Consider the following 56465-nt stretch of genomic DNA (forward strand, 5'->3'; position numbering starts at 1 on the left):
TCCACCTTCGGCGGCATCGGCGACGTCTACAACGCCTTCCTCCCCTCGCTCACCCTGGGCTGCGGCTCGTACGGACACAACTCGGTGTCGAACAACGTCACCGCGGTCAACCTGATCAACGTCAAGCGGATCGGACGGCGCAACACCAACATGCAGTGGTTCAAGGTCCCGCCGAAGATCTACTTCGAGCGCAACTCCATCCGCTACCTCGGTGAGATGGACGGCATCAGCCGGGTCTCGATCGTCACCGACAAGACGATGGTCTCCATCGGCTTCGTCCAGAAGGTCGTCGACATCCTGCAGGCCCGCGAGGGCGCGGTGTCGATCCAGATCATCGACAACGTCGAGCCCAACCCGGAGCTCTCCACCGTCCAGGCCGGCGCCGCGATGATGCGCGACTTCAAGCCCGACACGATCATCGGCCTCGGCGGCGGCTCGCCGATGGACGCCGCGAAGATCATGTGGCTGATGTACGAGCGCCCGGAGGTCGAGTTCGCCGACACGAAGGAGAAGTTCTTCGACGTCCGCAAGCGTGCCTACAAGTTCCCCTCGCTCGGCGAGAAGGCCAAGATGGTCGCCATCCCGACCACCTCGGGCACCGGCTCCGAAGTCACCCCGTTCGCCGTCATCTCCGACCCGGCCGCGGCCCAGAAGTACCCGCTCGCCGACTACGCGCTGACCCCGAACGTCGCCATCGTCGACCCGATGCTGCCGATGGGCCTCCCGCCCAAGGTGACCGCCGACTCCGGCTTCGACGCCCTGACGCACGCCACCGAGGCCTACGTCTCCGCGTACTCGAACGACTACACCGACGGCCTGTGCCTCCAGGCCATCAAGCTCATCTTCGAAAACCTGCAGCGCTGCGTGGTCGACGGTCCGAACGACCCCGAGGCCCGCGAGAAGATGCACAACGCCTCCACGGTGGCGGGCATGGCCTTCGCCAACGCCTTCCTGGGCATGGTCCACGCCATGGCGCACACCCTGGGCAACACCTTCCACGTCGCCCACGGCCGCACCAACGCCCTGCTCCTGCCGCACGTGATCCGCCACAACGGCACGGTCACCCACAAGGCCACCCCGTGGCCCAAGGCCGAGGTCTACCGGGCGCCGGAGCGCTTCCAGGAGATCGCCAAGATGCTGGGCCTGCCGGCCGCCACAGCCGCCGAGGGCGTCGAGTCCTACGCCAAGGCCGTCGAGGACCTGCGCGGCAAGTGCGGGATCACCTCCTCCTTCGCCGAGGAGGGCGTGGACGAGCAGGCCTTCATCGAGGCCCTGCCGACCCAGGCCATGAACGCCTACGCCGACCAGTGCGCCCCCGCCAACCCGCGGATGCCGATGATCGACGACCTGAAGCAGCTCATGCGCCAGGCGTACTACGGCAACGCCGAGGGCGCCCCGGCCAAGAAGGCCGCCGCCAAGAAGAAGTAAGCCCGAGAAGGACCCTTCAGAGGGACCCTTCAAAAGGACCCTTCTTCTTCCTGAGAACCTCCGCTAAGGAGCGGAAAAGCCCGTCCGGGGCGCTAAGGCCCGGGCGGGCTTTCCACATGTCCGGGCGCGGTCGGGGCGCCGGCGGCCTCAGGTGTGCGGGATCAGCAGGGCCGCCGCGGAGCGGGCGCGCTCCAGGGAGGTGGCCCGGTCGGCGCCGCGCTCGCCCAGGACCACCCGGGTGCTCAGCCCGTCCAGCAGGGCGAGCAGCTCCGAGGCCCGGGCGGGGACGTCCAGGCCGGGGGCGAAGCGGCCCTGTTCCACCCCCTTGGCGAGCAGTGCCTCCAGATCCCGCTGCCAGCCGTCGTCGATCTCCTGCTGGGCGGCGCGCAGCGGCTCGTTCGAGGGGATCCGGGCCCACAGCTCGATCCAGAGCGTCCAGCGCGGATCGCGGGGGCCGCGGGGCAGGTAGAGCTCCAGGAAGAGCGCGAGCTTGCGGTGGGCGGTGACCCTGCGGCTCAGCAATTCGGCGCGCTCCGCGGCCAGTTGCCGTTCGCTCCAGTTCAGGGCGGCCAGCAGCAGCCGGTCCTTGCTGCCGAAGTAGTACAGGATGTGGCCGCCGCTGGTGCCGAGCCGTTCGGCGAGCGCGGACATGGTGAGCGCCGCCAGCCCGTCCTCGGCGATCGCCGTCATGGCCTCGTCCAGCATCCGCTCCTGGGCGATCTGCCCGTCGCGCCGCCGTGCCGCTCCCGCTGCCACCCGTACCGCCTTCCCGATCTTCGTGGGCCGACCTTATCCCGGACAGGGTCTTGACGGGGTCCGGGTCGGCAGCGCATCTTGAATGCCATTCAAGAACTTAGAACGGCGTTCAAGGTCGCTTCGACGGTTCTCCAGATCACCGGTACGCAGGTCAGGGGCAGACGCATGGCACAGCAGGAGACGACGGCCGACGTCGACGAGGTCTTCAGAGTCGAGACGCACGGCATCGACCCCATCCCCGACGCCGAGCGCCACGGCGGGGCCAAGGACCTCTTCTGGCTCTGGTTCGGTTCGAACCTGACCTTCACCTACGTGATCAACGGAGCCCTCGCCGTCGCCTTCGGCCTCAGCTTCTGGCAGGCCACCGCCGTGGTCGTGATCAGCGGACTGTCCTTCTTCGCGGTCAGCGCCGCCGGACTGAGCGGCATCCGCACCGGCACCGCCACCCTGGTCATCTCCCGGGCCGCCTTCGGCGTACGGGGCAACTGGCCGGCGGGCGTCCTCAACTGGATCGTGAGCATCGGCTACACCATCGTCAACACCGTCGTCGGGACCCTGGCGTTGGAGGTCTTCTTCGCCGAAGTCGGCCTGGGCGGCGGCACCTTGATCCGGGCCCTCGCACTCGGCGTCACCCTCGCGCTCACCTTCGCCGTGGCCATGTGGGGCCACGCCACCGTGCAGTTCGCCGAGCGCTGGATGGCCTACGTCCTGGCCGTCGGCTTCGGCGCCCTGCTGGTCTTCGTCCTGCCCGGCGCCGAGACCACCGCCCCGGCCGACGCCCTCGCCCCGGGCCTGTCCGGCTGGAGCCTGGCCTTCGTCGTGATGCTCGCCGGGCCCTTCTCGTACCTGCCGATGCCCGCCGACTACACCCGCTACCTGCCCCGCACCACCTCGCTGAAGTCGATCACCTGGATGGGCGCGCTCGGCGGGTTCGTCTCCTCCGTCGCCCTCGGGATCGCCGGCGTGGCCGCCGCCACCCAGACCGACATGACCGACGCCGTCGCCGGAGCCGAGAGCCTGCTCCCCGGCTGGTTCCAGCCCTTGTTCCTGGCCCTGGTCCTGGGCGGCTCCGTGACCAACTCGATCATCACCCTCTACTCCTCCAGCCTGAACCTCCAGGTCCTCGGCATCCCGTGGAGCCGGGCCCGCGCCATCGTGATCAGCGCCGCCGTGACCGCCGCCGGATCGCTCGCCGCGCTCTTCCTCACCGACTTCACCACCTCGCTGCTGTCCTTCCTCTCCCTCCTGATCATCGTGTTCGCCCCCTGGGGCGGCGTCTTCCTCGCCGACATGCTGCTGCGCCGCTGCCGCTACGACTCCGACGCGCTGCACGCCGGGAGCGAGGGTGCCTACTGGTACCGCTCCGGCTACCACCCGGCCGGTATGGCCGCCCTGCTCGCCGGCATGGCCTTCGCCGCCCTGACCTGCGATTCCGAGCTGTGGACCGGCCCGCTCGTGGCCCCGCTCGGCGGCGCCGACCTCACGCTGCTCGGCTCGGTGGTCTCCGGGCTCACGTACTGGGCCCTCGCCCGACGGGTGCCCGCGTACGCCCCGGCCGCCTGAGGGGCTCGCCCCCGCGGGGGCCACGTCTCCCCGAGGCCCCGCCTCCCGCCTTCCGGCTTCCGGCTCCCGCCTTCCGGCTCCCGCCTTCCGCCTTCCCGACGCCCACATTTCCGTACGGCCTCTGCACAGGAGCACCACCCCATGTCGCACTCCGCCCCCGCCGATCTGCTCCTCACCGGAGCCCGCATCCACACCGTCGACCCCGAGCTGCCCGAGGCCGAAGCCCTCGCCGTGCGGGGCGGGCGGATCGTCTGGGTCGGGCCGGACGCGGAGGCCGCCGACTGGGCGGGACCCGGCACCGAGCGGATCGACGCGGGCGGCCGGCTCGTGCTGCCGGGATTCATCGACGCCCACAACCACGTCCGGCTCGGCTCCGACGACGCGTGCGTGCAGCTCGCCGGGGTCCGGACGCTCGAAGCGATCCTCGACCGGATCGGCACGTGGCGGGAGGCCAACCCGGACGCCGAGTGGATCGAGGCCGAGGCCTTCGACTACTCCGCGATCCCCGGCGGCCGGATGCCCACCGCCGCCGACCTGGACCCGGTCACCGGCGACACCCCCGCGATCGTGCTCTCGTACGACGTGCACACGGCCTGGCTGAACACGGCGGCCATGCGCCGCCTCGGCGTCGCGAAGGACCGTACCGACCTCCCCTTCGGCACGGCCGCCGTGGACCCCGAGACGGGCGAACCCACCGGCTTCGTCAAGGACTTCGCCATCAAGGGGCTCTCCCGCGACGGCCACCGCGCCCTGCGCGACCTGGGCGTGCCGTGGGCCTCCCCGGACCGCCAGTACGGGCGCCTCGCCAAGAGCCTCGACGACGCGATCGGCTTCGGCATCACCACCGTCGTGGAACCGCAGAACTCCCTCGACGACCTGGAGCTGTACGACCGGGCGCGCGCCGAGGGCCGGCTGCGCTCGCGGATCGTTGCCGCGCTGTTCCACCCGCGCGGGACCACCGAGGCGGACCTCGACCTCTTCGAGGCGGCGGCGAAGGTGCACGCCGGGGACCGCTTCCGGGTCGGCCCCCTCAAGCTCTACATCGACGACGTGGTGGAGCCGCGCACGGCCGCGCTGCTGGAGCCGTACACCGGCTGCGGATCACACCGGGGCGAGACCTTCTACCCGGCGGAGGAGTTCGCCGAGCTGCTCGCCCGGCTGGACGCCCGCGGGTTCCAGTGCTTCGTCCACGCCACCGGCGACCGGGGCATCCGTACCGTCCTGGACGCCGTCGAGCACGCGCGGGCGGTGAACGGCCCGCGCGACGCCCGCCACCAGGTGGTCCACGTGGAATGCCTGGATCCGCAGGACGTACCGCGCTTCGAGCAGCTCGGCGTGGTGGCCTGCATGCAGCCCCGCCACTGCGCGCCGGAGATCGCCGGTCCGGGCCAGGACTGGGCGGAGAACGTGGGGGAGGACCGCTGGCACAAGGCGTGGCCGATGCGGAGCCTCGCCGAGGCGGGGGCGGTCCTGGCCTTCTCCAGCGACTGGAACGTCGCCGAGATGGACCCGATGATCGGCATCTACACGGCGCTGACCCGGCGCCCGCTGGGCGGCGGCGACCCGTGGCAGGAGCAGGAGACGGTGGACGCCCGTACGGCGGTGTACGGCTACACGATGGGCTCCGCGTACGCCAACTTCCTGGAGCAGGACCGGGGTTCGCTCACGGTCGGCAAAGCGGCCGACTTCGTGATCCTGTCCCGCGACATCCTCGCGGTGGCCCCGGAGCAGATCCCGGGAACGGTGGCCGAAACGGTCGTGGTCGCGGGCGAGGTGGTCCACCGGGCCGGGTAGGCCGGCGGACCCACGGCTCCGGGGCGGGAGACGACTACACCTACAGCCGGCCCTCACGCCGCTCGGCCGGGGTGCCCGGCGCCGTCCTGCCGAACCCGCGGCGCACGCCGCCGCGGGTCCGCGTGGTCATCGACACCTCCGGATCGGTCAGCGCCGCCGAACCGGGCGGCGCCCTGCTGCCGGACGGAGGGACTACCGCTTCGGCCAGTACCAGAGGGGTTCGTCCAGCGGGCCCTCGCGGCCGGCGACCTCGGTCTGGCCGAAGTCCTTGAGCAGGGTGAGGGTCCGCAGGTCCACCCGGTGGCGGTGGACGCCCGACGCCAGGGCGTCCGCCAGGGGCGCGGCGTGCGTGACCACCACCGTCTGGGTGGTGCGCGCCACCGTCAGGATCAGGTCCGCGAGGGGGCCCAGCAGATCGGGGTGGAGGCTGGTCTCCGGCTCGTTGAGCACCATCAGGGCCGGCGGGCGCGGGGTCAGCAGGGCGGCCGTCCACAGCAGGTAGCGCAGGGTGCCGTCGGAGAGTTCCGCCGCGCCCAGCGGGCGCAGCAGCCCGCGCTGGTGCAGTTCCAGTTCGAAGCGGCCGTCCCGTTCCGCGACCGCCACGCCGCTGCCCGGGAAGGCCGCCTCGACGGCCGCGTCGAGCGCCGCGTGGTCGCCGGTCTCCCGGATCGTCTGGAGCGCGGCCGGCAGGTCGGAGCCGTCCGCGGCGAGCACCGGCGTACGGGTTCCGACGCGCGGGGTGCGGGCCGGGGCGTCCACGTCCGTGCGGACGTGGTCGTAGAACCGCCAGGAGCGGATCAGTTCGCGCAGGGCCAGCAGGTCGGGGGCCAGTTGCGGGTCCGCGAGCTCGCTGAGCATGGAGTCGTACGGGCGCAGGGCGCCCTGGGTGCGGTGCCAGCCGCCGTCCGCGGTGCGGGTGCGCACGGCGGGCCCGGCGCGGTCCGAGAGCAGGGCGGCGGGGCGCAGCACCGGCCCGGCCCAGGTGCACTCCCGTTTGATCTCCGGGTCCAGGCCGAAGAGGGAGTCGGGGACGGGCGAGGGATGCCCGAAGTCCACCGCGTAGCCGAACTCGTCCCCGGCGAAGCCGAGCCGCAGGCTCACCGGTTCGGAGCGGACCGTCGGCTGGACGGCGTACCGCCCCTCGCGCACCGCCCGCCCGAGCTTCTCCGGGCCCGCCCACAGCGTGGAGGGCAGTCCGCCCTCCCGGGCCAGCGCCGCGACGGCGCCGCCCCGCGCGGAGTCGGCCAGCAGCCGCAGCGACCGGTAGAGGCTGGACTTGCCCGTGCCGTTGGCGCCCGTCACCACGGTGAGCCGGCCGAGGGGGACGATGAGCTTGCGCAGAGAGCGGTAGTTCTCCACCGCGAGCGTGCTGATCATCGCGTGCTGGTCATCATGGGTGTGGTCACGCCTCCGGGTGCTCCTCGGGGGCGAGGAAGCGGCCCATCGGCAGCACCTGGCGGCCCCAGGTGCTCGCCATGATCTGCCCGGCGAGCAGGTACGTGGCTCCGAGCGCGGCCAGCAGACCGCTCCAGCCGGTGATCCGGTTCCAGATCACCGAGCCGGTGAATCCGCTGACCGTCATGGCCACGAACACCACCAGTACGCACGTGAAGGTCGACAGCAGCACCAGGTGGATCCGCCAGCTGCCGATCCACAGCACGAACACCACGAACACCCACGGCAGCGTGAACAGCGCGCTCACGTCGCCGCGCAGGGACGGATCCGTGGCGGGCAGCACGTACTGGATCAGCAGCGCCTTCGACATCCAGAACAGCCCGAAGCCGCCGAAGACGGTCGCGTGCCAGGTGTCGCCGCGCTGCGCCTGGAAGAGCCCGGCCAGCAGCTGGGCGAGCCCGCCGATGAAGAAGCCGACCAGCGGCAGCACGGAGTGGCTGAGGTGCTCGGGGAAGATGCCCGCGTCGATGCCGGTGGCGAGCGTGGTGACGACGATGAAGCCGGTGAGGCCGAGGGGGCCCAGCTGCGCCTGCGCGCTGGGCTCCATCCGCTTGACGGAGACGGCCTGTTCGGCCGGGCCCATGCGGTTGCGGACCTGGATGGGATTGTTCATCGGACGGCTTCCCTCTCCGGCAGTGCGTCCGGACCCTCGGGGAGTCCGCTGCCCACGGGCGCCCCCGCCTTGCCCTTGCGGCCCGCCGCACAGGCCATCGTGATCGCCGATCCCAGCACCGCCCAGCCGCTCAGGACCAGCAGCGGGCCGGTGATGTCGTTGCCCTTGAAGTACGCGATCGAGCGCGCGGCGTACGTGCCCGCGCCCGGCGGCAGCCACGGGCCGATGGCCTTCCAGAACGGCGGCAGCAGCGGGTACGGGTAGGCGCCGCCGGCGCTCGGGTTGCCGAGCACCACCACGAGCAGGATCGCCAGGCCGATGCCGACCACGCCCGCGAGGCCCTGGAAGGCCAGGGTGATCGCGCCGACGGCGAAGACGACGAGGGCGCCGAGCCCCCACAGGGCCCAGATGCTGCCGGGCAGCGCGCCCAGGATCGGGTCGGCGATGACCGCGCCGAGGAGTCCGGCCGCGATGGCGTACACGAGCAGCGCGCCGAGCCGGATGACGGCGCGGTGGATGTTCGCGGGCCGGGCGCCCGCGCTGATCGCGAGGATCGCGGCACACAGGTAGCCGCCCACGCACCACCCCACGACCAGGTAGAACGAGCTCAGCCCGCGCCCGTCGCCGGCGGCCGCCGGGGCCACGTCCACGACGCGCACGCTGCGCCCCTGGGTCTTCTCGACGGCGCCGACGATCTCCTCGATGGCCTGGGACAGGGAAGCCCCGGCGCCGCTCGCGACCAGCAGCTTGTCGGTCGTGCCGGCCGGGTCGATGATCAGCGCGCCGTCCACGTCCCGGTTCTGGATCTGCCGCAGCGCCGTCGCCTCGTCCTGTACGGCACGGGGGTCCAGTGGTTTGCCCGGCAGCGCGGAGAGCTGCTTCGCCGTCTGCTCGGCGACCGGCGGGGCCGGCGCGGCCACGGCGATCGGGATCTCGCTGGGCTTGGGCTGATGGAAGGCCCCGACGTACGAGGTGATGAAGGCGAGCTGGAGCGCCAGTACGCCCAGGACCAGGAGAGCGGCCCGGGTGGTGACGGCGTCCTTGATCTCGGCGAGGAACCCGCCGGACTGCCCTGGGTCTGTATGGGTGGGCTGGGTCATGTCTCACACGCTCGGCGTACCGGGCGCCCGGCGCAGCAGGGGAGGGCCGAATGGATGACGGCCGTCGGAGCGGTCGACCAGGAGGGACGCGGATTTTTTACCGACGCGTAACTTCCCAGTTTTGCTACTCGCCCGTAATTTAGCGGCTGCAGCACCCCCTTGTGATCCGGATCACGGGATGCACCCCCACGTACTTCCCGCGCCATCCCTCGTTACTCCCCTTGAGCCGCAAGGAGATCACACGATGCTGCCCTGGAGACGCCTGCTCCGCCCCCTGGCCGTCCTCACCCTGACCGCCGCCGCGCTCGTCGCCCCCACCCAGGCGGCCCAGGCCGCCTCGGCGCCGAGCAGCGGCTGGAACAACTGGTCCTGCAAACCGTCCGCCGCCCATCCCCGACCCGTCGTCCTGGTCCACGGAACCTTCGGGAACTCCGTCGACAACTGGCTCGGCTTCGCGCCGTACCTCGTCCACCGGGGCTACTGCGTCTACTCCCTCGACTACGGGCAACTGCCCGGCGTCCCCCTCTTCAACGGGCTCGGCCCCATCGAGCGGTCCGCCGGCCAGCTCGACGTCTTCGTGGACAAGGTGCTCGCCTCCACCGGAGCGGCGAAGACGGACATCGTCGGCCACTCCCAGGGCGGCATGATGCCGCGCTACTACCTGAAGTTCCTCGGCGGCGCCGGCAAGGTCAACGCCCTGGTCGGACTCGCCCCCGACAACCACGGGACCACCCTGCTCGGCCTCACCAATCTCCTCCCGTACTTCCCCGGGGCCGGGGACCTGATCAGCGAGGCCACCCCGGGCCTCGCCGACCAGATCGCCGGATCGCCCTTCCAGAACAAGCTGAACGAGGGCGGGGACACCGTCCCCGGAGTCGCGTACACGGTGATCGCCACCCGCTACGACGAGGTGGTCACCCCGTACCGGAGCCAGTTCCTCACCGGGCCGAACGTCCGCAACGTGCTGCTCCAGGACCTGTGCGGCGTGGACCTCTCGGAGCACGTGGCCATCGGGCTCACCGACCGGATCGCCTGGCACGAGGCGGCCAACGCCCTCGACCCGGCGCACGCCGAGCGGACCACCTGCGCGTCGGTCTTCTCCTGACGGCGACGGTCTCCTCCTGACGGCGGCGGGCGGTCCGCGGTGCGGGCCGCCCGCCGTTCCCGGTCAGTCCCGGTCAGTCCCGGTCAGTCCCCGTCAGTCCCGGTCAGTCCCGGTCAGCGGCCGTGGCGGCCGGGGGTCGCACGGCGGCGCGCCAGCCCGAACAGCACGGCCGCGCCCACGGCCAGGACGCCCGCCCCGCCGATCGCGATCACCGGCGTGGCACTGCTGCCGCCCGTCTCCGCGAGGCCGGTCCCGCTCTGCGAGGGGATCGGGCTGCTGCCGCCGTTCGTCTTGGGGTCGTTGTCCCCGTGGCCGCCGTGCTCGACCGTGGATTTCCCGGCGCCCCGGGAGATCTGCTCGTCGGTGGGGGCCGAGGGGACCTCCGAGGGGAGCTTGGTCGGCCGCCCCGAGGGCACGGAGGTCGGCTTCGTACCCGGCTTCGTCGGCTTCGAGGTCGGCTTCGAGGTCGGCTTGGCCGTGGGCGTACCCCCGCCGCCTCCGGTGCCACCCGTGCCACCCCCGCCGTTGTCCTTCCCGAAGACCACGTCCGAGCAGGTGTAGAAGGCCTCCGGGCTGTCCGAGCGCTGCCAGACGCTGTAGATCAGGTGCCGGCCGGTCTTGTTCGGGACGGTGCCCGAGAAGACGTAGTCGCCGCCCTGCATCCCCGGGTCGGTGACCTTCGCGAAGGGCGCCGACTCCAGGTCGGACCACTTCAGCGGCTTCGACGGGTCGTAGCCGTCCTTCGTCACGTACAGCTCGAAGGAGCCCTTGTGCGGGGCGGTCCCCTTGTAGCGGAAGGTGTGCGCGCCCGAGGCCATCGGGCTCGCCGGCCAGTCGGCGCGCGCCAGGTCCAGACCCCGGTACTTGTCGTTGCCCGCCGAGCACAGCTGTCCGTCCGGGATCAGCGCCTTGCTCTGACCGGCCGCGTTGGCGATGTTCACCGCGTTCCAGTCGTAGAACGCCTGCGCCCCGCTCGCCGCGACCGCCGCCTTGCAGGCCGCCGACTTCGGGGACTCGGGGCCCTCCGCGTAGCACGCCGCCACCCGGCTGACCGGGTCCGTCATCGAACCGTGGGCGGCCGCCGGGGCGACGGCGTACGCGGCCACCGCGAGCGGGGCGAGTCCGGCTGCGATACGGGCGGCGGTACGGCGTGCGGGCATGGTGGATCTCCTCTGGGCACGGCACTGGGCTGCGCGAGTCGTGGGTGCGCCGGAAGACCGGGGCTGTGCGGCGCCGCCCCTCACGGGTTCGCGGCGCCGCCTCCGGCCCTCCCTGGCTCAGCCAAACTAACCGCCCGGAAGCCGGGTTCCACGGGGTTCGGGCCCCTGGAGCCGATCCTTAGGTTCTGCTTAAGGCGGGGGTAAGAAGGGCCTCAGGAAGGGGCGCCGCGGGCCCCTGGCCCCGTGTCTCACGCGTCCGCCCACTCCCGCAGGAGGGCCTCGCGTTCGGGTGGTGCCGGTGCGCCGCCGTGGTGGTCCCTGCTCCACGCCGTGAGGGTCCGGGGGTCGCAGGCTCGGCCACGCCCCTGGATTTCGGGGTTTGGCAGTCCGCGGATCAGGCCAGCAGCGCCGCCAGTCCGGCCGCCGAGCGGGCCTGGGCCTCCAAGGCGTCGAGGGCCCGCACCGCCTCGGCGGCCGCCTCCGGATCGGTGCCGGCGAGCCCGCTCGCGGCGAACTCGTCCTCGTCCAGCCGCAGTACGGAGCTCCCGTCGGCGGACACCCACAGGTCCAGGTCCAGGTCCTCGACCGTGATCACCCCGTCCTCCACCGAGGCCGGCCGGGTCACGTCGCAGTACCAGCCCTTGAGGACGCCCCCGCCCGTCCTCACCTCCTTGACCGCGTACCAGCGGTCGCGCCAGAAGTGCTCGGTGAACACGTCGCCCGGCTCGAAGCGGACGAAGCCGAAGTCCCGTACCCCGGGGGCCGCCCAGGGCGCCCGTACGGTGATCCGGGTGCCCGTGTCGGCCACCGGCTCGGCCGGGTAACTGATCTTCGTACGGCCCGCCTTGGTGAGGGTGACGGTCAGTCGGTCGCTCATCGTGGTGTCTCCGGTCCTCGCAGCTGTTTGGTGAAGCGCGTCTCCGTGGCGCAGACCTCGTACCCGAACCGGGTGTTGACGGCGAGCATGGGGGCGTTGCCGGTGTCGTTGCCGGTGAACGCCTCGGTGCAGCCGGCCGCGCGGGCCCGCAGCAGCGAGTCGGTCTTGGCCAGCCGGGCCAGCCCCCGGCCGCGGAACGGGCGCAGGGTGGCGGTCATGGCGGAGGAGTACCGGCCGGCCCCGTCGGTGTGGGCGGCGGTGAAGCCCGCCACCTCGCCGTCCACCAGGACCACGGTGGTGAGCTCCCGGTCGAGGTACGGGTGCTCCCAGGTGTTCCGCAGCCAGGCCTCGTAGTCGTCGAACTCCACCGGAACATCGCCCGGTTCGTCCAGCGTTCCCGCCGCGTCGGCCTCGAACAGCGGGCGCGGATCGGCGGCGAAGGCCGAGCCGGCGCGCAGCTCGACCCCGTCGGGGAGCTTCCCGGGAAGCGGCGGCAGCGTGGCCGTGGTGAGGTCGAGGCGCAGGAAGTGCGCGGAGCGGGAGGCGTGGTAGCCGTGCCGCTCCGCGAAGGCGCGGTGCGGCGGCTCGTCGAGGACCCAGGCGTACGCGTCCTTCGCGCGCTCGGCTCCCAGGTGCTCCTCGGCCGTGCCCAGCAGGGCGGTTCCGGCGCCGAGCCCGCGGTGGGCGGGGTCGACGTAGGCGTTGACGAAGCCCTGGCCGGGCTCGGGGCTGTCGTGGACGATGCCGACCTGGGCGGTGCCGACGACGAGGCCGTCGGCGTTCTCCGCGACCAGGAGGCGGTAGCGCCTGTCGGGGTGGGCGGAGGCGACCTCGAAGGCGACACCGCGGGTGGTGCTGATCATGAAGGGCAGAGCGGCGCGGCGCACCCGTACGACGCTCTCGGCGTCGGCCGGGTCGTTCGGGCGCAGGTCCCGGATGGTTGTGATCACGTGGCGACGGTAGGGGCCGCCGGGGTCCCCGCGCCTGCGAATTTCCCGGCGGATGGGGGACAATCGGCCGCGTGACCTCGACCTCTCCGCACCTGAAGATCCGCATCGACGCCACGGCGGGCGCCGCCGCCCCGTACGAGCAGCTGCGCGCCCAGATCGCCGCCGGGGCACGGGCGGGCCGACTGCCCACCGGGTTCAAACTGCCGACGGTCCGCGGGCTCGCGGAAGAGCTGGGGCTGGCGGCGAACACGGTCGCGAAGGCCTACCGGGCGCTGGAGTCGGACGGCGTGATCGAGACGCGCGGCCGCAACGGCACGTTCGTCGCGGCGGCCGGCGACGGGCCCGCCCGGGAGGCGGCCACCGCCGCGCAGGTCTACGCGGAGCGGGCGCGACGCCTCGGCCTGACCTTCGACGAGGCGACCGCGGCGGCGCTGGACGCGCTGCGCGCGCGGTACGCGGACTGACACCCGGGCGGGCCGGACGGGGCCCGCTCCGCCTGGTCGGTGCCGCCGCCACGACGCCTCCGCCTGGTGCCGCCGCCGGTCAGTCCTTGCGCGGGAAGAGCCGCGCCTGGAGGTGGTGCCGCATGGGCTGGCCCACCGCGGCCATCTCCTGCACGATCGTCAGCCCGCCGTCCTCGAGCGCGTACCGGCGCCGCATGCCGGTGACCTCCTTGGCCCGCGGGGTCAGCCCCACGGTGTCGGTGGCCATCTCGATCCGCGTGCCGTCGGCGCCGTCGGTGCCGTCCGCACCGTCCGCACGGGAGACCTGGCCGACGTAGGTCTCGACGATGCCCGTCGGGTGGGCGAGCGTGACCTCGACCGAGGCATCCGGGAGGACGCGCCACCACCCGGTCTCCCGGCCCGCGGGGCGAACGGCCTTGCCGGATTCGTCGATCAGCCACGCGCGGGACTCGTAGACGAGGAAGGGCCGGCCGTCGTGGCCGAAAGTGATCTCCTGCTCGTACCGGAACCCGTGCTCCAGGGTCGGGTACTCGCCGCTGCCCCGGCCGTGCCAGCGTCCGATGAGGCCGAGCACCGGCTGGAGCTGCGGGTGCGGTTCGGGGCCCTCTCCGAGGACGTGGCTGTCGGGGTAGGGATTCTCCTGCGCCGGTTCGAGCACGGTGCGTTCTCCTGTTCGTGGGTCCCCCGGAGGTGGAGGTGCGTACGGCCGGTGGGGGCCTTCGGCCGCGCCCCCATTGTCCTCGCCGCCGGGCGCCGACCCCCGCCGACCTGCGGCCCCCGCGCCTACAGGTACATCCCCGCCTCCGTGTCCTGGCCCTGCGGCGGCAGCAGCGCGGCGGTACCCGACGCGCCGCGGCGCAGGGCGTAGAGCTCGGCCAGCGTCGCCCCCTCGCGGGAGATGCCCTCGTCGGTGCCGAGCCAGTCCACCGCCTCACGGTGCGTCAGCCGGCCGATCTCGATGCGGGCGAGGCAGCGCCCCGGCCGGACCACCGCCGGGTGGAGCCGCTCCAGGTCCTCGTTGGTGGTGACGCCGACCAGGACGTTGCGGCCCTGGCCGAGCAGCCCGTCCGTGAGGTTCAGCAGCCGTGACAGCGCCTGCCCGGCGGTGTGCCGGGCCTCGCCGCGGATCAACTCGTCGCAGTCCTCGAGCAGCAGCAGCCGCCAGCGGCTCTTGGCGGTGCCCTCGTCCTCGCCGATCGCGATGTCCATCAGGTAGCCGATGTCGTTGAACAGCCGTTCCGGGTCGAGGACGCAGTCCACCTGGCACCAGTCCCGCCAGGACCGGGCGAGCGTGCGCAGGGCGGAGGTCTTCCCGGTGCCCGGAGGGCCGTGCAGCAGGAGCAGCCGGCCGGCGATGTCGTCCGGGGTGACCTTCATCAACCGGTCCATCGCCCCGGCCACCGGAGCCGTGTAGTTGGGCCGCACCTCTTCCCAGGTGCCGGCCGCGATCTGCCGGGTCGTCCGGTAGGGGCCGCGGCGCGGGGAGACGTACCAGAAGCCCATCGCCACGTTCTCGGGCTGCGGTTCGGGCTCGTCCTGCGCGTCCTCGGTGGCCTCGCCGAGCACCTCGGCGGCGAGTTCCTCACTGACCGCCGTCACCGTGACGTCCGCGCCCCGGCTCCAGCGGGAGACGAGCATGGTCCAGCCCTCGCCCTCGGCGAGCGTCGCGCTGCGGTCGCTGTCGCGGGCCGAGCGCAACACCGCGGCCCCCGACGGCAGCAGGGTCGCGCCCGGCTTGACCCGGTCGATCGACACGCTGTGCGAGTGGGGCTGCTCGCCGGACGCGAAGCGGCCGAGGAACAGCGCGTCGACGACGTCCGACGGGGAGTCGCTGTCGTCGACGTTGAGCCGGATCGGCAGTGCGTCTTGAGGGTTGGCTGGCATGGCGCCCATGATCCGGCACGAACTGGCCTGCTGCACCCGTGTTTCGCCGGATCGAGTGGCGGGATTCCCTCTTCAAACGCCGTGCGGGTGAAGATTCGCGCCGCATGTCCGCCCCGAACATTCTTGGCATGAACACTTCCAACGAGCCTCGGTTCCTTGTACCACGGACTCAGGAGTAACTCCGCAGTAACTCCCCCCACGAGGAGCCGCACACATGAGCATGAGAATGCCTCGTTTCGCCGCCTTGGCCTCTGCCCTGTTACTCGCCGCGGGCGCGGCCCTGTTCGGAGCCGGTCAGGCGACCGCCGCCGCCGACTTCGGCTACGTCGCCCTCGGCGACTCCTATTCCTCCGGCGTCGGCGCCGGCAACTACGACAGCGCCAGCGGGAACTGCAAGCGCACCACCCGCGCCTACCCGGCCCTCTGGGCCGCCGCACACGCCCCCCAGACCTTCTCCTTCGCCGCCTGCTCGGGTGCTCGTACGGGTGACGTGATGAGCGGCCAGCTCACACCGCTGAACGCCGGCACCGACCTCGTCAGCATCACCATCGGCGGCAACGACGCCGGATTCTCCGACGTCATGACCACCTGTGTGCTCCAGTCCGAAGCCACCTGCGTCAGCCGGGTCAACCAGGCCAAGGCGTACGTGGACTCCACCCTCCCCGGCCAGCTCGACACGGTCTACAACGCCATCCACAGCCGTTCCCCGGGCGCCCGCGTGGTCGTCCTCGGCTATCCCCGCTTCTACAAGCTGAACGGCACCTGCGTGGCCGGGCTGTCGGAAGGCGAGCGCACGGCCATCAACGGCGCCTCCGACTACCTCAACGCGGCCCTCGCCAAACGCGCCGCCAACCACGGCTTCGCCTTCGCCTCGGTCGCCGGAGCCTTCACCGGGCACGAGATCTGCTCCGGCAGCGAGTGGCTGCACAGCCTCAACTGGCTGAACATCGGCGAGTCCTACCACCCGACCGCCGCCGGACAGTCCGGCGGCTACCTGCCGGCCTTCACCGGCGCGGCCTGATCCGTCAAGGCCGACCGGTTGGGCCCTGATCCGTCAGGGGCCGACCGGTCGGCCCTGATCCGTCACGGACTGGCCGTGGCCCCCGGGTTCGGTGACGGGGAAGCGGTCGGTCCGGGCGTGCCGCCGGAAGGACCGGGGGAGGAGGCCCCGCCCGTCGGGGTCTCCTCCTCCTCGCACGTCACCGAGAACTCCAGCCATGCCGAAGCCGCCTCCGACGGCTGCCGGATCTCCAGGCGCACCGCGTCCTCGAAGGTCGCGTCCGGATAGTGCGTCAGCTCCGTGTGGTCCAGCTTTACGCTCCCGGGTCCGCCCGCCGGATACGTCAGGGTCTGCCAGCCGGGGCCCGAGGTCTGCCCGCTGCGCGTGGCCCACCGGTACTCCACCACCGCCGGGGTGCGGTCCACCGCCACGGTGGCGGTGAAAGCGGGCGCCTTGGCCGCGGGCGCCGGGCACGTGCCGCTGTAGCCGTCCCGGACGGCCCGTACGGCGGACAGGGTGATGCCGGGCGGCGGCGTGGCCGAAGGGGAGGCGGAGGGGGACGGCGAGGGCGAGGGGGACGCGCTCGGCGAGGGGGTCGGTGAAGGCGAAGCGCTCTGCGAGACGGTCGGGCCGGTCGTCGGCCCGTCACCGCCGTCCCCGCCCGTGTCGCGGCCCTTCAGCAGCAGCCATCCCAGCAGGACCACCACCGCGAGCAGCACCACGATCCCGCCGGCCAGCACCATCCCGGCCGCGTTCCGTTCGGGCTCGGGGGGAAGCGTCCGCCCCGGCCCGGTGCCGGTCCCGGGCGCCGGCAGCGGCGGGGTGGGGAGACCGTACCCGTGGTGCGCCACGGAGGTCGGGTCCTCGGCGCCCGGCACCGGAGCCGCCGCGGGACCCGACACCGGCCCGCCGGAGGCCCGTACGGTCCCGCCCGCGCCGACGATGCGCAGCATCCGGGCCGCCTCCGCCGCGGACAGCCGCTCCTCGGGATCCTTGACCAGCAGCCCCTCCAGCACGGGCGTCAGCGGTCCGGCCCGCCGCGGCGGCGGGAACTCCTCGTCCACCACCGCCCGCAGCGTGGCCACCGGGGAATCCCGGTGGAAGGGCGGGACCCCCTCCACCGCGAGGTACAGCGTCACTCCGAGCGCCCACAGGTCCGACGCGGGACCCGGCTCGCGGCCCAACGCCCTCTCGGGCGGCAGGAATTCGGGGGATCCGACCACCTCGCCCGTCATGGTGATGGCGGTGGAGCCCTCCAGGCTCGCGATCCCGAAGTCGCCGAGCACCACCCGGCCGTCGTTGGCGATCAGCACGTTGCCCGGCTTGACGTCCCGGTGCAGCACCCCCGCCTCGTGCGCGGAGCGCAGCGCGGCCAGCACCTGCTCCCCGATGTGCGCGGTCCGCTGCGGGGTGAGCGGCCCGTCGCCCTCCAGGACCTCCGCGAGCGAGAGGCCCCGTACGATCTCCATCACGATCCAGGGCCGGCCGTCCTCGGTGGCCACGTCGTAGACGGTGACCACGCCCCGGTGCGAGACGCGGGCCGCGGCCCAGGCCTCCCGCTCCAGGCGCCGGTACATCCGGGCCACCTCGGCCTCGTCCATCCCGGCGGGTGCGCGCACTTCCTTGATGGCGACCTCGCGCCCCAGGACCTCGTCCAGGGCCCGCCACACCATGCCCATCCCGCCGCGGCCGAGCGGTCCCAGCAGGCGGTACCGTCCGGCGATGACCCTCCCGCCGGCGCCGTCCCCGTCCGCCGCCGACTCAGTCACCGAAAGCCTCATTCACGCGCGCCCCCAAGAGCGTTACCGGACGATCACTCCAAGTTAGCGCAGAGCGTGCGCCGTGACTCCGGTCGCGACAGGAGTCACGCGGTCGGTGTCGCCGCGGTTCCCTGTCCCCGGAACCCCGCCGGATTTCACGGAGAGTGGCGATCGACTTCGCTGAGTAATCGTCAACTCCCGCTCGCCACACGGGCAATTCACACCACCGGGATACCCGTGCGCTCCGTGGGGACGATAGGGTTACCCTGCCCGGTGGGCCGGGTGCCCTCGTACGGGTGGGGAGAGACATGGAACAGATCGCAATGCGCAGCAGGCCGCCTCGCGTGCCTGCCATCACATGCGGGAGCGGTGCGACCAGTTCGCGCCTCGACCGCCACCTCGCCGTGCTCGGCGGTCCCGCCGTCCCGCACCGCGAGACGGCCGAGGCGACGCTGCTCATGCGTGAGCTCACCTCGCGCGACCACACGCACCGGCTGCGGAGCCGGAGCGCGCGCGTCTCGCTCTTCGCACCGCTGCGCAGGCTGCGGCGGACCCTCTTCGGCAGCCGCCGTTCGTAGTCGGCAGCTCTGCGGGGCGTGTCCCGCTCCCGCAGCGCCGCCGCTCCGTTCCCGGCCCGGTCAACCCTGTCCAGTCAGCGAACCACACCGTCCCGGCGCAACGCCGTGATCTGTTCGCCCGTCATCCCCAGGGCGCGCAGCAGGGCTTCGGTGTGCTCGCCGAGCGCGGGCACCGCACCCATGTGCGGTGCCGCGCCGCCGGGCAGCCCGATCGGCGGCAGCAGGGCCCGCAGCGGGCCCGCGGGCGAGCCCACCTCCCGCCAGCGGTCCCGGGCCTCCAGCTGCGGGTGCGCGGCGAGCTGCGCCACCGAGTTCAGCCGTGCGCAGGCGATGCCCGCCTCCTCCAGCCGCCCGATCGCCGCGTCCGCATCGAGCCGGCCCAGCGCTTCGGCGACCACCGCGTCGGTCTTCTCCCGGTTCGCGGTGCGCGCCGCGTTCGTCGCGAACCCCGGGTCCTGGGCCAAGTCCGGCCACTCCAGCACCTGTTCGGCGAGCCGCCGCCACTCCCGGTCGTTCTGCACGGACAGCAGCACCCGGTCCCCGTCCGCCGTCGGGTAGGCGTCGTAGGGCGCGATCACGGCGTGCGCGAGGCCCGTCCGCACCGGCTGCTCCCCGCCGTGCATGGTGTGGTGCAGCGGATGCCCCATCCACTCGGCGAGCGCGTCGAGCATCGACACCTCCACCCTGCCCCCGCGCCCGGTGGTCCCGCGCCGCAGCAGGGCGGCGAGCACGCCCGAGAAGGCGTACATGGCTGCCGCGATGTCCGCCGCCGGGATCCCCGCCTTGACCGGCTGCTCCGGGGTGCCGGTCACGGAGACCAGGCCCGCCTCGCACTGGACGAGCATGTCGTAGGCGCGCTTGTGGGCGTACGGGCCTTCGGGGCCGTAGCCGGAGACGTCCACGGCGACCAGCCGGGGGTAGCGGGCGCACAGCGCGGCCGAGTCGAGCCCGAGCCGGGCGGCGGCCCCCTGGGCGAGGTTCTGCACGAACACGTCGGCCCCTTCGAGGAGCGCGTGCAGGACCTCGCGGCCGCGCGGGTCCTTGAGGTCGAGCGCGAGGGACTCCTTCCCCCGGTTGGCCCACACGAAATGCGAGGCGAGTCCGTGCGCGGCGGTGTCGTAGCCGCGCGCGAAGTCCCCGCCGTCGGGCCGCTCGACCTTGATCACCCGGGCCCCGAGGTCGGCGAGCTGACGGGTGGCGAAGGGCGCGGAGACGGCCTGCTCGACGGAGACGACGGTGACCCCGTCGAGGGGAAGCGGCTCGGTGAACGATTCGGTAGCCATGCCCCCTGCCTACTCGATCGCACCCGGGCAGGTCCACATCCAGCCTCGCCGGCGTTTGAGGCACGGGGTCCGGGGCGGAGCCCCAGGGGGGTCCGGGCGCAGCCCCCGGGGAACGGGCGAAGGGAGGGTAGGGGACAGCCCCGCAGGGCCCCCGCCCTCGAGGCCCCCGCGCCTCAGAGCAGCGCGAACTGCCCGCCCGGCCCCTCCTCCTGGTGGTCCAGGACCGAGGCCGGCCGCCGGGCCCAGCCGGGAGCCGGCAGCACCCCGCCCGCCCGGAGCTCCGCGGCGCCCAGCGCCGGGCCCACTTCGAACGCGGCCCGCTCCGGCTCCAGTTCGGCCAGCAGCGCCAGGGTCGTCACCAGCTCCAGCAGCTCCGAGGTCCAGCCCTGCGGCCACTCCGCCGGGCCCACCGCGTCCAGCCCCTCGGCCTCCGGGTCCCGGTGGGCGAGCCGGGCGGCGAACCAGGACTCCAGGACCCGGACCCCCTGGGCCTCGTACTCCCACGCCCCGGTGGGCACGGGCGACACGGTGCCGCCCTCGCCGCCCCCGCTTCCCCCGACGGTCAGGGTTTCGCTCCCCGGGTCGTACGAGAGCTCGCGCGGCCACGCCGGCAGCGCCGAGCGGACGTACGGCCGGCGCCCGCCGGGCAGCCGGGGCGCCTCGCCGCCGCGGGCCCCGCGCAGCCGGACGGAGAGCACCCGGTGGCCCAGCTCCAGCCCGGCCCGCCAGCGCGCGGCGTCGGCGGTGAGGGGGACCTCGTACCCCCGGGGGCCGGGGCGGCCGGCGGCGAGGATCCAGCAGAGCACGTCCTCGGGGGTGACCCAGGTGCCGTACCGCTCGCCGAGCAGGTGCTGCAGCCCGGGGGCGAGATTCGGTTCGGCGCCGCCCGGGCGGCGGTGCAGCGGGCGGATCCGGCCGAGCCGGCCGGCCGGGAGGTGCGCGGTGACCAGCAGCTCCGCCGGCTGGGCGGGCTCCAGGACGAACAGCTGGTGCTCGTCCAGCACCCGCCACAGCTCCGGGCGGGCCAGGTCGATGAGCCGCTGGTCGGGCAGCAGCCATTGCTCGTCGAAGGGCTCGCGCAGGATCCGTACGGGATCCGGGCGCGGCCCGGGAGTGTCCGCGAAACGGGCCGTGGAACCCGCGCGCTGACCCGGCAGCGCCGCCGCCCCGGCACCCGGGGTCCGCGCCCGGGTCGGGCGGAACAACCGCTCCCGCTCGGGGCCCTCCGCGGCCGCCAGGGCGGCCCACCGGGCGCGCAGGGTCGCCGGATCGGGGGCCGCGACCCAGGCCCGGCCCAGGCGCAGGGAGCCCACGGCCCAAGGCATCAGATCGTCCAGCAGCGGGTCCCGCGGGGATGCGTCAGCGCTCACCCGGCCGATGGTAGCGACGCCACCCGGTGACCGGGCCGCGTCCAGGCCGGAGAGTTAGGCTCCCTATGTAGGGATCTGCCCGGATCCGGACGGAGCCGGGCCGGACCGGGCGACCGAACCGGGAGGCGGACATGAGCCAGTACGACGAGTACTCGACCCCGTCGCAGGCCGAGGGGGAACGGCTCGACGAGGACCTGGACGCGAAGCAGAAGAAGCTCCGCCACGCGCAGACGCAGCGGACCACGCCGTCCCAGGCGGAGGGCGAGCGCGGAACGGAGGACGACCAGAAGTAACCGGGACCAGTGTGATCAGTGTGATCAGTGTGCGTCGACGGTCACGGTGAAGGAGAACCGGTCCCCGCGGTACCGGATCCGCGCCACGTCGACCACCCGGCCGGAGCCGTCGTAGGTGACGCCCGTGTAGTGCAGGATCGGGCTCAGCAGGGGCACTTGGAGCAGCTCGGCCGTGAGCGGGTCGGCGAGCCGCGCCTCCACGGTGTCGGTGATCCGGCTGATGTCCACCTTCACGATGTCCCGCAGCACCTTGGTCATCGGCCAACGCACCAGATCCGCCAGGTCGATGGAGTCGGCGAGCTCCGGACGCACCGCGTTCTCCGCCCAGTTGGTCGGCTCGCCGCTCTCGCTGTCGTGACGGAGCCTGCGGTACGTGACCACCTCGGCGGTGTCCGGGAAGTGCTCCAGCAGCTCCCCGGACACCGCCGTTCGCTCGTGCCCGAGGATCGTCGTACGGTCGCCCGACTGCTGCGCCACGATCGCGTCGACCGAGCCGAGCAGCTGGACCGGCGCCCCGCGCAGCGCCGTCGGCTCGATGAAGGTCCCGCGCCGCCGGTGGCGGCTGATGAGGCCCTCGGTCTCCAGTTCCTTGAGCGCCTGCCGCATGGTCAGCACGCTCACCCCGTAGTGCTCGGCGAGCTGCTCCTCGGTGGGCAGGCGCAGCGAGGCGTCCGCGGTGCGCCCGAGTATCGAGGCGCGCAGCGACTGGGAGACCTGGTACCAGAGCGGCAGTTTCCGGTTCAGTACCAGCGAGTCGGGGGCGAAGGCGGTCACGGGTGGATCTCCGTAGGACGGGGTGCGCGCGGCGGCGGCGCCGCGCGGCATGCTCGTGATGTTAGGCGCGGAAGTGCCGCTGGAGTCCCTGCCAGACGTCGTCGTATCCGCTCTGCAGGTGGTCCGCGCCGGCCGCCTGGGCGGTGGCGGTGATCGGCCAGCGGGTCTCGAACATGAAGGCCAGGCCGTCGTCGATCTTCTGCGGCTTCAGCTCGGCGGCGCTCGCCCGGTCGAAGGTCTCCCGGTCGGGGCCGTGCGCGGACATCATGTTGTGCAGGGAGCCGCCGCCTGGCACGAAGCCCTCCGCCTTGGCGTCGTAGGCGCCGTCGATGAGCCCCATGTACTCGCTCATCACGTTCCGGTGGAAGTACGGCGGGCGGAAGGTGTCCTCGCCGACCAGCCAGCGCGGCGCGAAGACCACGAAGTCCACGCCCGCCAGGCCCGCCGTGTCGGAGGGCGAGGTCAGCACCGTGAAGATGGACGGGTCGGGGTGGTCGTAGCTGATGGAGCCCAGGACGTTGAAGCTGCGCAGGTCGTAGACGTACGGGACGTGCGTGCCGTGCCAGGCCACCACGTCGAGCGGGGAGTGGTCGTAGGTGGCGGTCCAGAGGTTGCCGCAGAACTTGTTCACGACCTCGGTCGGACGCTCTCCGTCCTCGTACGAGGCCACCGGCGCGCGGAAATCGCGGGCGGCGGCGAGGCCGTTGGCGCCGATGGGGCCCAGGTCGGGCAGCTCGAAGGGCCGGCCGTAGTTCTCGCAGACGTACCCGCGGGCGCTCTCGTCCTGGAGTTCCACGCGGAAGCGGACCCCGCGCGGGATCAGCGCCATCTCGCCCGGCCGGGCGCTGAGCAGGCCGAACTCGGTGCGCAGGAGCAGGCCGCCGCGCTCCGGGACGATCAGCAGCTCGCCGTCGGAGTCGCTGAACACCCGGTCGGTCATCGAGGCGTTGGCGGAGTACAGGTGGATGGCCATGCCGGAGCGCTGGGTGGCGTCGCCGTTGCCGCCGAGGGTCCACAGGCCGGCCAGGAAGTCCGTGCCGGGCGCCGGGTCGGGCAGCGGGTTCCAGCGGAGCCGGTTCGGGTCGGCCGGGGCCTCGGTGAAGGGCGCGGAGCGCAGGGCGCCGTTGCCGGTCCGGGCGAAGGGCGGGTGCGCGGCCGAGGGGCGGATCCGGTAGAGCCAGGAGCGGCGGTTGTGGGAACGCGGCTCGGTGAACGCGCTGCCGCTGAGCTGCTCCGCGTAGAGGCCGAGGGGGGAGCGCTGGGGCGAGTTCCGCCCGATCGGCAGCGCACCGGGGACCGCCTCCGAGCTGTGCTCATTGCCGAAGCCGGTGAGGTACTCCAGCCCCTCCGCCGTCTTCCTGGCCTGCTCGCTGCCGCCACTCATTGCACGCTCCCGGTCTGCCGAAGGAATCCTATGCCTGACAGTAGGATTCCTGGGCTCATGCGTCAACGGGGGATTCCGGTCAGTCGACCGGTGGGTGGTGCCTGGGTGGGTGGGTGGGTGCGGGGCGGGGCCGGGGCTTGGGGTGGGTGCGGGGTGGTGCGGAGCGGGGCTTGGGCGGGTGTGGGGCGGGGCCGGGGCAGGGCTGGGGGTGAGCGTGGGGCCGAGGCGGGTCCCGGTGGCGGCCGGGCGGGGCCCGGCGCGGGGGTCGGATGGGCCCGGGCGGGGCTCGGGCGGGGCTCGGGCGGGGTCGGGCGGGCGCCGGATGGGCCCGGGTGGGGGGCGCGGAGGGCCCGGGGAGACGTTGGGTGGCCTGGGCGGGCGCTGTGCAGGGCCCGGGCGGGTGTCGGTCAGGGTTCGGATGGACGCGGGCGGGCTCGGGCGGGCGTCGGATGCGCTCGGGTGGGTGCTGGGGAGGGGTCGGGCGGGCGGGCGGGCAGGTGTCAGTCAGGGCCCGGGCAGGCAGGCGCTGGGCGGCCTGGGCGGCCTGGGCGGGCGTTGCGCAGGGCCCGGGCGGGGGGCGAGCGGGCGCCGGATGGGCCGGGGTCGGGGCTCGGGCGAGGTCGGGCGGGCGCCGGATGGGCCCGGATGGGGGCCGCAGGGGGCCCGGGGAGGCGTTGGGCGGCCCGGGTGGGCGTTGTGCGGGGCCCGGGCGGGTGTCGGTCAGGGCCTGGGTGGGCGTCGGATGCGCTCGGGTGGGTGCCGGGGAGGGGTCGGGCAGGTGTTGGGCGGCCCGGGCGGGCCTTGCGCAGGGCCCGGGCAGGTGTCGGTCAGGGCGCGGGTAGGCGTCGGATGGGCCGGGCGGGCGTCGGATGGGTCCAGGGGGAGTCGGCAGGGCCCGGATGGGCTCGGGTGGGAGTCGGGCAGGCCGGGGCAGGCGTCGGGCAGGCGTCGGTCAGGCTCGGGCGGGGGTCGGGCAGGGGGGCGGACGCGCCCGGGCAGGCGTCGGCGTGGCGGGTAGGGCGGGCCCGGGAGGCGTCGGCTCGGCAGGCGGGGCGGTGGCCAGGGTCGTGGCCGGGGCGGCGGCCGGAGGGGGGTCCGGGGCGGGCCCGGGTCACGACTTGGCCCGTCCGGGGCCTATTCCTGCGCGAGGGGATCCCAAAAGGTGAACATTCCTCTACTCTCACGCGCATGTCGTGGACCCGCAGGTTTCCTGCCGTGCCGGCGGCGTTCCTCGCCGCCCTCCTAGCGCTTCTGTCACTCCTCGTCGCCGCGCCCGCCGCGACCGCGCACGAGGAGCGCCCCGTCGAGCTCCCCGACGGCACCGGCTCCGTACCCGCCTACCGCACGGGCGAGCCCGACCTGATCGTCTGCAAGACCGACCGGCCCGCCTTCGAGCGCCGGATATCCGCCTTCCCGGACGCCCTCAGGCAGCGCAACCTCGCCCTCTACGAGCGCTGCGAGAAGAACGGCTTCCGCGACCTCCAGGCGGCGGTCGACGCCGTGGACCGCCCGGGCATGAACATCGCGATCCTCCCCGGCCTCTACGAGGAGGAGCCCTCGCTCCCCAAGCCCACCGGGGAGTGCGCCTCGCTCAAGGCCCCCAACTCCTCGCTCGGCTACCAGATCCTGACCTACGAGCAGCAGGTGGCCTGCCGCCACAACCAGAACCTGGTCGCCATCCTCGGCAAGACCGACCTCCAGATCGAAGGCACCGGGGCCTCCCGCCAGGACGTGGTCATCGACGCCAAGTACCAGAAGCTGAACGGGATCCGCGCGGACAAGTCCAACGGCATCTACTTCCGCAACTTCACCGCCCAGCGCACCACCTTCAACTCGCTCTACGTCCTAGCGGGCGACGGCTTCGTCATCGACGACGTGCTGACCCGCTGGAACGACGAGTACGGCTTCCTGACCTTCGCCAGCGACCACGGCCTGTACAAGAACTGCGAGTCCTACGGCAACGGCGACTCCGGCATCTACCCCGGCAGCGCCTCGAACATCAACGACGGCCGCGGCTACGACGTCCCCCGCTACTCCATCGAGATCACCGGCTGCCGCAGCCACCACAACATGGTCGGCTACTCCGGCACCGCGGGCGACTCCGTGTACGTGCACGACAACGAGTTCGACCAGAACATGGGCGGCGCCTCGATGGACAGCGCCTTCCCCGGCCACCCCGGACTCCCGCAGAACCACGCCCGCTTCGAACGCAACCTGATCCACGACAACAACGCCGACTACTACCACTACGTCGCGGACGGCACCTGCGCCAAACCGCCCGTCGAGCGCGGCTACGAGCAGGGCGTCGTCTGCCCGCAGATCTCCATGCCCCCGGGCACCGGCATCATCACCGCGGGCGGCAACTGGAACCTGTACGAGAACAACTGGGTGTACGGGCACCAGCGCGCGGGCTTCTTCCTCTCGGCCGTGCCCGCCTTCATCCGCGGCGAGGAGGAGCTGTCCAAGCAGGCCGACACCTCCCACCACAACCGCTACGCCGGCAACATCCTGGGCAAGGACAAGTCCGGGGCCTCCCGCCCCAACGGCATGGACGTGTGGTGGGACGGCCAGGGCCGGGGCAACTGCTGGCAGCAGGGCCCGGACGGCTCCACCCCGGGCACGCTCCCGCAGTGCGGCGAGCGCCGCGGCGCGGTCTCCGGCGCCTCGGCCCGGCTGGCCGGTGAACCGGTGAAGCTGGCCCAGCTCCTGGTCTGCGCCGACTACAGCGTGCAGGCGCGCAAACTCCCGGCCGGCTGCGACTGGTACGGCTCCCGGGGCCTCCAGCGGGTGGAGACCCAGCTCGCCCTCGCCGTCGCGGCGGTCCTCCTCCTGGTCGGCGGCCTCCTGTGGTGGCGCCGCCTGCGCGGCTCCCGCCTGGCCGGGGTGGCGGCCCTGCTCGGCCTCGCGGGCCTGACCCTGGACGTGGCCGGCTCCACGATGGGCCTGGTCGGCACCTTCGTCCCGGCGCTGGCCCTGCTCTGCCTCGGCCTGTGGTGGACCGGCACCGGACTCGCCCTGCGCCCCACCCGGCCCTGGCTGGCCCGCCTGACCCTGCTGCTCGGCGCCCTCACCCTCCTCGACGCCTTCGACAAGGCCGTCCTGATGGTCCCGTGGATCCCGCTCAGCCCCGCCTGGATCCGGTCCCTCGTCGCGGTGGTCTGGGTCCTCTGGGCCGTCATCGCCGCCGCCCGCCCGGGCGGCACGCCGGCCCGCCCGGCAGGCCCGGGCGGCGACCCGGCGGGCGACCGGGTCCCCGTCCCGGCAGGCCCGGCCCCGACCCGCACCGCGGAAGCCGAATCCGAGGGCGGAGCCGGAGCCGAGGTTGGCACCAAGCCCAGCACCGGCACCGGCACCAGCACCGGCACCGGTGCGGAGCGGGGCGCCGCCGGGGGAGACCGGCCGTGACGGGGCACCCGGGCGGAGACCGCCCCGAACGCCGGACCTGGTGCGACGTGTGCGGAACGCCGCCCCGCCGGTCCACCCTGTCCCGCCGGACGGGCCGCGCGGCGGCTCTGCTCGCCCTGGCCCTGCTCCTGGCGGGCGGCGCGGCGACGGGCTGTGGGGGGCGGGCCACCACCCACCACAAGCCCGGCACGACCCACGAGCAGGCCTCCGGGAAGGCGGGCACCCTGCTCAGCGCCGACGACGGCGCGGGCCACCGGCTCCGCGAGGTCCCGGCCGAGGGCGCGCCGGAGGTCCGCCTCACCGCCCGGCCGGACTCCGAGGACGGCTGGAACCTCCAACTGGCGGTGACGAACTTCCACTTCACCCCCGACAGCACCGGCGGCGCCGCCCTCCCGGGTGCCGGCCACGCGCACCTGGAGCTGGACGGCCGCAAACTGGCGCGCCTGTACGGCCCGTGGTTCCACCTGCCCGCCGCGCAGGTGCCGGAGGGCACGCACACCCTGACCGTCCGCCTCTACGCGGACGACCACACGGCCTGGGCGGTGGCGGGCAAGCCGGTCGAAGCGACCCTCCAACTCGCCGCCGCGTCCGGCCAGTCCACCCACACCCACACCCCGGCCGCACCGCCCTCCATGACCCCGGAGGCGGAGCGGGCCGACCGCACGGTGACCATCACCGTGCGGGACGGCAAGGTGAGCCCGGTCCCGGGCCGGGTGGAGGTGACCCGCGGCGAACGCGTGGCCCTACGGGTCACCAGCGACCGCGCGGACACCCTGCACGTCCACGGCTTCGACAAGGAACTCGCCCTGCCGGCAGGCCAGGAGGCCACCCTGATCCTGACGGCCGACCGCACGGGCCTCTTCGAGGTCGAGACCCACGAGTCCGACCTCGTCCTGACCCAGCTCCTCGTCCGATGACCCCATCACCTCCCCTCCCGGTGGTCCGGTGGTGACCGGGTGCGGGCCGCAGGGCCTCCCGGGCGCGGTGCCCGGTGGCGGCTCCGGCCAGGGCGTGGTCCTTCACCCGGCCGACCCGCTCACCGTGCTCGCGCACGGCATCGGATCGCAGCACGATCTGCCGATCTCGCCGTTCTACGCCTTCGCCGGCGCCTTCACCGCGCTCTTCCTCTCCTTCCTCGCGCTGGGTCTCCTCTGGTCCACCTCCCGCTTCCGCGGCGACCGTTCGGGCCTGGCCCTGCCCGCCGGGCTCCAGCGGGTGGCCGACGCGCCGGCCACCCGCAACGCCCTGCGCGGGCTCGGCCTCGCGGCCGCGCTCGCCGTCCTCCTGTACCTCCTCCTCGGCCCCGACGACCCCGCCCGCAACCCCGCACCCGGCGCCGTCTACGTCCTGCTCTGGGTCGGACTGGTTCCCGCCTCCCTCCTGTTCGGTCCCGTCTGGCGCCTCCTCAACCCGCTCCGCACCTCGCACCGGCTGGCCGCCCGGCTGTCGGGGAGGCTCCGGACGGCCCGTGCAGCCCGTGCGACCCGTCCGGCATCCGCGGTCGCCGCCGCCCAGGCCGCCGCAGCAGCCGCCACGCACTCCTCCCGGAGCCCGCACCCCCCGGCACGGCACCTCGCCGCGGTGCCGGATCCCTCCAGCCCGGAGCCCCGACCGCACCGTCCGCTCCCCGCCCGGCTCGGGCAATGGCCGGCCGCCGCCGGCCTCTTCGCCTTCACCTGGCTCGAACTCGTCTCTCCCGATCCCGCTTCCACCACCACCCTCCTCGTCGCCCTGACCGGCTATGCCGCGCTCCAGCTCCTGTTCGCCGCCCGCTACGGCGAAGGCTGGTTCGCCGACGGAGACGCCTTCGAGGCGTATTCCGCCCTCCTCGCCCGGCTCTCCCCCCTCGGCCGTCGCAGCGACGGCCGCCTGGTCCTCCGTAACCCCTTCCACGGACTCGACGCGACGCCCGAGCGGCCCGGACTCGTCGCCACCGTCTGCGTCCTGCTCGGATCCACCGCCTACGACGGCTTCTCCGACAACCCCTCGTGGATCAACGCGATCCAGACCTCCCCCCTCGGCCGCACCGCGGCGGCCACCCTCGGACTGCTCGGAGCCATCGCGCTCGTCGCCGTCCTCTACTGCCTCTGCGCGGCGGTCACCCGCCTCGTCTGCGGCCCGCACCCCGGCCCGCTGACCGCCTTCGCGCACTCACTCGTACCGATCGCCCTCGGTTATCTCGTCGCCCACTACTTCTCCCTCCTCGTCACCGAAGGACCACGCACAGTAATCATGGCAGTGGGCACTGACAACGCCCCCGAACCCAGGTCCCCCTTGGGTCCTGGCGGCCTCGCGGCCCTCCAGGTGATCGCCGTCGTGACCGGCCACGTACTCGGAGTGATCGCCGCGCACGACCGCTCCGTACGCCTCTTCCCGCCCGCGAAAGCCGTCGCCGGGCAACTGCCGCTGCTCGCGCTGATGATCACGTACACGGTGGGAGGCCTCAGCCTGCTGCTGAACTGAGACGGCCGAACCGGTACCGCCGCCGACCCGTGAACCCAGGAGCGGCATGATGGACCCCGTGCCCCCAGCCCACCCCCTGCGCCGGACGCCGATCCAGCAGCGCAGCGCCGACCGCCTCGCCCGGATCCTCGACGCCTGTGCGGAACTCCTCGACGAGACCGGCTACGAGAACCTCAGCACCCGGGCCGTGGCCCTGCGGGCCGGCGTGCCGATCGGCTCGGTCTACCGGTTCTTCGGCAACAAGCGGGCCATGGCCATCGCCCTGGCCCACCGCAACCTCGACCGGTACGCCGACGGCATCGAGCAGCGGCTCGCGGAGCTCCCGGACGCCGACTGGCGCCCGGTCGTCGACGCCGTGCTGGACGAGTACCTGGTCATGAAGCGCAGCGTGCCCGGCTTCGCCCTCGTCGACTTCGGGGTGCCGGCGCCGCCGTCCGAGGGGCCCGCGTCCGACCCCAACCACCTGGTCGCCGTACGCCTCACCGAGCTGCTCGGCGCCCATCTCGCCCTCACCCCGGACCCCACTCTGGAGCGGGCCGTCCTGGTCGCGGTCGAGGCCACCGACGCCCTGATCCAGCTCGCCTTCCGCAACGACCCGGCCGGCGACCCCGACATCGTCGCCGAAACCCGCGCGATGATGCACGCCTACCTCGCACGCGTCCTGGACTGACCGGGCGCAGCAGGCGGAGGGGGCGGAGCGGGCGGAGGGGGCGCGTCCGGCCATCGCGGCGGCCTCCCGTGCCCCCGAGGCCGCCGTTTCATCTCATCGTGCGGAGCTCCCGACGCGACCGGTCACCACCAGGTTGCCGTCCGCCGTGCGCCGGGCGAGGACGCCGGTGCGCAGGTAGCCGTCGGGGGTGAAGGCGCGCGCGTTGAGGCCGGGCGAGCGGTAGTAGCCGCGCGCGGTGTAGGGGCCGCGGGCCAGGAGTTCGCCCGGTTCCCCGTCGGGGACCTGCTCGCCGTCGGCGTCGACGACGCAGATCTGATCGTCGGGGGAGAGCGGCCGGCCCTGCGTGGTGAGCACGGTCTCGTCCGGATCGCCGGGCCGGGTGAGGGTGAGGAAGCCCTCGTCCGTACCGAAGGCCTGCTGGAGGCGACAGCCCCACTCGGATCCCACCCGTTCGGCGGTCGCGCGGTCCAGGGGCGTGGTGCTGCCGCCGATCTGTACGAGACGCAGGCTGCTCACGTCCGCCTGGACCTCGGGACGCGCGTCGAGCCAGAGCCGGGCGGTGTCCGCGGTCAGCGCGGCGACGGTGACCCGCTCGCGCTCGACGGCCGCCAGGCGGGCGGCGGGCTCCGGGTCCTCGACCAGGACGATGGTGCCGCCGACGGTCAGCGTGCCGATGATGCCGGGGCCGCCGAAGGCGAGGTTGAGGTCGCCGGGCAGCGCGGCGAGGTACACGTCCTCCTGGGTGAGCGACACCAGTTCGGCCGCGGCCCGCGCCTGGTAGGCGTAGTCGTTGTGGGTGCGCGGCACCAGCTTGGGAGCCTCGCCGGCGCCGCCCGCGAGCAGGAAGAACGCCACCTGCCCGGCGCTGAGCGCGAGCGCCGGCTCGGGCGGCGAGTCGAGGGAGTGCAGCGGGAAGTAGTGGCAGCCCGAGGTGTCGGTCGTGAAACCGCCGTACGGGTCCGAGGCGCCCGGCGCCTCGAAGGTGAACACCCGGCGCAGGAAGGGGCCTTGGGTCGCGATGTCGGCGGCCATCGCCGTGTGGTCGAAGCCCCGGTACGTCGCGGGGCCGATGTAGCCGGTGGCCTCGGAGACCTGGACGACGTGGGACACCTCGGGCGCGCGGTGCGAGATCGGGCAGAGCACCGGGACCGCGCCGGCGCGCATCAGGGCGAACACGGTGACGACGAGTTCCGGGATGTCGGGCAGCTGCACGATGACCCGTTGCCCGGGCCGCAGGCCGCGCAGCCGGAACCCGGCGGCCATCCGGCCCACCCGGCGGTTCAGGGCCGCGTACGTCATGCGGGTGTCGCCGTGGGCGAGCGCGGTCCGCGGCCCGAACTGCACGGCCCAGCCGCGCAGCAGGTTGTCCAGCGTGTTGCCCCGCCAGTGGCCGGACGCCCAGTAGTAGTCGACGAATTCCTCGGGCCAGGGCGTACAGCCGTCGAGCATGGATGTCATTCGGCAATCCAATCCGTCCCCATCCCCAGGGGCAATGTGCTTTCCCGACCAAGGGTGCTGAATTGCGTCAGCAGAAGGACCAATGAGGGCCTCTGACCTGGGGTAACGGTCTATGTATGCGGTGGCGGGCGCGAATGCGGGGGCCTGCGGCGCGGGTATGAACGGCCCGGTCGGCTGCTTGCCGAGGTGCCCAAGCGGTGGCGTTTCTTCTGCCCGTCGGCTCGCGCCGTTCTCCGGGCGGAATGGGCGTGGCTCCGGGGCGGCTCCGGCCGAATCGGAGCGGCTCCGGGGCCCGGGCCGCATCGGCGTGGCTCCGAGCGGCTCCGGGCCGAATCGGCGCAGCTCCGGGCGAACGGGACCCGGCTCGCGGCTCCGCCCGGCCCCGGCCGCTTCGGCGGCGCCCGCTGACACCCCGGCGGTGCCGGCCGATACCCCGGCTGGCCCTGGCCGACACCTCGGCCGCCACGCTGACATCCCGGCGGTGCCCGCCGACACTCCGGCCGCCCCTGGCCAACTCCGGCGGATCCCGCCAACTCCGGCGGACCGCGCCAACTCCGGCGGACCCCGCCAACCCCGGCCACCCCGCCTCGCCCCGGCCGGCCCGGGCCGCCTCGTCCCGGCCGGCCCCCGCGGCGCCAACCCCGACCCGGACGCCCCCCGCCCCCGGATTCCGTAGGGCGTGGACCCTCCCCACCGTGCCTACCGGTCGGTATGCTCGGTGCCGCTCGTGGGGGCCCGGTGCCCGTGCCCCGTGCCGCAGCCCGCTGCCCCTGGAGGGCCCATGCCCCGCACCGCCCTGCGCATCTGCCCGCTCTGTGAAGCCACTTGCGGCCTTACGCTCACCATCGAAGGCACCACTGTCACCGGGGCCAGAGGGGACCGCGACGACGTGTTCAGCCGCGGCTTCATCTGCCCCAAGGGCGCCGCCTTCGGTGGCCTCGACGCCGATCCCGACCGGCTGCGGACCCCCCTCGTGCGCCGCGACGGCCGGCTCCGCGAGGCCACCTGGGAGGAGGCCTTCCAGGCCATCGCCGACGCGGTCCCCGCGCTCGTACGGACGTACGGGCCCCAGTCCGTCGGCGTCGTCCTCGGCAACCCGAACGTCCACACCATGGCGGGCCAGCTCTACCCCCCGCTGCTGCTCAAGGCCCTCGGCACCCGCAACCTCTTCACCGCCAGCACCCTCGACCAGATGCCCAAGCACGTCTCCAGCGGGCTGCTCTTCGGGGATCCCTTCGCGATCCCCGTCCCGGACCTGGACCGCACCGACTTCCTCCTGCTCCTCGGGGCGAACCCGGTCGAGTCCAACGGCTCCCTGTGCACCGCACCCGACTTCCCCGGGCGGCTCAAGGCGCTGCGCGCACGGGGCGGCACCCTCGTCGTCGTCGACCCGCGCCGCACCCGCACCGCCAAACTCGCCGACCGCCACCTCGCACCGCGCCCCGGCAGCGACGCGCTGCTGCTCGCGGCCCTGGCCCACACCCTGCTCGCCGAGGAGCTGGCCGATCCGGGCGTACTCGCGGAACACACGCAGGGAATCGGGGAACTCGGCGAAGCGCTCGTCAGTTTCACTCCCGAGGCCGTCGCACCCGCCTGCGACCTCACGGCCGAAGAGATCCGCGACCTCGCCCGCGACCTCGCGGCCGCGCCGACCGCCGCCGTCTACGGGCGGATCGGCAGCTGCACCGTGGAGTACGGCACGCTCGCCAGCTGGCTGGTCGACGTGCTGAACGTCCTGACCGGCAATCTCGACCGGCCGGGCGGAGCCCTGTTCCCGCTGTCCGCGACCGACCGCGCACCCCGGCCGGCCGGACCCGGCAAGGGCTTCGGCCTCGGCCGCTGGCACAGCCGGGTCAGCGGTCACCCCGAGGCCAAGGCCGAGTTCCCGCTGTCCGCCCTGGCGGAGGAGATCGACACCCCGGGGGAGGGGCGGATCCGGGCCCTCGTCTCCATCGCGGCGAACCCCGTACTGTCCGCCCCCGACGGCCGGCGCCTCGACGCGGCCCTGGCCGGGCTCGACTTCATGGTCAGCGTCGACCCGTACCTCAACGAGACCTCACGCCACGCCCACGTGGTGCTGCCCCCGCCGCCGCCCTCGCAGAGCGCTCACTTCGACTTCTCCTTCAACACCTTCGCCATCCGCAACCAGGTCCGCTATTCGCCGCCCGCCGTCCCGCTCGAAGACGGGCGCATGGACGAGTGCGAGATCCAGGCCCGTCTCGTGCTCGCCGTCTCCGGCATGCACGGAACCGACCCGGTCGCCGTGGACGACCTGGCCATCGGGGCCACCCTCGCCAGGGAGTGCGCCGACCCGGCCTCGCCCCTGCGCGGCCAGGATCCGGCACGCCTCGCCGGGCTGCTCGCGGGCGGCAGCGGCCCCGAGCGCCGCCTCGACCTGATGCTCCGACTGGGACCCTACGGAGACCAGTTCGCCGCGCCCGCGGACCTGCCCGGGAGCGCCGCTACGGGAACCGGCGCGGGCGCGCCCGACGGCGCGGCGGGCCCGGGCCCCGCCCCGTCCCCTGCCGCCCCCACATCCCCCACACCCCCCGGCGCCCCGGGCGGACTCGGGCTGGAGCGGCTGCGCGCGCACCCGCACGGAATCGACCTGGGCCCGCTGCGGCCCAGGCTCCCCGGCCTGCTCAGGACGCGCAGCGGCAGCATCGAGCTGCTGCCGGACCCGATCGCGGCCGAACTCCCCAGGCTGCGCGGGACGCTGGCCGAGCGCCCCGCCGCCCTGGTGCTCGTGGGCCGCCGCCACCTGCGGTCCAACAACAGCTGGATGCACAACGTCCCGGCCCTCGCCGGAGGTTCCAACCGCTGCACCCTCCAGGTCCACCCGGACGACGCCGCCCGGCTCGGCCTCACCGACGGACGCCCGGTCCGGATCACCGCCGACGGGGGCAGCCTGGAGGTTCCGGTGGAGGTCACCGACACCCTGCGTACCGGAGTCGTGAGCCTCCCGCACGGCTGGGGCCACGACCGCCCCGGCACCCGCCTGTCCGTGGCCTCGGCCACGCCCGGAGTCAACGTCAACCAGCTCCTCGACGGCAGCCGACTCGACCCGCTCTCCGGCACGGCCGTGCTCAACGGTTTCCCCGTCGAACTGACACCCATCCCCTGAGCTGGGGTTTTGCTCGTATTGCTCACGCGTGGACATCTTGTTGGCCCCAGGAGGAGGCACCTAGGTTCCCCCCATGCTGACCTTCCTCGGCTTCGCCATGATCGCCACCTTCCTGGTCCTGATCATGCTGAAGAAAATGTCGCCCATCGCGGCGCTCGTCCTCATCCCCGCGCTGTTCTGCGTGTTCGCCGGCCAGGGCGCGCAGCTCGGCGGCTACGTCATCGACGGGGTCGGCAAGCTCGCGCCGACCGCCGCCATGCTGATGTTCGCCATCGTCTACTTCGGCGTGATGATCGACGTCGGCCTCTTCGACCCGATCGTCCGCGGCATCCTGCGCTTCTGCAGGGCCGACCCGATGCGCGTCGTCGTCGGCACCGCCGTCCTCGCCGCCATCGTCTCGCTCGACGGCGACGGCTCGACCACCTTCATGATCACCGTCTCGGCGATGTACCCGCTCTACAAGCGCCTCGGGATGAGCCTGGTCGTCATGACCGGCGTCGCGGCCACCGCCAACGGCGTCATGAACACCCTGCCCTGGGGCGGCCCCACCGCCCGCGCCGCGACCGCGCTCAAGCTCGACGCCGGCGACATCTTCGCACCGATGATCCCCGCGCTCGCGGTGGGCCTGCTCTTCGTCTTCGGCCTGGCCTACGTCCTCGGCCTCAAGGAACGCCGCCGCCTCGGCCTGCTGACCCTCCCCACCGACACCGAGCGGTCGGTGGAGCCGGCCGGGGAAATCCTGGTCGCGGCAGGTACGGGCCCGGCCGCCGCCGGGAGCACGGGTACCGGCTCCACCGGCTCCGCCTCGTCCGGCTCCGCCCCGTCCGGCTCCGCCGGGGGCACCGGATCCGCCGGAGACGCCGACCACGCCGCGGAAGCCGTCCCCGCCGGGGACCCCGCCGGGGACGACGGCTTCCAGGGCCTCGACCCGCACCGCCCGACCCTGCGTCCCCGCCTCTACTGGTTCAACGCGGGCCTCACCGTCGCCCTGCTCACCGCCATGATCATGGAACTGCTCCCGATCCCGGTGCTCTTCCTCCTCGGCGCGGCCCTCGCCCTCACCGTGAACTTCCCCCACATGCCCGACCAGAAGGCCAGGATCGCCGCCCACGCGGACAACGTCCTGAACGTCGCCGGGATGGTCTTCGCCGCCGCCGTCTTCACCGGAGTCCTCACCGGTACCGGCATGGTCAAGCACATGGCCGACTGGCTCGTCGGCGCCATTCCCGAGGGCATGGGTCCGCACATGGCCCTGGTCACCGGCCTGCTCAGCCTCCCCCTCACCTACTTCATGTCCAACGACGGCTTCTACTTCGGCGTCCTGCCGGTCCTCGCCGAGGCAGGCGCCGCCCACGGGGTCTCCCCGCTCGAAATCGCCCGCGCCTCCCTGGTCGGGCAGGCCCTGCACATGTCGAGCCCGCTCGTTCCGGCCGTCTACGTCCTCGTGGGCATGGCCAAGGTCGAGTTCGGCGACCACACCCGGTTCACCGTGAAGTGGGCGGCCCTGACCTCCCTGGTGGTCCTGGCGGCAGGAATGCTTTTCGGCATCATCTGACCCCCGCCGCCCCTGGCGCACATAAAACTACCGACGCTAGTTTGTAGGGTGTCGGCGACGTCAGGTTCGCGCGTGCTCGGGAGGAATGCCATGAAGGCCCATGACGGGATGTACATCGGCGGCGAGTGGCGGGCCGCCCTCGGGCAGGGCCGCATCGAGGTCCTCAACCCGGCCGACGAGAGGCCCATCGCCTCGGTCCCGGCCGGTACGGCCGAGGACGTGGACGCGGCCGTACGAGCGGCCCGCGCGGCCTTCCCGGCCTGGGCGGCCACGGCTCCGGCCGAGCGGGCCGCCCTCATCGGGGCCCTGCGCGACGTACTGGTCGCCCGCAAGGGGGAGATGGCCGAGACCATCACCGCCGAGCTGGGCTCGCCGCTGGGGTTCTCGGAGATGGTCCACGTCGGGGCGCCGATCGCCGTGGCCTCCTCCTACGCCGAGCTCGGGGCCTCGTACGCCTTCGAGGAGCGGATCGGGAACTCGACCGTGCTGCTGGAGCCGGTCGGCGTCGTCGGGGCGATCACCCCCTGGAACTACCCGCTGCACCAGATCGTTGCCAAGGTGGCACCCGCTCTCGCCGCAGGCTGCACCATCGTCCTCAAGCCCGCCGAGGACACCCCGCTGACCGCGCAGCTCTTCGCCGAAGCCGTGCACGAGGCGGGGATCCCCGCCGGGGTCTTCAACCTGGTGACCGGCACCGGCCCGGTCACCGGGCAGGCGCTGGCCGCGCACGAGGGAGTCGACCTCGTCTCCTTCACCGGATCCACCGCCGTCGGCAAGCAGATCGGCGCCACGGCCGGCGCCGCCGTCAAGCGGGTCGCCCTGGAACTGGGTGGCAAATCGGCCAATGTCATCCTCCCCGGCGCCGACCTCGCCAAGGCCGTCGCCGCGGGCGTGGGCCACGTCATGAACAACGCCGGCCAGAGCTGCAACGCGCTCACCCGCATGCTCGTCCACCGGGACGAGTACGAGGAGGCGGTTTCCCTCGCGGCCGCCGCCGCGGCCAAGTACGCCTCCGGCGACCCCCTCGCCCCGGGCACCCGCCTCGGCCCGGTCGTCAGCGCCAAGCAGCGCGACCGCGTCCGGGGGTTCATCACCAAGGGCGTGGAGGAGGGCGCGCGCCTCGTCGCGGGCGGGCCCGAGGCGCCGCACGAGCAGGGGTACTTCATCGCCCCGACCGTTTTCGCCGACGTCACGCCCGGGATGACCATCGCCCAGGAGGAGATCTTCGGCCCGGTGCTGTCGATCCTGTCCTACGAGGACCAGGACGAGGCCCTGGCCATCGCGAACGGCACCGACTACGGGCTGGGCGGGGCCGTCTGGGCGGCGGACGAGGAGACTGCCGTGGCCTTCGCGCGCCTGATGGACACCGGCCAGGTGGACATCAACGGGGGCCGCTTCAACCCGCTCGCGCCCTTCGGCGGGTACAAGAAGTCGGGCGTGGGACGCGAGCTGGGCCCGCACGGCCTCGCCGAGTACCTCCAGACCAAGTCCCTTCAGTTCTAGGACGACCCAGCCCACCCCCTCGTACACACGGAGACGACGATCATGGTCCGCGCCGCCATCCTGCCCGCCGTCGGAGCACCCCTGGAGATACGGGACATCGTCCTGCCCGAACCAGGCCCCGGCCAGGTCCGGGTGCGGCTCGCCGCCGCCGGGGTCTGCCACTCCGACCTCTCCCTCACCAACGGCACCATGCGGGTCCCCGTACCCGCCGTCCTAGGCCACGAGGGCGCGGGCACGGTCCTCGCCGTCGGCGAAGGGGTCACCCATGTCGCGCCCGGCGACGGGGTGGTGCTCAACTGGGCCCCGTCCTGCGGGCAGTGCCACCACTGCTCGATCGGCGAGGTCTGGCTCTGCGCCAAGGCCCTCACCGGGGTCGGGGCGGTGTACGCCCACGACGCCCTGGGCGCCGAGCTGCACCCCGGGCTGAACGTGGCCGCCTTCGCCGAGGAGACGGTCGTCTCGGCCAACTGCGTCCTGCCCGCCCCGGCCGGTATCCCGCTCGCCGAGGCCGCACTGCTCGGCTGCGCGGTCCTGACCGGCTACGGAGCCGTCCACCACAGCGCCCAGGTCCGCCCCGGCGAGTCGGTGGCCGTCTTCGGGGTCGGCGGCGTCGGTCTGGCGGCCCTCCAGGCGGCCCGGATCGCGATGGCGGGCCCGATCGTGGCCGTGGACGTCTCCCCGGACAAGGAGGAGCTGGCCCGGGCGGCCGGGGCCACCGAGTTCCTGCTCGCGTCCGAGACCACCGCCAAGGAGATCCGCGCACTCACGGGCGGCCACGGCGCGGACGTCGCCGTCGAGTGCGCCGGCCGGGCCGCGAGCATCCGGGCGGCCTGGGAGTCCACCCGGCGCGGCGGCCGTACGACGGTGGTCGGCATCGGGGGCAAGGAGCAGCAGGTCACCTTCAACGCCCTGGAGATCTTCCACTTCGCCCGCACCCTCACCGGCTGCGTCTACGGCAACAGCGACCCCGCCCGCGACCTCCCGGTGATCGCCGCCCACGTCCGCGCGGGCCGCCTCGACCTCGGCGCCCTCGTCACCGACCGCATCACCCTCGACGGCATCCCGGCGGCCTTCGATGCGATGCTGGCGGGCAAGGGCGGCCGTTCGCTGGTGATCTTCTAGCGGCCGCCCGGCCCGCCCGGCCCGTCGGGTCGGCCCGCCCGGCCCGTCGGGTCGGCCCGCCCGGCCCGTCGGGCCGGCCCGCCCGGCCCGTCGGGCCGACCCGGCCGACCCGTCGGGCCGACCCGGCCGTCCGACCCGTCCGTCCGGGAGGCCCGCCGACCGCGGGCCTCCCACCGGGCGGTCTCCGCCGGGCGGCCTCCGTCAGGTCGCCGTCCCGTCAGCTTCGGGATCCCGTCAGGCGGTGGTCTCCCGCAGCGCCGCGTACTGGAGGGCCAGGCCGTCCAGCAGCGCCGCGAGGCCCGTTTCGAAGGCGCCCTCGTCCACCTCCCGCTGGCGCTCCGCCAGCAGGTGGGCCTGGCCCAGGTGCGGATAATCCGACGGGTCGTATGCCGTCTCGTCGTCCACGAAACCCCGGGCGAAGGAACCCACCGCCGAGCCGAGGATGAAGTACCGCATCAGGGCGCCGATCCGGGTCGCCTGCGCCGGCGGCCAGCCGGCCGCGGTCATCGCCCCGAAGACAGCGTCCGCCACCCGCAGTCCGGCCGGCCTGCGGCCCGGTCCGCGCGCCAGCACCGGAACGATGTTCGGATGGTCGGACAGGGCGGCCCGGTACGAGTGCGCCCAGTCGCGCAGCGCGACCTGCCATTCCCGGCCGTCCCCGGCCTCGAACATCGACAGGTCTACCCGTGCGCTCACCGCGTCCGCGACCGCGTCCAGGATCTCGTCCTTCGTGCGGAAGTGGTTGTACAGCGACGGCCCGCTGACGCCCAGCGCCGCCGCCAGCCGCCGCGTCGAGACGGCCTCCAGCCCCTCGCCGTCCACCAGGACGCCCGCCGCCTCGACGATGAGCGATCTGCTGAGGAGGGGCTTGCGCGGTCTGGCCATGCGCCACATAGTAAGGCCTGCCGCAATTAAACTAGCGCTGGTAATTAACGGCCGATCCCCTTCCTTCCCGTCCCGTTTCGTCCCCACCCGGAGGTGCCCGGTGAACCTGGAGCTCAGCGAGGAGCAGTCCGCGGTCCGTGATCTCGCCCGCGCGTTCACCGAGCGAGAGATCGCCCCGTACGCGGCCGAGTGGGACCGCGCCGAGAGCGTGGACCGGGCCATCGTGAAGAAGCTCGGCTCCGTCGGCTTCCTCGGCCTGACCGTCCCCGAGGAGTACGGCGGCTCCGGAGGGGACCACCTCTCCTACGTCCTGGTCACGGAAGAACTCGGCCGCGGGGACTCCGCCGTGCGCGGCATCGTCTCCGTCTCCCTGGGGCTGGTCGCCAAGACCGTCGCCGCCTGGGGGAGCGAGGAGCAGAAGCGCGACTGGCTGCCGCGCCTGTGCTCCGGCGAAGCCCTCGGCTGCTTCGGGCTCACCGAGCCCGGCACCGGCTCCGACGCCGCCGCCCTCACCACCCGCGCCCGGCGCGAGGGCGACGCCTACGTGATCAGCGGCAGCAAGATGTTCATCACCAACGGCACCTGGGCCGACGTGGTCCTCCTCTTCGCCCGCACGAACGAGGACCCCGGTCACCGCGGGATCTCCGCGTTCCTCGTGCCCGCCGACGCCCCCGGCCTGACCCGCCGCGAGATCCACGGCAAGCTGGGCCTGCGCGGCCAGGCCACCGCCGAGCTCGTGCTCGACGGCGTGCGCGTGCCCGCCTCCGCGATGCTCGGCCCCGAGGGGAAGGGCTTCTCCGTCGCCATGTCGGCCCTCGCGAAGGGCCGGATGTCCGTCGCCGCGGGCTGTGTCGGCATCGCCCAGGCCGCACTGGACGCGGCCGTCTCCTACGCGGCCCAGCGCGAGCAGTTCGGCAAGCCGATCGCGCACCACCAGCTGGTCCAGGAGCTGATCGCCGACATCTCCGTCGACGTGGACGCGGCCCGGCTGCTGACCTGGCGGGTCGCCGATCTGATCGACCGGGGACGGCCCTTCGCCACCGAGTCCTCCACCGCCAAGCTCTTCGCTTCCGAGGCCGCCGTCCGCGCCGCGAGCAACGCCCTCCAGGTGCACGGCGGTTACGGCTACATCGACGAGTACCCGGCCGGCAAGCTGCTGCGCGACGCCCGCGTGATGACCCTGTACGAGGGCACCAGCCAGATCCAGAAGCTCCTCATCGGCCGTGCCCGCACCGGGGTTTCGGCTTTCTGAGGCCCTGACGTTTCTGAGGCCCCGACGATTTTGAGGCCCCGACATTTCTGAGGCCCCGACGTCTCTGAGTACGTACGTGAGTACGCGCGCGGATGTGCCGGCGCCCGGCCCGCACGAAGCTGGACCCATGAACGAGACACAGGTCAAGCAGCAGAACACCGGGGCCTACTACGGCCAGGCCGTCGCCTCCTTCGGCGTCGCCATCGGCGCGGTCTCCCTGGGGATCTACAACATGGAGGCCGACGGCTGGGTCCGCGCCTTCCTGGGCATCGCGGTCCTCTACCTCACCACCTCGGCCTTCACCCTCGCCAAGGTGATCCGCGACCGCCAGGAGGTCACCCAGATCGTCAGCCGGGTCGACCAGGCCCGGATGGAGAAGATCATGACGAGCTACGACCCCTTCGCCCCTCCGAAGCAGCCTGCTCCGCAGGATCGCTAAGCGCTTGCTCACCCTCCGGTAAGGTGTTGTTCATTCCTACGGGCCGAAGAGGGTGGGCGAGCGATGGACAGCGTGGAGGAGATCGGCGGCTACCGGCCGTGGTCGGAGGTCACCCCCGACGCCGCGCGGCGGCTGCTCGTCGCCGCCGTGGAGGCCTTCGCGGAGCGCGGGTACCACGCCACCACCACGCGGGACATCGCGGGGCGGGCCGGCATGAGCCCGGCCGCGCTCTACATCCACTACAAGACCAAGGAAGAGCTGCTCCACCGGATCAGCCGGATCGGCCACGACAAGGCCCTGGAGATCCTGGACGCCGCGGCCTCCGGGCCCGGCAGCGCCGCCGAGCGGCTCGACGCGGCCGTACGGTCCTTTGTGCGGTGGCACGCGGCCCATCACACCACCGCGCGCGTGGTCCAGTACGAGCTCGATGCTCTCGCTCCGGAGCACCGCTCCGAGATCGTGGCCCTGCGCCGGCGGAGCGACGCGGCGATCCGCCGCATCCTCGCCGACGGCGTCGAGACCGGGGAGTTCTTCGTCCCCGACGTCCCCGGCACCACCCTCGCCGTGCTGTCGCTCTGCATCGACGTCGCCCGCTGGTTCAGCGCGGACGGCAGTCGCACGCCCGACGAGGTCGGCGCGCTCTACGCCGGTCTCGTGCTCCGCATGGTGGGCGCGGGCGGACCGCGAGCGGGTCAGAAGTAGTAGCGCGACACCGACTGCGCCACGCACACGGGCTTCTCGCCTCCCTCGCGCTCGACGGTCACGGTGGCCGACACCTGGACGCCGCCGCCCGCCTCCACGACCTCGGTGATCAGCGCGGTCGCCCGGAGCCGCGAACCCACCGGCACCGGCGCGGGGAAACGCACCTTGTCGACCCCGTAGTTGATGCCCATCCGCATGCCCTCGACCCGCATGATCTGCGGCACCAGGCTCGGCAGCAGCGACAGCGTGAGGTAGCCGTGCGCGATCGTGGAACCGAAGGGTCCGGACGCCGCCCGCTCCGGGTCCACGTGGATCCACTGGTGGTCCCCGGTGGCGTCCGCGAAGAGGTCGATCCGCTTCTGGTCCACCTCCAGCCAGTCGCTCGGGCCGAGCGGTGCGCCGATCCCGGCGGTGAGCTCCTCGGCGGACGTGAAGATCCTCGGCTCGGACATACCCGTACCTCTCCCTGGCGAATAAGCGCTTGCTCAGCATGCTGGGGCCGTCATGGATCTGTCAACGACTGTCAGCGACTGTCGGTGCCGCCCCCGGCCCCGAACCCCGGCCCCGAATCCCGGCCCGGCCGATTACCCTCGGCGGTGTGCCGCAGATTCCCGAGAAGGTCCACGAACTCACCGTCGGCCAGCTGTCCGCCCGCAGCGGCGCGGCCGTCTCCGCCCTGCACTTCTACGAGGCCAAGGGCCTGATCAGTAGCAGCCGCACCTCCGGAAACCAGCGCCGCTACACCCGTGACGCGCTGCGCCGCGTGGCGTTCGTGCGGGCCGCCCAGCGCGTCGGCATCCCGCTCGCCAGCATCCGCGACGCACTCGCCCAGCTCCCCGAAGGCCGCACCCCCAACCGCGAGGACTGGGCCCGTCTTTCCGAGAGCTGGCGCGCCGAGCTCGATCACCGCATAGCCCAACTCAGCCGCCTGCGCGACCATTTGACCGACTGCATCGGCTGCGGATGCCTGTCGCTGGAGAACTGCGCGCTCTCCAACCCGGACGACGTCTTCGGTGAACGCCTCACCGGTTCCCGGCTGTTGTGACCTCCCTGGCGCGGGCCGCCGCCGCGACCAGCTCGGCGTTCGACCGCGCCATCCGCCCGTCCGGCAGGTGCAGCACGTCTCCTACGCCGATCCGCGCCCCGGTGCCGTACCGCGCGGCCAGCCGCACCGCGGGCCAGGCCGCCGCCTCCCGCCCGAACAGCAGCACCGGCACCGGCGGCAGCCGGCGCAGCAGCTCGGCGACCGGACCCGGGCCGGCGGAGCCCAGCTCGGCGACGAGCCGGACCCGCGCGGGATCCCGTACCGGCCAGCCGAGGAACCGCGCGGGCGGGCCGGGATCCCCGCCCACCGGGACCTCCGCGTCCACCGCCACCCCGCGCTCCAGCAGCGCCTCGGCGAGTTCCCGGGCTCCCGGCTCCGCGAACCGCACCACCGCCCGGTCGGGCAGCACCGTCCAGCTCCGCACCCGCGCCAGCCGCCCGGCCTGATCCGGCTCGGACCCCACGCTCACGGCCACGCTCACGGCCACACTCACGGGCACGCTCGCGGCCGCCCCCATGGCCGTGCCCACGGCCGTGCCCACGGCCGCTGAGGCCGCCGGCCCGCCGCCGGGCCCGGTACCGCCCGGCATCCGGGGCCCGCCTCCGAGCCCCGCCTCGCGCAGGGCCACCAGCAGCGGTCCGACCACCCGGGGCGAGAGGCTCTCGCGCCCGCACGGGGTGCGTGCGTGGACCAGCACCTCCCCGGCTCCGGCGGCCACCGCCGCCAGCGCGGCCTCCACCAGATCCTCGGGGCTCATGGGGACGGCCGCCCCGTCGGCGGCGCCCCGGGACCCGTTCAGCGACACCACCAGCGTCGGCACCGCTCCCACCGCGGCTCCGCCTCCCACTCCCGCCCCGCCTCCCACCCGGCTCACGCCGCCCCCGCCAGATCGGCCCCCCGCAGCGCCGTTTGCGCGAGCGCCGGTCTGGGCACCACGATTCCGCAGCCCGCGCACACCGGCCCGTCCCACGCCCATCCGGTGCCGGCCGGGCCGGCCGGCCCGCCGCCACCGCCGGCCGTGGCAGGACCCGACGCCCGTGCCGCGGCCTTCGCTGCCACCGCCGGAGGCACCCGCACCGGCCAGTGCAACTCCCGCGCCCCGCACACCGGACAGCCCGTCCCCGGCTCCGATTCCAGCGCCTCCACCAGCCGTCTCAACACCTCTCCCAGCGCCCCCTGCGGCCGTACGCCCGGATCGGCGCACCGCACCACCGCGTCCCCGCTGCCGCTCCAGGCCCACTCGGGCCGCCGCAGCCCGTCGTGCTTCTCGCGCCGCCGGCGCGCCGCGAACTGCCGTTCGTACGCCAGCCAGACCGCCCGCGCCTCCTCCAGCTCCTCCAGCGCGGCCACCAGCCGCGAGGGGTCCGCGGCCCGGTCCTCGGGGCCGATCCCGTGCCGGTCGCACAGGTGCCACCACGTCGCGCGGTGTCCGTACGGGGCGAACCGCTCCAGGCAGCGGCGCAGCGAATGGCGCCGCAGGGCCCTGTCGTTGCGCGTGTCCCGCACCTGATGGGCCAGACTCCGGAATCCCGCCATCACACCTTCACCTCCGCCGAGCGCCCAGCACCGGGCGCCGTGCCCGCCGCGCTGTGTTCCCCACAGGACCGGCGCCGTGTGCCCAACATGCCCGGCCTGGTGCGGGCGCATGCGGGGGCGGTCGAGGCGTACGGGTGGCACATGGCCGGAACTCAGCGCCCCATGCGCCCCGCGGCCACCACCAGCCGGGCCAGCTCCTCGTGGCAGATGTCGCTGTGCGCCCCCGAGGGGGCCCCGCCGCGCCGGACCACTGAGCCCGCGTCCACGCTCACGCAGCCCGTCGCGGGCAGGCCGCCCCGCAGCGCCGCGTCCAGGGTCAGCCGGGGGGTTCCCGGCACCCCGCGCACCCCGTCGTGCCCGATCGCGCCCCACCGCTCGTCGAAACCGAGCAGACCGGCCGAATCGCCGGCCATCCGGGAGGCCAGCGGATAGAACACCTTGAGGGAGGAGTCGTAGGGGGAGTGGCAGGCCGTGAGCGGCCCGTCGATCCTGTCCTGCAGTCCGCGCAGGGCGCCCCCGCGTCCCCGGTCGTGCGGCAGGCTGTCGGCGAACGCGTAGTGGGAGAAGGCCCCTTGGAGGACGGTCAGGGACTTCACGTTCCGCGCCCCGGACGGCAGCCCGCGCAGCGCGAAGGAGACCACCCGGCCGCCGAAGCTGTGGCCGATGAGGTGCACCCGCAGGGCCGGGCGGCGGCCGGCCAGCTCCGCCAGCAGCGGCCCGAGGCCGTGCTCGCCGACCACCCCGGCCCGGGCCTTCATCTGGTAGTACGTGGCCTGGCGCAGCACCTCCTTGGCACCGTTCCACAGCGTCCGCGCCCCGCCGGCCGAGGAGTCGGGGGAGTCCCCGGAGTCCCCGGGGAGCGTGGCGCCCGCCTCGGCCAGGGCCTCGGTGAACTCCCGGCACACCCGCAGGACGTCCCCACTGAGGAAGTCCGGAACCTCGCGCGGGGCGAAGGCCGCCGCGAGATCGTCGCCCGTGCCCACTCCGTCCACGCCGGCCAGCTCCCGTACGAGCGCGCCGAACTCGGTGAAGCCGCCGTCGTGCGTGGGCCGCTCCTCCAGCAGCTCGGCGATCCGGTCCAGCTCCGCCGCCCGGCCGGGCCAGAACGCGCCGAGGGCCCGCCGGGTCACCGGATCCAGGGCCGTACCGTGGCCCGGCTCACCGGCGATCCCCGCACCCGGGGCCCCGTCCCCGTCCCCGGCGCCGCCCACGGCTCCACGGGCGTCGAAGTCGGGTATCGGCTCGTCCGAGAACCGGATCGAGGGCCACACCACCCCCACGTACCCCAGCCGCACCCCGGTCCCCACCAGATCCGCGAAGGGGGCGTAGAACCGGTCGAAGAGCCGGATCGCGGTGGACCGGTCGGAGTTCCATCCGTGGGCGAAGACCAGCAGGTCCGTGGCCTCGATCCCGAAGATCGCCTCCCGCGCGCCCGGGCCCGCGTCGCCCTGCGCGTCGAAGGTCAGCTCCACGTACGGCCGGGCCCCGATCCCCGCCGCCGTCCCCGTAGCCGCCGCGGGCACCACCCCGCCGATGTGCACCATGACGTCCCCCTCCACGCCGTGTCCCTGTTCCGCAGCATCCTGCGGAACAGGCCGCCCGGCCAGCCCCCGCGCACCAGCCGGTTCACGGATACAGCAGGTACTCCTCCCGCACCGCCGCGAACCGCGCCAGCCCGGCCGCCCAGTCGCCCGCGACCTCCTCCACGCCCGCCCCCGCGTCCACCATCCGCCGGACCCGGTCCGAGCCCGTCAGCCGGTCGATCCACTGGTCGGAACGCCACGCGAAGCCGCTCCACACCCGCCGCGCGGTGACGAGCAGCCCGATCCCGGCCCTTACCGGATCGAAGGCCTCCCGGTCGTGGACGAGCAGCCGGACGCCGCCGCAGGTCTTCCCGGCGTACTTGGAGAAGGAAGGCGTGAAATAGGCCTCCCGGAACCAGACCCCGGGCAGCTCCAGCGCGTTCGCCGCCTCGGCCCACCGCCGGTCCACGCCCTCCGCGCCGACCAGCTCGAAGGGGGTGGTGGTACCGCGCCCCTCCGACAGGTTCGTCCCCTCGAACAGACAGGTCCCGGCGTACGCGAGGGCCGTGCCCGGTGTCGGCATGTTCGGGCTCGGCGGTACCCAGGGCAGCCCCGTCTCCTCGAAGAAGGACTCCCGCCGCCAGCCGGCCATCCGCACCACCTCCAGCCGCGGGGCGGCGCCGGCTCCCCGCAGGAACTCGCCCGCGAAGAGCCCGGCCAGCTCGCCCGCCGTCATCCCGTGCGCCAGCGCGATCGGCTCCCGGCCCACGAAGCTCGCGTACGGGCGCTGCAGGACGGGCCCGGCCGCCCGCCGGGCGCCGACCGGGTTGGGGCGGTCCAGCACCACCACCGCCTTGCCGGCGAGGGCGGCCGCGCGCATGCAGTCGTAGAGGGTCCAGATGTAGGTGTAGAAGCGGGCGCCGACGTCCTGGATGTCGAAGACGACCGTGTCGACTCCGGCCGCCGTGAAGACGTCCGCGAGCCGCTGCCCGCTCTTGTCGTACGTGTCGTATACGGGCAGCCCGGTCGCCGGATCCCGCCCGGCCCCCTCCGAACCGCCCGCCTGGGCCGTGCCCCGGAAGCCGTGCTCGGGGCCGAACACCGCGACCAGGTCGAAGTGTCCGTCGGCGGCGTCCGCGTGCAGGGCGTCGACCAGATGGCGGGCGTCCGCGGTGATCCCCGTCGGGTTGGTGACCACCCCGACCCGCTGCCCGGCCAGTACGGCGTACCCGTCCGCGGCGAGCCCCTCGAACCCGGTCCGCACCCGGCCGCCGGGCGCGCCCGGCACCTGCGTTCCCGGCACCTGCGCGTCCGGCACCTGCGTTCCCGGGGCTCCCGCCCCCAGGGCGCCCGCGGCGCCCGCCGCTCCGGCCAGACCCAGCAACCCGCGTCGCGACAGCGTCATCGCGCCAAAGTAGGGCTCCGCACCCTTCCGCCCGGACATACCGACTGGTTAGTCTGCCCGTGATCCGGTAGGCGTCAGCACGCCGTGCAGACGCCAAGGCACCACCAGACACGAAGGGCGGACCCTTGAATCCTCCCCGCCTTAAAGGGCGGGGATTCCTGGCTCACGTTGGCTGTGGACCTGCGGTCCGTCAGCTCTTACACGATCGGCACCAGCCGGGTTGAGACCAGCCCGGACCAGCATCACGTGTGCGGAGTTCTTGTCCCTGGGGGACACGGCTCCGCACGCGGTGCAGGTGTAGGTACGTTCTGAGAGAGGTAGTGCGTGCTTGGTTCTCGCTCCGCACTGTGCGCAATCCATAGTGGTGTGCGCGGGGTGGACAAGGTGCACGATGCGCCTGTGCTTGCGGGCCATGGCGATCAGCTCACGCTTGGTCGCGGAGATCGCGGCGTCGGCGGCCTTGCGGGCCATGGTGGATTTGGCGAGGAAGCGCGGCCGGAAGTCCTCCACCGCGAGGGCATCGTGGTCACGGACGACGGTCTTGGCCCACTTGCGGCCGGTGTCCTGGCGTTGTCGGGCCACCTTCTTGTGCAGCTTCGCCATCAGCTTCCTCGCCGCCCGGTAGCCCCTCGAACCAGGCTTGCCCTTCACGGGTTTCCGTCGGGCCATCATCCGCTGATAATGCGCGAGCCCGGCGGCGGCCTTCTTCCCGTGCTCGGCGTGCGGGAGATCGTGGGCGTCGCTGGTGGTGGTCGCGGTCTCTTTCAAGCCCCAGTCGATCCCGATCACCGCACCCGTCTCAGGAAGCGGCTGGGCTTCGGCGGGGACGACGAAGGAGGCGTACCAGTGGCCGAGGCCGTCGCGGTAGATCCGCACGGAGGACGGGTCCGCCGGGAGTTCGCGGGACCAGACCACGGTCAGGATGAGGCCGCCCGCGAGGTGCAGGCGGCCGTCCTTGATCCGGAAGCCGCGCCGGGTGTAGTTGAGTGTCGGGGCGGCCTTGGCCTTCTTCTTGTACTTGGGCATTCCCGCCCGCTGCCGCATCGGCAGCCGGGCCTTGATGTCCTTCAAGGCTTTGGCGCGGGACTTCCCGAAGTCGCGTACCAGCTGCTGTTGCGGAACGCTGCTGCCGTCGCCCAACCAGGTGTTGCGGCTGCGGGCTTCGGCCAGCATCTTGTCCAGCCGGGCCGGACCACACTTCTCGTCCTCGGCCTGGGCCTTCTTCGACCGAGCGGCGCATTCGTTCCAGACCCACCGGCACCGGTCCCACTCACCCAACAGCTTGGCGAGCGCGGTCGACGAAACGCGAAGCCGGTAGGTGAACCGGGCATGCCCGGTTTCTTCCGTCTCCTGAGATGTCGCCATGCGGTCAACCTAACCGAGCCCACTGACAACGCCAGAAAGCGCAGGTCACCACAGATGCGAAGAGAACTCCGGTCCTCCGCGCCCACGATGGCGGAACCCATGCCTCCCCGGGCTGAAGCCCGGGGCATCCTGGGAGGGATGAGGTGAACGCGTTCCAGGACCAGCGAGTCGTCGTCACCGGCGCGGGCGGCGGCATCGGCGCCGCCCTCGCCCACCGCTTCGCCGCCGAGGGGGCGACCGTCGCGGTCAACGACCTCGACCCCGCCAAGGCCGCCTCGGTCGCGGAGGCGATCGGCGCCCGCGCCGTCGCGGTGCCCGGCGACGCCTCCGCCGTGGCCGCGCGGGCGCGCGAGGCGCTCGGCGGCACCGTGGACGTCTACTGCGCCAACGCGGGCCTCGCCTCCGGCGGCGACGCCTTCGCCGACGAGGCCGTCTGGGAGGCGGCCTGGGACACCAACGTCATGGCCCACGTGCGCGCCGCCCGGCTGCTGCTGCCCGACTGGCTGGAGCGCGGGAGCGGCCGCTTCGTGTCCACCGTCTCGGCCGCCGGTCTGCTGACCATGATCGGAGCGGCCCCGTACAGTGTCACCAAGCACGGCGCGCTCGCCTTCGCGGAATGGCTCTCGCTGACCTACCGCCACCGCGGGCTCCAGGTCCACGCCATCTGCCCGCAGGGGGTCCGGACCGACATGCTCACCGCGGCCGGATCGGCGGGCGAGCTGGTCCTCGCGCCGACCGCGATCACACCGGAAGCGGTCGCGGACGCCCTGTTCGACGGCATGGAGAAGGGCCGGTTCTTGATCCTCCCGCACCCCGAGGTCGCGGACTTCCACGTGTCCCGGGCCACCGACCCGGACCGCTGGCTGAGCGGCATGAACCACCTCCAGCGCAAGTGGGAGACCCGGTGACCGCGGACACCACGCCCCCGGCAGGCACCACGCCCCCGGCAGGTACCACGCCCCCGGCAGGTACCACGCCCCCGGCGGACACCACGCCCCCGGCCCTCCCACCGGACCCGTCCGCCCCCGCCCGGCCCTCCCGCTACGCCGCCAAGCCCTGGCTCGGCCTGCTCAGCCCGGTCCAGCGGGCCCCGATCGCGCCCCCGCCCAGCGTGCTGCACGCCTTCCGGGCCGCCGTCGCCCGCGCCCCCGGCCACACCGCCCTCGCCTACTTCGACGGCCGCCTCACCTACGCCGAGACCGACGCCCTCTCCGACTCCCTCGCCGGCCACCTCGCCGCCCACGGCATCCGCCGCGGGGACCGGGTCGCGGTCATGCTGCAGAACACCCCGCACTTCGTGCTCGCCGTCCTGGCCGCCTGGAAGGCCGGGGCGGTCGTGGTCCCGCTCAACCCCATGTACAAGTCCGGCGAGGTCGGCCACATCCTGCGCGACTCCGGGGCCACCGCCCTGGTCTGCGAGGCCCGCGCCTGGTCCGCGTACCTGCGCGGGGCCGCGCGCGAGACCGCCGTGCGCACCGTCCTGACCGCCTGCGACCTGGACTTCCAGACCCGCGACGACGTACGGGTCCTCGCGCCGGGCCGCCCGGAGCAGCCGGACGACGCCGCCGACCTGCACACCGTGGCCCGCCGGGGCCGCCCCGCCCCGCCCGACCCGGACCTCACGGCCGCGGACACCGCCCTGATCAGCTACACCTCCGGCACCAGCGGCACCCCCAAGGGCGCCATGAACCCGCACGGCGCCCTCACCCACAACGCCGTCCGCCAGGTGACCGGCCACCCCCTCCCCGAAGGCGCCTCCTACTTCGCCCTCGCCCCGCTCTTCCACATCACCGGCATGGTGTGTGAACTCGCCGCCTGCTTCACCAACGCCGGCACCCTGGTCCTCGCCCACCGCTTCGACGCCGGAGCCGTCCTCGACGCCTTCCTCGAACACCGCCCCGCCTACACCGTGGGCCCGGCCACCGCCTTCATGGCGCTCGCCGCGCACCCCGGGGCCACCCCGGACCACTTCGCCTCGTTCCGGGTGCTCTCCTCGGGCGGCGCCCCGCTGCCGCCCGCCCTGGTCGAACGCCTCCGCGCCGCCTACGGCTTCTACCTGCGCAACGGCTACGGCCTCACCGAGTGCACCGCCCCCTGCGCCTCCGTACCCGTCCACCTCGAAGCCCCCGTGGACCCCGCCTCGGGCACCCTCTCCGTGGGCGTGCCCGGCGCCGACACCCTCGTACGGATCCTCGACGAGAGCGGCGCCGAGGTCCCCTTCGGCGAGACCGGTGAGATAGCCGTCCGCGGACCCCAGGTCGTCCCCGGCTACTGGGGCCTGCCCGCCGACACGGCCAAGGCCTTCCCGGACGGCGAACTGCGCACCGGAGACGTCGGGTTCATGGACCCGCGGGGCTGGCTCTACGTGGTCGACCGCAAGAAGGACATGATCAACGCCTCGGGTTTCAAGGTCTGGCCGCGCGAGGTGGAGGACGTGCTCTACACCCACCCCGCCGTGCGCGAAGCGGCCGTCGTCGGCATCCCGGACCCCTACCGCGGGGAGAGCGTGAAGGCCTACGTCAGCCTGCGCCCGGGGACGGAGGCGGACCCGGCCGAGCTGTCCGCGTACTGCGCCGAGCGCCTCGCCGCGTACAAATACCCGCGCCGGGTGGAGATCCTGCCTGTCCTTCCGAAGACGACCAGTGGCAAGATCCTGCGACGGGAACTACGCATGCGCGACCACGGCTGAAAACGGCCGGACCGCGTCCGCGCCGCGCCCCACACGCGAGCACCACGAAAGGGAGGCGACAGCCATGGCCGCCAAGACCACGACGGAGAACGTCGGGGCGCACGAGGCCCCGGTACCGCTCCGGCTCCTCGCCGTCGCGACCAGGCTGTTCGCCGAACGCGGCTACGACCGCACCTCTGTCCAGGAGATCGTCGAGGCGGCCGGGGTCACCAAGGGCGCGCTCTACCACTACTTCGGATCCAAGGACGACCTGCTGCACGAGGTGTACGCGCGCATGCTGCGGCTCCAGCAGCAGCGGCTCGACGTGGTGGCCGGTTCCGACGCCCCGGTGGAGGAGCGGCTGCGTGCCGCGGCCGCCGACGTGGTGGTCACCACGATCGAGAACCTGGACGACGCGGCGATCTTCTTCCGCTCCATGCACCAGCTGAGCCCGGAGAAGTTCAAGCAGGTCCGGTCGGAGCGCCGGCGCTACCACGAGCGCTTCCGCGCCCTGGTCGAGGAGGGGCAGGCCGCCGGGGTCTTCTCCGACGCCACCCCGGCCGACCTGGTGGTGGACTACCACTTCGGCTCCGTCCACCACCTGTCGACCTGGTACCGCGAGGACGGCCCGCTCACGCCGCAGCAGGTCGCCGATCACCTCGCGGACCTGCTGATGCGGGCGCTGCGCCCGTAGCGTGCGCGGGAGGGAGAGCGGGGTAGTCGTTGTACCCCTCCGGCCCCTGTACGTGCATCAGGAACTCGGAGCGGATCTCGTTGAGCGGGGCGTCCGTGCGCAGCCGCTCCACGAAGTCGGGGTTGGCGAGGAAGCCCCGGCCCAGCGAGACCAGGTCGGCGCCCTCGGCCAGGAGCCGTTCGGCGACGCCCTTGCCGCCGTCGGCCGCGAACTCCTCCCGGGAGAGCTGCTGGTTGGCGATCAGGGTGCCCCGCCAGGCCGTGCGGTGCTCCTTGATCCCGCGCGGCTGCCCGTGGGCGTAGAGGACGTGGAGATAGACCGGGCCGATCTCCGCCAGGGCCGCCAGCAGCGCCGGGTAGATCGCCTCGGTGTCACCCTCCTCGATGCCGTTGACGCCGACCCCGGGCGAGACGCGCACACCGACCCGCTCCCGGCCGATGGCCCCGGCGACGGCCCGGACCACCTCGACGGTGAACCGGATCCGGTTCTCCACCGGGCCGCCCCACCCGTCGGTCCGCAGGTTGGTGCCCCGCGCCAGGAACTGGTGGGGCAGGAACCCGTTGGCGGCGTGCACCTCCACCCCCGCGAACCCGGCCTCCACGGCATTGCGGGCCGCGGCGCGGAAGTCGGCGACGGCGGACCGGACGCCCCCGTCCGTCATCGCGCGCGGAACGGGGGCGTCCCGCAGCCCGCCGGGGGTCCGCAACTGCTCGGGGAGCCGTACGGCGGACGGCGCGAGCGGTACGTGACCGCTGGTGTCGGGGTGCCCGACCCGGCCGCCGTGTTCGAGCTGGAGGAACATCGCCGCGCCGCCGCCCCGGCCGTCGGCCCCCGCCCGCACCGCGTCGGTGACCCGGCGCCAGCCGGCGATCTGCTCCGGGGTGTGGATGCCGGGGATGTTCGGATAGGCCTGCCCCACGGCGCTCGGGGCGGTGCCCTCGGCGATGATCAGGCCGGCCGTGGCGCGCTGGGCGTAGTGGACGGCCATCAGCTCCCCGGGGACCCCGTCGGCGCCGGCCCGGTTGCGGGTCAGGGGCGCCATCACCAGGCGGTTGGGGAGTTCGAGCCCGCCAAGGGCGGCGGGCTCGAAGAGGCGGGAAACGGGCGGAAGGTCCTGCTGCGTGTGCGTCATGCCCGTAACCTAAAACGTGACATTGATGTCAGGTTCAAGTCCGGAGGCGCCTCCGGAGAAGGCGGGGGCACGGCATGCGGATCGGTGAACTGGCGGCGCGCACCGGGGTCAGCGAGCGCTCGCTGCGGTACTACGAGACCCGGGGACTGCTGGTCTCCGACCGGACGCCCGGCGGCCACCGCGACTACGCGGAGCGGGCGGTGGACCGGGTCATCCGGATCCAGGAGCTCTACGCGGCCGGACTGCACAGCGCGAAGATCGGGCGGATCCTGCCCTGCATGCGCGACGCGGACGGCGGGCCGGACGTACGGGCCACGCCCGCGCTCGTCGCCGAGCTGGCAACGGAACGGGACCGGATCGACCGGCTGATCGCCGATCTGATCCGGTCCCGTGAGGTGCTGGACGAGGTCATCGAGGCGGCTTCGGGCACCACCGTGCCGGTGGCCGCGCCCGTGGCCGCGGAGCGGTCCTAGCCGAGCGGTGCGACCTCGCGGCCCCAGGTCTCCTTGGCGACCACGGCGAAGGAGATGTACCAGGCCACGCCCGCGGTGAAGAGGCCGAGGAAGCCGCCGGTGTGGCCCAGCGCCGTGCTCTGCGCCAGGTCGCCGAGGGCGAGGAACAGGAAGGTCAGCGCCAGCGAGACGAACAGCACGCGGTGCGCGACGTCCAGCTTCATGGCGGCGATCGACATGTACGCGGTGAAGATGAACCAGCCCACGAGGAACCAGCCGGTCGCCACGTGCGCCTGGTCGGCCGGCAGCGTGGGGACGACGAACTTCACGTAGCCGGCGAAGGACATCCAGAACGCGCCGTACGAGACGAACGCCGTGGTCCCGAAGGTGTTGCCGCGGCGGAACTCCAGGATGCCCGCCACGAACTGCGCGAGGCCGCCGTAGAACAGCGCCAGCGGCAGCACGACGGCGCTGAGCGCGGCGTTCGAGATCAGCCCCGAGTTGAAGAGGCTGAGCACGAAGGTGGTGAGGGCGAACGCCGCCAGGCCGAGCGGTCCGGGATTCGCCATGACCTGCGGCGCGGTGACGGGGGAGGCCGTGGCGTGCGGCGCGGCGGCGGGGGCCAGGGTGGAGCTGGGCATGGCAGAGGGCACTTTCACTGGGGGGAAATACCGAATATATCGGACTTCCCTAGTGGTCTGGACCATTAAAGGTCCGGTCCCGGGGGACCGAAGTCCTCCACCCCGCCCGCCGAAGTCCCCGGCCCCGCCCGCCGAAGCGTCCCGCCGCAGCCCGCGGAAGGCTATCGGTACCGCTTGAGCTCCCGGTGCGCCAGCGAGCGCTGGTGCACCTCGTCCGGCCCGTCCGCCAGCCGCAGCGTCCGCGCCGCCGCCCACAGCTCGGCCAGCGGGAAGTCCTGGCTCACCCCGCCGGCACCGTGCAGCTGCACCGCGTCGTCCAGGATCCGCACCACCGCCCGCGGGGTCGCGATCTTGATGGCCTGGATCTCGGTGTGCGCGCCCCGGTTGCCGGCCGTGTCCATCAGCCAGGCAGTCTTCAGCACCAGCAGCCGCAGCTGCTCCACGGTGACCCGGGCGTCCGCGATCCAGTTCTGTACGACGCCCTGCGCGGCCAGCTCCTTGCCGAAGGCGGTACGGCCCACCGCGCGCCGGCACATCAGCTCGATGGCCCGCTCCGCCATGCCGATGAGCCGCATGCAGTGGTGGATCCGCCCCGGCCCGAGGCGGGCCTGGGCGATGGCGAAGCCGCCGCCCTCCTCGCCGATCAGGTTCGCCGCCGGCACCCGGGCTCCGTCGAAGACGACCTCGGCATGACCGCCGTGGTCGTGGTCCTCGTACCCGTACACCGTCATCGCGCGCCGGATCTCGACTCCCGGAGCGTCCCGGGGAACCAGGATCATGGACTGCTGGCGGCGCGGGTCGGCGCCCCCCGGGTCGGTCTTGCCCATGACGATGAAGATCTTGCAGTCCGGGTTCATGGCTCCGGAGATGAACCACTTGCGACCCGTGATCACGTACTCGTCACCGCTCGCCGAACGCTCGATGCGGGTCTCGATGTTCGTGGCGTCCGAGGAGGCCACCTCCGGCTCGGTCATCGCGAACGCGGACCGGATCTCCCCGGCCAGCAGCGGCTCCAGCCACTGCTTCTTCTGCTCCTCGTTCCCGAACTGCGCGAGCAGCTCCATGTTCCCGGTGTCCGGAGCCGCGCAGTTCGTCGCCGTCGGCGCCAGGTGCGGGCTGCGGCCGGTGATCTCGGCGAGCGGGGCGTACTGGAGGTTGGTCAGCCCGGCGCCGTACTCACGGTCCGGCAAGCTGTGCTGGTTTACGAAGAAGAGGTTCCAGAGCCCCTGACGGCGCGCCTCGGCCTTCAGTTCACCGAACACGGCCGGGGTGTCCCAGGGCGAGGCCAGCCGCGCGCGCTGCTCGGCGGCGACGGGTTCCGCCGGGTAGACGTACTCCTCCATGAACGTGAGGAGCCGTCCGCGGAGTTCCTCGGTGCGGGCGTCGAATGCGAAGTCCATCGGGGGTTCCTCAACCTTCCTGAAGGGTGGTCAGGCCGTGCTCGATGAAGACCGGGACCAGCTCGCCGATCCGGTCGAAGCCCGCGCCGACGGTCTGCCCGAGCGTGAAGCGGTAGTGGATGCCTTCGAGGATCACCGCGAGCTTGAACCAGGCGAAGGCCGTGTACCAGGCGACCTGCGAGGCGTCCCGGCCCGAACGGGCCGCGTACCGCTCGATCAGCTCGGCGGGCGCCGGATGGCCGGGGGCCCCGCTGGTCGTGCTGACCGGGGAGTCGGTCAGCCCCAGGTCGGAGCTGTACATCACCAGCAGCCCGAGGTCCGTCAGCGGATCGCCGAGCGTGGACATCTCCCAGTCCAGCACCGCCCGGATCCGGTCCGTGCCGTCGCCGGGGTCGCCGATGAGCACGTTGTCCAGGCGGAAGTCCCCGTGCACCA

Annotated in this window: 50 protein-coding genes (2 of these 50 cut by a window edge); 24 read left to right on the forward strand and 26 right to left on the reverse strand. The window is 73.3% G+C overall.

What is annotated here, in order from left to right:
- Positions 1-1428 carry the 3' portion of a bifunctional acetaldehyde-CoA/alcohol dehydrogenase gene (adhE, locus tag OG730_RS32065; RefSeq protein ID WP_327307500.1) on the forward strand. 1209 nt of this gene lie to the left of the window's left edge, so 1428 of the gene's 2637 nt are visible here — the last part of the coding sequence; its start codon lies off the left edge, out of view; the stop codon is at positions 1426-1428.
- A gap of 147 nt (positions 1429-1575) precedes the next feature.
- Here adhE and OG730_RS32070 read toward each other — a convergent pair whose 3' ends face one another.
- Positions 1576-2133 (reverse strand): TetR/AcrR family transcriptional regulator, encoded by a 558-nt coding sequence (locus tag OG730_RS32070; RefSeq protein WP_327309512.1) that lies wholly within the window; start codon positions 2131-2133, stop codon positions 1576-1578.
- 216 nt (positions 2134-2349) lie between these two features.
- On the opposite strand from OG730_RS32070, the gene OG730_RS32075 reads away from it, so the two are divergent.
- Both OG730_RS32075 and OG730_RS32080 read left to right on the forward strand, forming a co-directional pair.
- A complete protein-coding gene (locus tag OG730_RS32075; protein WP_327307501.1) occupies positions 2350-3747 on the forward strand; it encodes a purine-cytosine permease family protein in 1398 nt (465 codons plus the stop codon).
- Positions 3748-3888: 141 nt separating this feature from the next.
- Positions 3889-5541 (forward strand): amidohydrolase, encoded by a 1653-nt coding sequence (locus OG730_RS32080; protein WP_327307502.1) that lies wholly within the window; start codon positions 3889-3891, stop codon positions 5539-5541.
- A gap of 192 nt (positions 5542-5733) precedes the next feature.
- Here the strand turns inward: OG730_RS32080 and OG730_RS32085 are convergent, their stop codons facing one another.
- Genes OG730_RS32085 through OG730_RS32095 form a run of 3 tightly spaced genes read right to left on the reverse strand, consistent with a single transcriptional unit; the run spans position 5734 to position 8709 of the window.
- The gene (locus tag OG730_RS32085; RefSeq protein WP_327307503.1) at positions 5734-6918 is read right to left on the reverse strand and encodes an AAA family ATPase; all 1185 of its coding nucleotides are present in this window, start codon (positions 6916-6918) and stop codon (positions 5734-5736) included.
- Between the two features lie 25 nt (positions 6919-6943).
- A complete protein-coding gene (locus OG730_RS32090) occupies positions 6944-7609 on the reverse strand; it encodes an acetate uptake transporter (RefSeq protein ID WP_327307504.1) in 666 nt (221 codons plus the stop codon).
- Positions 7606-8709, reverse strand: coding sequence for an ABC-2 transporter permease (locus OG730_RS32095; RefSeq protein WP_327307505.1), 1104 nt, complete (start codon positions 8707-8709; stop codon positions 7606-7608). The genes OG730_RS32090 and OG730_RS32095 overlap by 4 nt, the downstream gene beginning before the upstream one ends.
- 244 nt (positions 8710-8953) lie before the next feature.
- Here OG730_RS32095 and OG730_RS32100 point away from each other — a divergent pair, with 244 nt between their 5' ends.
- Positions 8954-9814 carry an esterase/lipase family protein gene (locus OG730_RS32100; protein ID WP_327307506.1) on the forward strand — a complete coding sequence of 287 codons (861 nt, stop codon included), beginning with the start codon at positions 8954-8956 and terminating at the stop codon, positions 9812-9814.
- A 113-nt stretch (positions 9815-9927) separates the two neighbouring features.
- Here OG730_RS32100 and OG730_RS32105 read toward each other — a convergent pair whose 3' ends face one another.
- The 3 genes from OG730_RS32105 to OG730_RS32115 form a co-directional block, all read right to left on the reverse strand.
- A complete protein-coding gene (locus OG730_RS32105; protein ID WP_327307507.1) occupies positions 9928-10974 on the reverse strand; it encodes a lytic polysaccharide monooxygenase in 1047 nt (348 codons plus the stop codon).
- Positions 10975-11368: 394 nt separating this feature from the next.
- Entirely contained in the window at positions 11369-11851 is a 483-nt protein-coding gene (locus tag OG730_RS32110) for a ribonuclease FAU-1 family protein (RefSeq protein ID WP_327307508.1), read from the reverse strand.
- On the reverse strand, positions 11848-12801 hold the full coding sequence (locus OG730_RS32115; RefSeq protein WP_327307509.1) for a GNAT family N-acetyltransferase: 954 nt from the start codon (positions 12799-12801) through the stop codon (positions 11848-11850). Before OG730_RS32115 ends, OG730_RS32110 begins: the two co-directional genes overlap by 4 nt.
- A 71-nt stretch (positions 12802-12872) precedes the next feature.
- Between OG730_RS32115 and OG730_RS32120 the strand changes: the two genes are divergently transcribed.
- Positions 12873-13265: a GntR family transcriptional regulator gene (locus OG730_RS32120; RefSeq protein ID WP_327307510.1), complete on the forward strand. Its 393-nt coding sequence runs from the start codon at positions 12873-12875 to the stop codon at positions 13263-13265.
- 79 nt (positions 13266-13344) lie between these two features.
- On the opposite strand, the gene OG730_RS32125 is transcribed toward OG730_RS32120, so the two are convergent.
- Together OG730_RS32125 and OG730_RS32130 are read right to left on the reverse strand one after the other, a co-directional pair.
- Positions 13345-13923: a heme-binding beta-barrel domain-containing protein gene (locus OG730_RS32125; protein ID WP_327307511.1), complete on the reverse strand. Its 579-nt coding sequence runs from the start codon at positions 13921-13923 to the stop codon at positions 13345-13347.
- Between the two features lie 125 nt (positions 13924-14048).
- Positions 14049-15149: a DUF5925 domain-containing protein gene (locus OG730_RS32130; RefSeq protein WP_327307512.1), complete on the reverse strand. Its 1101-nt coding sequence runs from the start codon at positions 15147-15149 to the stop codon at positions 14049-14051.
- A 220-nt stretch (positions 15150-15369) separates the two neighbouring features.
- On the opposite strand from OG730_RS32130, the gene OG730_RS32135 reads away from it, so the two are divergent.
- Complete coding sequence (locus tag OG730_RS32135) at positions 15370-16170, forward strand: SGNH/GDSL hydrolase family protein (RefSeq protein WP_327309513.1); 801 nt, start codon at positions 15370-15372, stop codon at positions 16168-16170.
- 62 nt (positions 16171-16232) lie between these two features.
- Here the strand turns inward: OG730_RS32135 and OG730_RS32140 are convergent, their stop codons facing one another.
- Entirely contained in the window at positions 16233-17930 is a 1698-nt protein-coding gene (locus OG730_RS32140; protein ID WP_442815077.1) for a serine/threonine-protein kinase, read from the reverse strand.
- A 287-nt stretch (positions 17931-18217) separates the two neighbouring features.
- On the opposite strand from OG730_RS32140, the gene OG730_RS32145 reads away from it, so the two are divergent.
- Complete coding sequence (locus OG730_RS32145; RefSeq protein ID WP_030720225.1) at positions 18218-18487, forward strand: hypothetical protein; 270 nt, start codon at positions 18218-18220, stop codon at positions 18485-18487.
- Positions 18488-18561: 74 nt separating this feature from the next.
- On the opposite strand, the gene OG730_RS32150 is transcribed toward OG730_RS32145, so the two are convergent.
- Both OG730_RS32150 and OG730_RS32155 read right to left on the reverse strand, forming a co-directional pair.
- Entirely contained in the window at positions 18562-19770 is a 1209-nt protein-coding gene (locus OG730_RS32150; protein ID WP_327307514.1) for a CaiB/BaiF CoA transferase family protein, read from the reverse strand.
- Positions 19771-19943: 173 nt separating this feature from the next.
- Positions 19944-21095 (reverse strand): type ISP restriction/modification enzyme, encoded by a 1152-nt coding sequence (locus OG730_RS32155; protein WP_327309514.1) that lies wholly within the window; start codon positions 21093-21095, stop codon positions 19944-19946.
- A gap of 176 nt (positions 21096-21271) precedes the next feature.
- Here OG730_RS32155 and OG730_RS32160 point away from each other — a divergent pair, with 176 nt between their 5' ends.
- Positions 21272-21433, forward strand: a complete 162-nt coding sequence (locus OG730_RS32160; RefSeq protein WP_266876718.1) for a hypothetical protein — start codon at positions 21272-21274, stop codon at positions 21431-21433.
- Positions 21434-21457: 24 nt separating this feature from the next.
- On the opposite strand, the gene OG730_RS32165 is transcribed toward OG730_RS32160, so the two are convergent.
- Positions 21458-22258, reverse strand: a complete 801-nt coding sequence (locus OG730_RS32165; protein ID WP_327307515.1) for a GntR family transcriptional regulator — start codon at positions 22256-22258, stop codon at positions 21458-21460.
- A 10-nt stretch (positions 22259-22268) separates the two neighbouring features.
- On the reverse strand, positions 22269-23591 hold the full coding sequence (gene hmgA / locus OG730_RS32170) for a homogentisate 1,2-dioxygenase (RefSeq protein WP_327307516.1): 1323 nt from the start codon (positions 23589-23591) through the stop codon (positions 22269-22271).
- A gap of 1188 nt (positions 23592-24779) precedes the next feature.
- Between hmgA and OG730_RS32175 the strand changes: the two genes are divergently transcribed.
- From OG730_RS32175 to OG730_RS32190, 4 genes are all read left to right on the forward strand, one after another.
- A complete protein-coding gene (locus OG730_RS32175; RefSeq protein WP_327307517.1) occupies positions 24780-26996 on the forward strand; it encodes a right-handed parallel beta-helix repeat-containing protein in 2217 nt (738 codons plus the stop codon).
- 77 nt (positions 26997-27073) lie between these two features.
- On the forward strand, positions 27074-27913 hold the full coding sequence (locus tag OG730_RS32180) for a cupredoxin domain-containing protein (RefSeq protein WP_327309515.1): 840 nt from the start codon (positions 27074-27076) through the stop codon (positions 27911-27913).
- Between the two features lie 94 nt (positions 27914-28007).
- Complete coding sequence (locus tag OG730_RS32185) at positions 28008-29459, forward strand: hypothetical protein (protein WP_327309516.1); 1452 nt, start codon at positions 28008-28010, stop codon at positions 29457-29459.
- Between the two features lie 49 nt (positions 29460-29508).
- A complete protein-coding gene (locus OG730_RS32190; RefSeq protein ID WP_327309517.1) occupies positions 29509-30129 on the forward strand; it encodes a TetR/AcrR family transcriptional regulator in 621 nt (206 codons plus the stop codon).
- A 93-nt stretch (positions 30130-30222) separates the two neighbouring features.
- On the opposite strand, the gene OG730_RS32195 is transcribed toward OG730_RS32190, so the two are convergent.
- Positions 30223-31587 (reverse strand): AMP-binding protein, encoded by a 1365-nt coding sequence (locus OG730_RS32195; protein WP_327307518.1) that lies wholly within the window; start codon positions 31585-31587, stop codon positions 30223-30225.
- 781 nt (positions 31588-32368) lie between these two features.
- Between OG730_RS32195 and OG730_RS32200 the strand changes: the two genes are divergently transcribed.
- The 4 genes from OG730_RS32200 (at position 32369) to OG730_RS32215 (ending at position 38891) form a co-directional block, all read left to right on the forward strand.
- Positions 32369-34711 carry a molybdopterin oxidoreductase family protein gene (locus OG730_RS32200; protein WP_327307519.1) on the forward strand — a complete coding sequence of 781 codons (2343 nt, stop codon included), beginning with the start codon at positions 32369-32371 and terminating at the stop codon, positions 34709-34711.
- Between the two features lie 73 nt (positions 34712-34784).
- Positions 34785-36266: a CitMHS family transporter gene (locus OG730_RS32205; protein WP_327307520.1), complete on the forward strand. Its 1482-nt coding sequence runs from the start codon at positions 34785-34787 to the stop codon at positions 36264-36266.
- Positions 36267-36356: 90 nt separating this feature from the next.
- Complete coding sequence (locus OG730_RS32210) at positions 36357-37769, forward strand: aldehyde dehydrogenase family protein (RefSeq protein WP_327307521.1); 1413 nt, start codon at positions 36357-36359, stop codon at positions 37767-37769.
- Positions 37770-37811: 42 nt separating this feature from the next.
- Positions 37812-38891, forward strand: coding sequence for a Zn-dependent alcohol dehydrogenase (locus tag OG730_RS32215; protein ID WP_327307522.1), 1080 nt, complete (start codon positions 37812-37814; stop codon positions 38889-38891).
- A 234-nt stretch (positions 38892-39125) separates the two neighbouring features.
- Here the strand turns inward: OG730_RS32215 and OG730_RS32220 are convergent, their stop codons facing one another.
- Entirely contained in the window at positions 39126-39776 is a 651-nt protein-coding gene (locus OG730_RS32220; RefSeq protein WP_327307523.1) for a TetR/AcrR family transcriptional regulator, read from the reverse strand.
- A gap of 100 nt (positions 39777-39876) precedes the next feature.
- On the opposite strand from OG730_RS32220, the gene OG730_RS32225 reads away from it, so the two are divergent.
- From OG730_RS32225 to OG730_RS32235, 3 genes are all read left to right on the forward strand, one after another.
- Positions 39877-41028, forward strand: coding sequence for an acyl-CoA dehydrogenase family protein (locus tag OG730_RS32225; protein WP_327307524.1), 1152 nt, complete (start codon positions 39877-39879; stop codon positions 41026-41028).
- A 127-nt stretch (positions 41029-41155) separates the two neighbouring features.
- Complete coding sequence (locus OG730_RS32230) at positions 41156-41467, forward strand: YiaA/YiaB family inner membrane protein (protein WP_327307525.1); 312 nt, start codon at positions 41156-41158, stop codon at positions 41465-41467.
- 63 nt (positions 41468-41530) lie between these two features.
- Positions 41531-42169, forward strand: coding sequence for a TetR/AcrR family transcriptional regulator (locus tag OG730_RS32235; RefSeq protein ID WP_327307526.1), 639 nt, complete (start codon positions 41531-41533; stop codon positions 42167-42169).
- On the opposite strand, the gene OG730_RS32240 is transcribed toward OG730_RS32235, so the two are convergent.
- Complete coding sequence (locus OG730_RS32240; RefSeq protein ID WP_327307527.1) at positions 42160-42621, reverse strand: MaoC family dehydratase; 462 nt, start codon at positions 42619-42621, stop codon at positions 42160-42162. The genes OG730_RS32235 and OG730_RS32240 overlap by 10 nt on opposite strands.
- A 146-nt stretch (positions 42622-42767) precedes the next feature.
- Between OG730_RS32240 and soxR the strand changes: the two genes are divergently transcribed.
- Complete coding sequence (gene soxR, locus OG730_RS32245; RefSeq protein ID WP_327307528.1) at positions 42768-43214, forward strand: redox-sensitive transcriptional activator SoxR; 447 nt, start codon at positions 42768-42770, stop codon at positions 43212-43214.
- Here the strand turns inward: soxR and OG730_RS32250 are convergent.
- From OG730_RS32250 to OG730_RS32270, 5 genes are all read right to left on the reverse strand, one after another.
- Positions 43192-44043, reverse strand: coding sequence for a 3-keto-5-aminohexanoate cleavage protein (locus tag OG730_RS32250; RefSeq protein WP_327307529.1), 852 nt, complete (start codon positions 44041-44043; stop codon positions 43192-43194). The genes soxR and OG730_RS32250 overlap by 23 nt on opposite strands.
- Positions 44044-44084: 41 nt before the next feature.
- Positions 44085-44750 (reverse strand): hypothetical protein, encoded by a 666-nt coding sequence (locus OG730_RS32255; protein WP_327307530.1) that lies wholly within the window; start codon positions 44748-44750, stop codon positions 44085-44087.
- A 152-nt stretch (positions 44751-44902) separates the two neighbouring features.
- Positions 44903-46309 (reverse strand): serine-threonine protein kinase, encoded by a 1407-nt coding sequence (locus OG730_RS32260; RefSeq protein WP_327307531.1) that lies wholly within the window; start codon positions 46307-46309, stop codon positions 44903-44905.
- A gap of 67 nt (positions 46310-46376) precedes the next feature.
- Positions 46377-47678 carry an exo-beta-N-acetylmuramidase NamZ family protein gene (locus tag OG730_RS32265; RefSeq protein ID WP_327307532.1) on the reverse strand — a complete coding sequence of 434 codons (1302 nt, stop codon included), beginning with the start codon at positions 47676-47678 and terminating at the stop codon, positions 46377-46379.
- Between the two features lie 141 nt (positions 47679-47819).
- Positions 47820-49043 carry an RNA-guided endonuclease InsQ/TnpB family protein gene (locus OG730_RS32270; RefSeq protein WP_327307533.1) on the reverse strand — a complete coding sequence of 408 codons (1224 nt, stop codon included), beginning with the start codon at positions 49041-49043 and terminating at the stop codon, positions 47820-47822.
- A gap of 143 nt (positions 49044-49186) precedes the next feature.
- Between OG730_RS32270 and OG730_RS32275 the strand changes: the two genes are divergently transcribed.
- From OG730_RS32275 to OG730_RS32285, 3 genes are all read left to right on the forward strand, one after another.
- Complete coding sequence (locus OG730_RS32275; RefSeq protein WP_327307534.1) at positions 49187-49951, forward strand: SDR family oxidoreductase; 765 nt, start codon at positions 49187-49189, stop codon at positions 49949-49951.
- A 158-nt stretch (positions 49952-50109) separates the two neighbouring features.
- Positions 50110-51732 (forward strand): class I adenylate-forming enzyme family protein, encoded by a 1623-nt coding sequence (locus OG730_RS32280; RefSeq protein ID WP_327309518.1) that lies wholly within the window; start codon positions 50110-50112, stop codon positions 51730-51732.
- A 64-nt stretch (positions 51733-51796) separates the two neighbouring features.
- Positions 51797-52405 (forward strand): TetR/AcrR family transcriptional regulator, encoded by a 609-nt coding sequence (locus OG730_RS32285; RefSeq protein WP_327307535.1) that lies wholly within the window; start codon positions 51797-51799, stop codon positions 52403-52405.
- Here the strand turns inward: OG730_RS32285 and OG730_RS32290 are convergent.
- Positions 52344-53537, reverse strand: a complete 1194-nt coding sequence (locus tag OG730_RS32290) for an alkene reductase (protein ID WP_327307536.1) — start codon at positions 53535-53537, stop codon at positions 52344-52346. The two genes, OG730_RS32285 and OG730_RS32290, sit on opposite strands and share 62 nt — an antisense overlap.
- 74 nt (positions 53538-53611) lie before the next feature.
- Here OG730_RS32290 and OG730_RS32295 point away from each other — a divergent pair, with 74 nt between their 5' ends.
- Positions 53612-54010, forward strand: coding sequence for a MerR family transcriptional regulator (locus OG730_RS32295; RefSeq protein ID WP_327307537.1), 399 nt, complete (start codon positions 53612-53614; stop codon positions 54008-54010).
- Here the strand turns inward: OG730_RS32295 and OG730_RS32300 are convergent.
- From OG730_RS32300 to OG730_RS32310, 3 genes are all read right to left on the reverse strand, one after another.
- Positions 54007-54630 (reverse strand): acetate uptake transporter, encoded by a 624-nt coding sequence (locus OG730_RS32300; protein ID WP_327307538.1) that lies wholly within the window; start codon positions 54628-54630, stop codon positions 54007-54009. The genes OG730_RS32295 and OG730_RS32300 overlap by 4 nt on opposite strands.
- 161 nt (positions 54631-54791) lie before the next feature.
- Entirely contained in the window at positions 54792-56030 is a 1239-nt protein-coding gene (locus OG730_RS32305; protein WP_327307539.1) for an acyl-CoA dehydrogenase family protein, read from the reverse strand.
- Between the two features lie 10 nt (positions 56031-56040).
- Positions 56041-56465: the 3' portion of a phosphotransferase family protein gene (locus OG730_RS32310; protein WP_327309519.1), read on the reverse strand. 640 nt of this gene lie beyond the right edge of the window; the window shows 425 of its 1065 coding nt (coding positions 641-1065); its start codon lies off the right edge, out of view — the gene reads right to left on this strand; the stop codon is at positions 56041-56043.

The organism is Streptomyces sp. NBC_01298, assembly GCF_035978755.1.
In the GTDB taxonomy this organism is placed as follows: Bacteria; Actinomycetota; Actinomycetes; order Streptomycetales; family Streptomycetaceae; genus Streptomyces.

Bases quoted from the DNA above. Each gene is read 5' to 3' on its own strand.
- OG730_RS32070 (WP_327309512.1), bottom strand. From the start codon at position 2,133: ATGCTGGACGAGGCCATGACGGCGATCGCCGAGGACGGGCTGGCGGCG.
- OG730_RS32075 (WP_327307501.1), top strand. From the start codon at position 2,350: ATGGCACAGCAGGAGACGACGGCCGACGTCGACGAGGTCTTCAGAGTC.
- OG730_RS32080 (WP_327307502.1), top strand. From the start codon at position 3,889: ATGTCGCACTCCGCCCCCGCCGATCTGCTCCTCACCGGAGCCCGCATC.
- OG730_RS32085 (WP_327307503.1), bottom strand. From the start codon at position 6,918: ATGATCAGCACGCTCGCGGTGGAGAACTACCGCTCTCTGCGCAAGCTC.
- OG730_RS32090 (WP_327307504.1), bottom strand. From the start codon at position 7,609: ATGAACAATCCCATCCAGGTCCGCAACCGCATGGGCCCGGCCGAACAG.
- OG730_RS32095 (WP_327307505.1), bottom strand. From the start codon at position 8,709: ATGACCCAGCCCACCCATACAGACCCAGGGCAGTCCGGCGGGTTCCTC.
- OG730_RS32100 (WP_327307506.1), top strand. From the start codon at position 8,954: ATGCTGCCCTGGAGACGCCTGCTCCGCCCCCTGGCCGTCCTCACCCTG.
- OG730_RS32105 (WP_327307507.1), bottom strand. From the start codon at position 10,974: ATGCCCGCACGCCGTACCGCCGCCCGTATCGCAGCCGGACTCGCCCCG.
- OG730_RS32110 (WP_327307508.1), bottom strand. From the start codon at position 11,851: ATGAGCGACCGACTGACCGTCACCCTCACCAAGGCGGGCCGTACGAAG.
- OG730_RS32130 (WP_327307512.1), bottom strand. From the start codon at position 15,149: ATGCCAGCCAACCCTCAAGACGCACTGCCGATCCGGCTCAACGTCGAC.
- OG730_RS32135 (WP_327309513.1), top strand. From the start codon at position 15,370: ATGAGAATGCCTCGTTTCGCCGCCTTGGCCTCTGCCCTGTTACTCGCC.
- OG730_RS32140 (WP_442815077.1), bottom strand. From the start codon at position 17,930: ATGAGGCTTTCGGTGACTGAGTCGGCGGCGGACGGGGACGGCGCCGGC.
- OG730_RS32145 (WP_030720225.1), top strand. From the start codon at position 18,218: ATGGAACAGATCGCAATGCGCAGCAGGCCGCCTCGCGTGCCTGCCATC.
- OG730_RS32150 (WP_327307514.1), bottom strand. From the start codon at position 19,770: ATGGCTACCGAATCGTTCACCGAGCCGCTTCCCCTCGACGGGGTCACC.
- OG730_RS32155 (WP_327309514.1), bottom strand. From the start codon at position 21,095: ATGCCTTGGGCCGTGGGCTCCCTGCGCCTGGGCCGGGCCTGGGTCGCG.
- OG730_RS32160 (WP_266876718.1), top strand. From the start codon at position 21,272: ATGAGCCAGTACGACGAGTACTCGACCCCGTCGCAGGCCGAGGGGGAA.
- OG730_RS32165 (WP_327307515.1), bottom strand. From the start codon at position 22,258: ATGCCGCGCGGCGCCGCCGCCGCGCGCACCCCGTCCTACGGAGATCCA.
- hmgA (WP_327307516.1), bottom strand. From the start codon at position 23,591: ATGAGTGGCGGCAGCGAGCAGGCCAGGAAGACGGCGGAGGGGCTGGAG.
- OG730_RS32175 (WP_327307517.1), top strand. From the start codon at position 24,780: ATGTCGTGGACCCGCAGGTTTCCTGCCGTGCCGGCGGCGTTCCTCGCC.
- OG730_RS32190 (WP_327309517.1), top strand. From the start codon at position 29,509: ATGGACCCCGTGCCCCCAGCCCACCCCCTGCGCCGGACGCCGATCCAG.
- OG730_RS32195 (WP_327307518.1), bottom strand. From the start codon at position 31,587: ATGACATCCATGCTCGACGGCTGTACGCCCTGGCCCGAGGAATTCGTC.
- OG730_RS32200 (WP_327307519.1), top strand. From the start codon at position 32,369: ATGCCCCGCACCGCCCTGCGCATCTGCCCGCTCTGTGAAGCCACTTGC.
- OG730_RS32205 (WP_327307520.1), top strand. From the start codon at position 34,785: ATGCTGACCTTCCTCGGCTTCGCCATGATCGCCACCTTCCTGGTCCTG.
- OG730_RS32210 (WP_327307521.1), top strand. From the start codon at position 36,357: ATGAAGGCCCATGACGGGATGTACATCGGCGGCGAGTGGCGGGCCGCC.
- OG730_RS32215 (WP_327307522.1), top strand. From the start codon at position 37,812: ATGGTCCGCGCCGCCATCCTGCCCGCCGTCGGAGCACCCCTGGAGATA.
- OG730_RS32220 (WP_327307523.1), bottom strand. From the start codon at position 39,776: ATGGCCAGACCGCGCAAGCCCCTCCTCAGCAGATCGCTCATCGTCGAG.
- OG730_RS32230 (WP_327307525.1), top strand. From the start codon at position 41,156: ATGAACGAGACACAGGTCAAGCAGCAGAACACCGGGGCCTACTACGGC.
- OG730_RS32235 (WP_327307526.1), top strand. From the start codon at position 41,531: ATGGACAGCGTGGAGGAGATCGGCGGCTACCGGCCGTGGTCGGAGGTC.
- OG730_RS32240 (WP_327307527.1), bottom strand. From the start codon at position 42,621: ATGTCCGAGCCGAGGATCTTCACGTCCGCCGAGGAGCTCACCGCCGGG.
- OG730_RS32255 (WP_327307530.1), bottom strand. From the start codon at position 44,750: ATGGCGGGATTCCGGAGTCTGGCCCATCAGGTGCGGGACACGCGCAAC.
- OG730_RS32265 (WP_327307532.1), bottom strand. From the start codon at position 47,678: ATGACGCTGTCGCGACGCGGGTTGCTGGGTCTGGCCGGAGCGGCGGGC.
- OG730_RS32270 (WP_327307533.1), bottom strand. From the start codon at position 49,043: ATGGCGACATCTCAGGAGACGGAAGAAACCGGGCATGCCCGGTTCACC.
- OG730_RS32285 (WP_327307535.1), top strand. From the start codon at position 51,797: ATGGCCGCCAAGACCACGACGGAGAACGTCGGGGCGCACGAGGCCCCG.
- OG730_RS32290 (WP_327307536.1), bottom strand. From the start codon at position 53,537: ATGACGCACACGCAGCAGGACCTTCCGCCCGTTTCCCGCCTCTTCGAG.
- OG730_RS32295 (WP_327307537.1), top strand. From the start codon at position 53,612: ATGCGGATCGGTGAACTGGCGGCGCGCACCGGGGTCAGCGAGCGCTCG.
- OG730_RS32300 (WP_327307538.1), bottom strand. From the start codon at position 54,630: ATGCCCAGCTCCACCCTGGCCCCCGCCGCCGCGCCGCACGCCACGGCC.
- OG730_RS32305 (WP_327307539.1), bottom strand. From the start codon at position 56,030: ATGGACTTCGCATTCGACGCCCGCACCGAGGAACTCCGCGGACGGCTC.